The organism is Actinoplanes teichomyceticus ATCC 31121, from assembly GCF_003711105.1.
Taxonomy (GTDB): domain Bacteria; phylum Actinomycetota; class Actinomycetes; order Mycobacteriales; family Micromonosporaceae; genus Actinoplanes; species Actinoplanes teichomyceticus.
Map to the genome: position 1 here is coordinate 4,453,280 of NZ_CP023865.1, position 57,183 is coordinate 4,510,462.

Genomic DNA, 57,183 nt, shown 5'->3' on the forward strand with positions numbered 1-57,183 from the left:
AAATCCGGACCAGGGCGCTGACGCCCTGGTAGAGCCCGTCGACCACGCCGTACGCCAGCAGCCCGAGCCCGAGCTCGGCGGTCAGGTAGAGCGGCAGGACGGCGGTCACCATCTCCGACGAGATGTCGGTGAGCAGGCTGACCACGCCGAGCAGGACGACCGTGGTGGCCACCCGCGGCGCCCGGCCGCCGGGACCGGCCGCCTCGCCCTTGCCCGGCCGGTCCCGGATGGTGAGGTACACGCGGTCTACCCGGTCCTTCAGAGCGCCGCGGCGAGCGCCCGCACGGTCGTCTCCTGCTGGTCCGCGGTGATCTGCGGGTACAACGGCAGCGACAGGATCTCGCCGGCCACCCGCTCGGCCACCGGGAAGCTGCCGGCCGGGTGCCGCGGGTCGGCGAACGCGGGCGTCCGGTGCAGCGGGTACGGGTAGTGGATGGCCGCGCCGACCCCGGCCTCGTGCAGGCGGGCCAGCACGGCGTCGCGGCGGCCCGGGCCGCCGGGGACGCGGACCACGTACAGGTGCCAGACGTGCTCGTTGCCGTCCAGGGTGGCCGGGCGGATCACGTCCAGGCCGGACAGCAGCTCGTCGTAGCGCGCGGCGGCGGCGCGCCGGGCCCGGTTCCACGCCGCGAGCCGGGCCAGTTTGGCGCGCAGGACCACGGCCTGCAGCGCGTCCAGGCGGCTGTTGACGCCGACCACCTCGTGCACGTACTTCGTCAGGCCGCCGTGGCTGCCCAGCGTCCGTACCCGGGTGGCCTGGTCCTCGTCGGGCGTCAGGACCGCGCCGGCGTCGCCGTAGGCGCCGAGGTTCTTGCCCGGGTAGAAGCTGGTCGCGGCGATGCCCTCGGCGCCCGCGCCGCGGCCGTGCCGCAGCGCGCCCTGGCACTGTGCCGCGTCCTCGACCACCGCGACGCCGCTGCCGGCCAGCTCGGCCCGCAGCCGCGCGGCGTCGGCCAGCTGGCCGTAGAGGTGGACCGGGACGACCGCCCGGGTCCTCGGGCCGACCGCGGCGAGCATCTTGTCCACGTCGACGAGGTAGGTGTGCGGGTCGATGTCGGCGAGCACGACCCGGGCGCCGATCCGGGCGACCGGCTCGGCGGTGCCGACGAACGTGTTGGCCGGCACCACCACCTCGTCGCCGGCCCGCACCCCGGCGGCGCGCAGCGCGAGCTCGACCGCGTCGGTGCCGTTGGCGACGCCGACGCAGTGCGCGGCGCCGGAGAACTCGGCGAACTCGCGCTCGAACGCCGTCACCTCGGCGCCGCCGATGAAGCCGGTGGTGGCCAGCACCCGTTTGAAGCCGGCGTCCACCTCCTCGGCGACCTCGGCGTGCGCGGCTTGCAGATCCACGAGCGGAATCATGTGACAACTCCCAGTGTCCTGGCCGGGATGCGGCTCCGGAGTGGACGGACCCTACTCGACCGCGGGTCACCCCGCCCAGCGCTGTGACGGCTTTCCGGCAGGCTCGATTCCGTCACGGTACGTCGTGATCGACTCGACTACTGTAGTCACCGCCGCACGCGGGCCGGTGCCATCCGTTGGGTGGGGCGAGCCGTCCGTTCGGCTCTAATTCGGCGATCCGCGGCGCTTCCACGATGGCTGAAGGTGTCTGCATAGGACATCGGGCCGTCGGTATCGTCGGCGCGACGGGTCATCCGCCCCCGCGGGGCGGCCAGGGGGAGGCAGATGATGTCGACGGCGCTCGCGCCGGCGCGGGCCGGGACCGACGAGCGGCTCACCGGAGCGCCCGGCGAACCGCTCGCCCACCGGCGGTACCGGCGCATGCGGTTCATCCGGCGGTTCGAGGAGACGCTGCTGCGGCTGTTCGAGGAGGGCGCGCTGAACGGCACCACGCACGCCTGCATCGGGCAGGAGGCCGACGCGGTCGCGGTCACCGAGCACCTGACCGACGGCGACCACATCTTCAGCAACCACCGGTGCCACGGCCACTACCTCGCGCACTCCGGCGACGCGCTGGGCCTGCTCGCCGAGATCATGGGCAAGGAGGCGGGGGTCTGCCGCGGCATGGGCGGCAGCCAGCACATCTGCGCGCCCGGCTTCAAGTCCAACGGCGTGCAGGGCGGCATCGTGCCGAACGCGGCCGGCATCGCCCTGGCCAATCAGCTGTCCGGCACCACGGCGGTGAGCGTGGTGTTCATCGGCGACGGCACCCTGGGCGAGGGCGTGGTCTACGAGACCATGAACATGGCCGCCCTGTGGAAGCTGCCGCTGCTGGTGGTGTGCGAGGACAACCGGTGGGCGCAGAGCACGCCGGTGGCGGCCAACCTGGCCGGGGACATGGCGGCCCGGTTCACCGCGTTCGGGGTGCCGGTGCGCGAGGTGGACAGCACCGACGTCGAGCAGCTCAGTGCCATCGCCGGGGAGCAGATCGACCTGGTCCGCGCCGGGAACGGCCCGCGCGTGCTGCTCATCCACACGTACCGGCTGTGCCACCACTCCAAGAGCGACGACGAGCGCCCGGCCGAGGAGATCGCCGCGCACTGGCTCACCGAGCCGCTCGTGGTGCACGGCCGGCGCCTGGACGACGCCGACCGGCTGCGCATCGACGCCGAGGTGGAGGCCGCGCTGGACGAGGTCGTGGCGACGGCGAGGGCCCTGCCGTGATCTTCGCGAAGGAGCTCGGGGACACGCTGCGCGGCGCGCTCGCCGACGACCGGCGGGTGGTGCTGCTCGGCGAGGACATCGCCGATCCGTACGGCGGCGCCTTCAAGGTCACCCGGGGACTGTCCACGGCGTTCCCGCAACGGGTGCGCACCACGCCGATCAGTGAGGGCGCCATCGCCGGGATCTCCGCCGGGCTGGCCCTGGCCGGGTACCGCCCGATCGCCGAGGTGATGTTCGGCGACTTCCTCACCCTGATGTTCGACCAGGTGGTCAACCACATCGCGAAATACCAGGCGATGTACGCCGGGCAGGCGACCTGCCCGGTGGTGGTGCGGGCGGCCACCGGCGGGCACCGCGGGTACGGCCCCACCCACAGCCAGAGCCTGGAGAAGCACTTCCTCGGCGTCCCGCACCTGCGGGTGGTGGCCGCCTCGCTCTACCACGACCCGCGCGCGGTGTTCGCCGACTTCCTCGGCCGGGACGAGCCGGTGCTCTACGTGGAGCACAAGCTGCTCTACCCGCAGCACCTGAGCCTGCCGGCGCACGGGCGGGTCGGGGACCTGCTGGCCACCAGCGAGGCGTCGCCGGGCATGCTGCCGACCGTGCGGCTGTCCGCGGTGCCGGCGGCCGACTGCTCGGTCAGCGTGCTGGCGTACGGCTACCAGGCGCTGCTCGCCGCCCAGGTGATCGAGCGGCTCGCCGTCGAGGAGGAGATCTTCGCCGAGCTGATCGTGCCGGCCCAGATCGCCCCGATGGACTGGGCCCCGGTGGAGCGCTCGGTGGCCGTCACCGGCCGCCTGGTCACCGTCGAGGAGGGCGCCGACGGCTGGTCCTGGGGCTCGGAGGCGGCGTCGGTCATCTCCCGCCGCATGTTCGGGCGGCTGGACCGGCCGGTCGACGTCGTGGCCAGCGCGCCCACGGTCATCCCCTCGTCGAAGGCGAAGGAGGCCGGGGTCCTGGTCGGCAGTGCCCGCATCGAGGCGGCCGTCCGCGCCGCCGCCAGCTGAGGAGAGAGCGTTGAATCCGGTCCTGGTGCCCACCAACGACGTCAACAGCGAGCACGGCGTCCTGGTGATGTGGTTCGCCGACGACGGCGCCGAGGTGGCGAAGGATGAGCTGCTCGCCGAGGTGGAGACGAGCAAGGCGGTGCTGGAGGTGCTCGCCCCGGTCGCCGGGGTGCTGCTGCACCGGGCCGGCAAGGGCGCCGAGGTCCCGCTGACCGAGCCGATCGCGATGCTCTTCGACGACGTCGCGGCCCGCGACGCCTACGTCGCGCAGCAGGCCGCCGCGGCGGCGGACCGGCCCGCCGGTGGCCCGCGCGCCACGGTCAAGGCGGTGCGGCGCGCCGCGCAGCTCGGGGTGGACCTGTCCACCCTGGGCCTGGACCGGCTGATCACGGTGAAGGACGTGGAGGCCGCGGTCGCGCAGCCGGCCGCCGCGGCCGCGGTCGGTCCGGCCGAGCTGCCCGCGCCGCTGGCCGGCGCGCCCGGCCGGCAGCGCATCCTGCTGGTCGGCGCGGCGCTCGGCGCCACCCAGGTGCTCGACATCCTGGCCGGCAGCACCACCCAGCAGGCGGTCGCGATCGTCGACGACGACGTGTCCCGGTGGGGCGGCGAGGTGCACGGGGTGCCGGTGGTCGGCGGCACCGGCCGGCTGACCGAGCTGTTCCGGGCGGGCGCGTTCGACGCGGCGGTCATCGCGATCGGGCGGTCTCCGGCGGTACGCGCCCGGTTCCGTCAGGTGTGCGCGGACGCGGGCATCCCGCTGGCCAACGCCATCGACCCGACCGCGAAGATCGCCACCGACGTACGGCTCGGCCAGGGCAACATCATCTGCGCGTTCTGCCACGTCGCGACCGGCGTGCGGATGGGCGACAACAACTTCTTCTCGGCGTACACCTCGTTCGACCACCACAGCGTGATCGGCAACGACAACGCGACCGGACCGTCCTGCTACACCTCCGGCAAGGTGACCATCGGCGACCGGGTCCGCTTCGGCACCGGCATCGTGATCGAGCCGGACGTGCAGATCGGCGACGACGCCGCGATCGCCTCCGGCGCGGTGATCGTCAGCTCGGTGCCGGCCGAACACGCGGTCAAGACGAAGATCGTGACGACGACGGTGGTGCCGCTGCGCCGCTAGCGCCGTTCACGGTCGTGGACGCCACGCCGTCCGGTCCCGGCCGGAGTCGTCGCGGCGGCAGCCACCGCCGCGTCAGGGCCGGTTCACACAACCGCTGACATGCGACGGTGGCCGCTTGCTGTCCACGGGCGAGCCACTCCGGCGCAGCAACGGCGGCCGCAGTGTCAGAGCGAGGGACGGAAGCCGGGAACGACCGGGCGCTCGATGCGCCCGGATGTCCCGCCGTGTTCACGCGGACGGGCAGGCCGGTGTTTCGAAGGTCACCCCGTCCAGGAAGTTTCCCATTCCTGGATCGTTGCCCGCGGTCGCCACCGACTGGAACGCGAAGCGCGTGACGGTCTGGCCGGCGGGTACGACGTACACCCCGGTGTGACGGCCCCAGGCGGTGTCGCCGTCGGAGATGTCGGGTGTGGAGGCCCCGGCCGGGGTTTGGGCCACGGTGGCGCCCGGCGCGCCGACCAGCACCTGCATCACGTCGGTGCCCGCCCGGCCCCGGTGCTGCAGCGACCAGGTCATCCGCGTTCCCGGGACGGTCGGCAGATCCTGATACAGCGTGGCGGCCTGGTAGGCGTTGAGCTCGGCGAACTGCCGGCCGTCGGCTGCGGGCACCCCGTTCGTGCCGGAGCTCCAGAACTCCAGGTCGCCGCTGGCGTCAGTGGTGTGCCAGCCGATGCCCGGGTTGGTGGAGGCGGCGGGGAGGAACTGGACACCGTTCACGGGCGAGGTTTCGAAGCTGCCGTTGGCCAGGCGGATGGGTGTGTCGGTGCAGGCGACGGTGACGGTTACCTCGGCGGTGCCGGTACCGCAGGCGGTGGTGACGGTGTAGGTGAAGGTGTCGGTGCCGACGAAGCCCGGGCCGGGCGTGTAGCTCACGTTGGCGCCGGAGATCGTCGCGGTTCCGTTGGCGGGCCGGGTGACGCTGCTGATCGTCGGTGCGGTGGCGGTGTCGTTGGCCAGGACCGGCACGCTGATGGCTTTGCCCTGGGCGGTGGCGGTGTCGTCAGCGGCCCGGGTGGGCGCGATGGACTGTCCGGCGGCGATCTGGATCGGGGTGGCGGCGGTGTTGTTCCCGAGCTGGCCGGGGGCGGCGAGAACGCTGCTGATCCCGGTCGGCCGGATGGTCATGCTGTTTCCGGCGGTGCCCTGGCGGACCTGGAACGCGATGGTCTTGGCCGGTGGATCGGCCTTGCTGCCGGAGGTGATCGACAGGGTGGTGCCGCTGATGGTGCCGGTGCCGGACTGGCCGACGATGTCGGCGTGGGCCAGCAGCGACGACAGGTCCCAGGTGGTGGTGTAGGTGCTGACCAGCAGCGGCCAGCCGGCGGTGCGGTGGGTGAGGGTGAGGCTGAAACCGCTTCCCGGTGCGATCTGGCCGCCCCACAGCGACGGGGAGGTGGTGACCGCGATCGCTCCGCCGCCCAGCCGCGTCCCGAACGCGTTCTTCCAGTAGTACTCGACCGGATAGTTGGCCTGCCCCTGGCGGACGCAGGGCTGCGCGGCGACGGCCTGCCGCGCGGCGGGATACGGGTGCGCTGTCGCCGGTGGCGCGGGCGCGCCCAGCAGCACTGTCAGGGCGCAGGCCAGCGTGGCGAGGATGGATCGAGATCGGGGCAGTGTCGGCATGGCATTCCTATCTCGGGTGAGAGTGGCGTCGTGGCTCGAATCGCCCTGAGATTACTAGCTGTTGCCATGTCATCACCTGCAGTAGCGAGAAGCTTGCGGTGGAGCTCTGCCCTCCCGATTCGTCGGCGAGGCCGGCTGCGCCCCATAGTTCACCGGAGACACCAACCGACACTCGCTCATGGTTTTCCGGCCGCTCCCGGACCGGCCGGGTCGCCGGATCGCCCCGGGGCGTGGGCGTCCAGCGTGTCCGGATGGTCCGTCCGGGCGCGGGGCGGCCCGAAGCAGACAGCGACGTCGCGCGGGATCGTCACCGGGCTCGGGCCGCGAGGCCTGCGGACGGGGCTCCGGCATTCGTACCGGGAAAGGTCCGGCCAGGGTGGCGGCGGATGCCGGCCTACGGCGGCCGTCAGGGTTGCAGCGGCAGGACGGCGCAGGTGGACACCGCCGGCAGGCCCGCCAGGCGGTGGCTGAGCCAGTCCACCGCGGGACCCTGGTCGGTCAGCAGCGGCCCGACGTGGTTCAGCAGCGGACTGCCGGTCTCCGGCAGCACGACCGGGGCGTAGACCACGGCGCCGCCGAGCCGGCACCAGTCGGCGGCCATCGTGCGGGACTGGGCGTGCGGCACGAGGTTGTCGCGCAGGCCGGTGGCGACGCGGACCACACCGGCCGGCCTGCGGGCGCCGATACGCTGCTCGTCGAGGAAGGTCCGCAGGCGCGGTTCGGCCGCGATGACCTGTGCCAGGGACCGCCCGTCCGTGGTCCACGCCGAGCTGCGCCGCCCGGCATAGGCGAGCAGCGCGTCACCGACACACATCGTGGACAGATCGGCCAGCACGGCCCGGCCGGCGTCGCCGAGGTACTCGTCGACCAGTGGCCGCAGCTCCGGGTCGGACTGGACGAACCCGTTCACCGACCAGCCCAGCGCGCCGACCAGCTCGGTGCCGTCGATCGCCGCCGTCACCTCGGCGAGGTTCGCCGGCGGCGCGCCCGCGTACGTGGCCTTGAGCCGCACGTCTGGCGCGTAGGACGACTGCAGTTCCGCGGCCGCGGCGACCGCTCCCCCGCCCTGGCTGTACCCGTAGAGGCCGACGGCGGACCTCGCCGTGATCGAGGTGTCCGGCAGCGCCCGGACCGCCCGGGCCGCGTCCAGCACGGCGTGTGCCTCGTCCACCCGGTTGACGTAGGTGTGCAGCCGGTCGGTCGCGCCGAGCCCCGGATAGTCGGTCTGCACGACCGCGATGCCTTTGGCGAGCAGCCGGTACATGGCCAGGATCTCGTAGCCGATGGACACGGTGGTCCGGCCGGCGCCGGCGCCGACGACCAGGCCGCGCTGCAGGGCCAGGGAGGTGGAGCACTGGTCGCCCTGGCCCATCGTGCCGGGCGCGAGGACGACCAGCGGCCGCGGGCCGGGTCCGAGCCAGGGTGCGGCCGGCTCGACGTAGGCGCCGGTCACGGCGACCGGGCCGCCGCCCGAGTCGGTGGACCTGTACATGATCCGGGTCGCGGTGCCCGGCAGGGTGCCGGTGATGCCGGGCAGGGACAACGCCAGGCGCAGCGGCTCGCTGCGCACCAGCGCCCCGTCGGCGGCCGGCAGCGTGGCCGGCGGGGTGTAGAACGCGGGGATGGCGACGCCGCGGGACGTGACGGCAGCGGCGGCCCGCGCCGGCAGCGGGGCGGCGCCGCGGGACTCACCGCCGTCGGCCCGTGCCGGCAGCGGGGCGGCGCCGGCGCCGGCGAGGATCGCGGCCAGCAGTACGGTGGGGATGCGGGTGCGGAAGGGCATGTCCGGCCTCCAACGGCTCAGCTCGCGGGCCGCCCGCCGGTGGCGGCGGGGCGGTCGCGGTTACCGGACGGTAACCAGACGAACCGAGACATTCCAGAGGCCGCAACTCTCACTCCGGCCGGTGCGCGGGCTCAGATGCCCCGGCGGCGCCAGGACTGCCACCAGAGCCATTCCCGGCCCTTGGCGGCGACCGCGGAGAGGACCACCGGCTGAAGGTACGGCATGGTCCGCGCCCCGATGCGCCGACGCACCCGCAGGGCGCGGAACTCCGGCAGGCTGCGGTACTCCGGCCAGCACTCCGCGGCGAACGCGACCAGCTCGTCCTCCGGGACCACGGCGGTGCGGCCGCGGTCGTACGCGCGGAACGCCCGGCGCAGCGCGAACCGGGCCAGCCGCCGGTGCACCATGGCGTCCAGGCGGTCCGCCTCGGGCAGCAGGTGCCGGCACTTGGTCAGCACCGACTCGTACGCGATCTTGCGTTCCCGCAGGTCGTTGAGCGCCCCCTCGGCGGCGTGCATGTTCTGCCCGTGCAGCCGGTAGTACGCCTGGTCGGCCTTGACGTAGCCGACGTCGGCGTGCGACGCCAGCCGCATCCACATCTCGATGTCGGCGGCGTGCGGCAGGTCCGGGTCGTACCCGCCGACCTCGCGCTGCAGCTTGGTGCGCACCACCACCTCCGGCGAGGTGATGCACCCGGTGCCCTCCCGGAACCGCCGTTCCAGCCACCAGTGCCCGTCGTAGACGGTGCTGCCCCCGGTGTCACGGGCCGGCGGCGGCGGGCCCGGGTGCTGGAAGTGCACCGGGTGGCCGTAGGCGAAGCCGACGTTCGGGTTGGCGTCCAGCAGCGCCACCGCCCGGGTCAGCGCCCCCGGGGTCAGCAGGTCGTCGGCGGACAGCAGCACGGTGTAGTCACCGTCGGCCCAGTCCAGCAGGCCCTCGTTGTACGTGGCGATGTGCCGCTTGTTCTCGGTGTGCACCCGCACCTCGACGCGCGGGTCGCTCTCGGCGATGGCCCGCGCCTTGTCGGCCGAGTCGTCCGGCGACGCGTCATCGATGATCAGCACCCGGACGTCGACGCCCGGGTTGTCGAGCACGCTGTCCACACACGCCCGCAGATAGTCGCCGTACCGGTAGCACGGGATCACGACGCTGACCGAACTCACTTGCTCTCCTCGTCAGGGACACGGTGGGCCCGGCGCCGTGGCGGCGCCGGGCCCGTGGCGATCAGGGCGTGGTCGTCGTGAAGGTCACGTCGACCCAGTAGTTGCTGGCGTTCCAGCTGCTGGTCGGGAACGCCCGGGTGGCACCGGCCTTGAACAGCCCGTTGTGACCGGTGGCCGTGTCGGCGACCGCGGTCAGCGGGTACGCCGTGCGGGCCTGGCCGAAGTACGCCCCGCTGTAGGCGTAGAACCCGGTGTCGGTGTGGTACGACACGACGTACGGCGTGTTCGCGTCGATCGGCACCGGCGTGGCGAACGTGAGCGTCTGCCAGCCGCTGGCGGTCTCGTTCTGGAACGTGCCGGTGGCCAGCTCCTGGCCGGTCCCCGACCACAGCGTGCCGGTGTGCGTGCCGGTGTTGCGGTCACCCTTGTAGAACCTGACCCCGGTGACGTATCCGTCCACCGCCGAGGTGAACCGCATGCCCAGCTCCAGCGACGCCGCCTCGCTGGCGCTCTCGACGTCCGGCGTGGCCGCCGGGCCCCACACCGAGCAGGGGCAGCGGACCCCGGCGCCGGTGGTGAACTTCCACGTCTGCGGTGACGCCATCGCGTTGCCCCACAGGTCGGTGGCCTTCACCGACGCGGTGAACTCGGTGTTGGCCGCCAGCACGTTGTCCGGCAGCAGCGTCGCCTTGCGGGTGGCGTCGTCGTACGAGACCTTCGCGGCCACCGCGTCGGCGCCCGCCCTCAGCGTGAACTCCAGCTTCTCCGGGTCGATGTCGTGGTCGAACGTCGCCGTGACCACGGTGTTGCGGGCCACGCCCGCGTCCCCGGCGGCCGGCGACTTGACCGCGACGGCCGGCGGCGTGGTGCCCGCGGTCGCGGTCTCCACCACCACGTCCACCCAGTAGTTGGTGTCGCCCCAGCTGAGCGTGGGGAAACCGCCGCCGGCGCCGTACCGGTAGACGCCGTTGGACCCGGACACCCCGGACTGCAGCTGCCGCACCACGCCCTCGCCGGCGCCCTTGGCGGTGAAGTACGCGCTGCTGTACGAATAGTGCCCGGTCGGCGTGTAGTACGACACCACGTACGTGGTGTTCGCCGAGATCGAGACCGGCTTGGCGAAACTCATCGTCTGCCAGCCGGTCGCCGACTCGTTGCCGAACGTGCCCTGGGCCAGCAGCCTGCCGCCGGTGGTCCACAGCTTGCCGACGTGGGTGCCGGTGTTCGCCGCCGACTTGTAGAAGCGCACGCCGGTCACCTGCGCCGGCACCGCCACCTGGAACTTGGCGCCCAGCTCGTTCGGCGAGCCGTCGAACGAGTCGGCGTTGGCCGGCACGTCGCTCGCCTTGTACGTGGTGCACGGGCACTTCTGCGGCCCGACGGTCACGTTGATCGTGGTGACCGGCCCGAAGTTCAGGCTGTCGTCGATGCCGCGCACCCGGATCTGGGCGGCGCCCTCGACGACCGGCGTCCAGGTGTACGTCCAGTTCGCCAGCCCGGTGGCGGCCGACCAGGTGGCGCCGCCGTCGGTGGAGACCTCGACCCGGCCGAGCTGCCCGGCCGCGTCGGCGGCGGTGCCGGTCACCGTGATCGGCGACAGTTTCGGCACGGTCGCGCCCGCGGTGGGCGCGGTGACCGTCACGGCCGGCCCGGCGGTGTCGGCCGACTTGGTCGGCATGACCAGCCCGCTCTGCAGCGTCTTGGGCAGCGCGCCCATGTCGGCCAGCACGTTGGCGGTGGCCTGCTGCATGCGCGGGTCCTCGGAGCTGGCCGGGCCGGTGTGCTGCGCGCTCAGCCCCCACGACCACTGCACCGTGCCGGAGCCGAAGACCAGGGCGCCGGAGACCGGGTCGCGGTACATCACCACGCTGTGGGTGGCCACCCCGTTGCCGTAGTTGTTGCCCTCGTCGAGCAGCAGGGTGCCGTCGGTGATCTGCAGGGTGGTGGCGGAGAAACGCACCGCGCCCGGCGGCCGGGCGGCGTTGTCCACGTCGGAGTCCCACTCGTAGCCGAGCGTGCCGAGCGGGAACGTCGCCACCTCACCGGTGTTCAGGTTCCTGATCGAGGTGTCCCGCCACAGCCGCATCCTCTTGAACTCCGAGGACACCGTCATCGCGTCGCGGCGGTAGCCGTTGACCGAGAACAGCGTGCCGGTGATCTGGTTCTGCGCCTTGTTGCCGCCGGTGCCCGCGCCGGCCGGGTCCATCCAGGTGCCGGTCCACTGCCCGCTCGGGTCGGCGATGCCGTTCGGCGGGTTCTGGCTCATCTTGGTCATCTTGTAGCAGACCAGGGTGCGGTTGGCCCCGCCGTCGGTGGTGATCGACGGTTCCAGCCGGGTCCGCCAGAACGCCTCGTTGCCGCTGAAGAAGGCCAGGTTGACGCCGGCCGCGCGGGCCGCCTTGAGGTTGTCCCAGATGCCCTGGTCCCAGTACTCGTCGTGCCCGGAGGACAGGTAGATCCTGTGCTTGGGCAGCAGGGCCGGCTTGGTGGAGACGTCGATGTTGGAGGCGTAGCTGACGTCGTACCCGCTGCGCTCCAGCCACTGGATCATCGGGTACTCGCTGGACAGGATCCCGTTGTCGCCGGCGATCCGCATCGGACGGTTGTAGCTGACCTTGTACGCGCGGCCGTCCGGCGCCGGGCCGCCACCCTCGTACAGGTTCTGCCCGCCCCACTTGTTGTACGCCTGCCAGGTCTGGTCCGAGGTCTGCACGAGCACGTCGGAGCGACTGTTGTCGTTGGCCACCACGAACGGGTACGGCATGTACCCGGCCCCGTCGCCCTGGTCGAGCGCGGCCAGGTACACGCCGGACACCGCGTCGGACGGCACGGTCCAGGTGACGTTGGTGACCCAGTTGCCGCAGTCGACCAGGCCGGTCGCGTCCTTCTTGCAGTCGAGCTGCTCCTTGGCCGGGAACGTGGCGGTGGGCGAGGTCGGCATCCGGCGCGCCCCGTCGCCACCGTAGTAGCCCAGCCGGTAGAAGGTGACCGTGAACGAGGTCGGCGAGTGCACCTTGAGCTGCAGGGTCTCGCCGGGCTGGACGCTCATCTTCGTGGTGAAGCCGCCGATGTCACCCCACGCGCTGTCGCCGTACCACTCGTCGAGGGGCGTCCCGGGTTTCGAGTTCTCGCACACGATCGGATTGGAGTTGACGCCGCACGGGTCGTCGGCCGCGAGAACCGCTCCGGGGAGCGCAATCACGGCACCGATGACCAGTGTCGATATCACGCCGGACACTAGCCTGTGTATCATTCGGTGCTCTTTTCCTGACAACAAAGAGAATGTGATCAGTTCGGTTGGGGAACCTTTTTCCCGGTGGGCACCCCGTCGATCGTGCCCACCACGTTGTTCGACCACTCCCCGAAGGTGACCGGACAGTTCTTGTCGCAGCCGCCCGCGGCCCCCCAATGACTGGGGCCGAAGACGTTGTCGCTGACCTTCAGATCCGTGCCGGTCTGGGCGTACAACCCGTAGCCGCCGAGCGAGATGAAACTGTTGCGCACCGAATAGTCGCGCAGCACCGAGCCGTCGACGCTCTGGGTGAACAGCACGGCGGTGATCGCTTTCCAGTAGTTCTTCACCGGTTTGCCGGTGTGCGCGTCGATGCCCGGCTCCAGGCGGCTGTTCTCGATGGTGACCGGGCCGCTGCCGCCGTACGGGAAGACGCCGCCGGTGTGCGCCTCGCCCGGGTCGCGCAGGTTGGCGATGTAGTTGTCGTGCAGCCAGCTGTTGCGGATCGTCGTCCGCGCGCCGCACAGGCACATCCCGCCGGTGTTCGCGACGTCGACCCGGTTCAGCGAGATGGTGCAGGTGGCGCAGTCGTTGATCGCGTGGTCGTTGAGCGGCGTGCTCGTGCCGCCCAGCCCCACCGGCTCCGGGCGGATGGTGACGTTGGTGAGGTTGAGCCGCAGCGAGCCGGAGGCGTCGGCGTTCACCAGGATCGCGCGGTTCACCGAGCCGGGCGGCGGCGCGATGATCGAGTTGGTGATGTTGACCGTGCCGTGGCAACCGGTGCCGATGTAGATGGACGCCCGGAAGTATCTACGGTCCAGGTTGACGGTGCCGTTGCAGTCGTAGAGGTTCCATTCCTTGCTCTCCTGGTTGCTGGGCTGGACCACCCGGTAGCCCTTGGGCACCGGCAGGGCCGCGTCGGACTGCTTGTAGGGCCGCACGCCGGGCGCGCCGACGGTGAACCGCGCCGGGTAGCGGCCGCCGCCGGTGGCGGTGGCCGGCAGCGCCCCGGTCCGGCTGGGCGCGGCGGTCGGCTCCTTGGCCGGGCTCGACGCCGGGGCCGACGTGGCGCCGGAGGCGGGCGCCGAGGCCGGTGGGGACGAGTTGGGCCCGCTGGTGGCCCGCGGCGCGGTGGCGCCGGGCGTGGCGTTCGTGCCGGTGGCGGTCTCCGAGCCGCCGCCGCGCAGCGCGACGACGATCGCCACCGCGGCCGCGAGCAGCACCGCCAGCCCGGCGGGGAGTACGACTTTCCGCAGACCGGGCCTCATGAAAGCTCCCAGGGGGTCCAGTAGCTGTCCGGGTTGATGGTGTAGTTCACGGTCGGCTCGGGAATGTGCTCGACCCGGTGCCGGCGGCTGAACCGGTAGACCAGCTCCCAGTCCTCCTTCGGCGCCACCGAGGTGGTGCGGCGCAGCCGGCTGAACCGGGTGGCCGGCAGCCGGCGCAGCACGAGCGGGTTGTTGTCCAGGTAGCAGCGTTCCCAGGCGAGCCGGCGGTCGAACGGCACGGACAGCACGTCGCGCACCGTCCCGTCCGGCATCAGCCGGCGCATCGCGGTGTAGACCGCGTCCGGCCGGCCGGCGGAGCCGGCGGCGCTGTCCAGCCGGTCCAGGGCGGTCGCCAGGTGGTGCGGATCCCAGGTGTTGTCGTCGTCGAGGAACGCCACGAACCGCGAGTCGGTCAGCCCGATGCCGACGTTGCGCCCGACGCCCGGCACGTTGATGTTGTGCCGCAGGCTGACCACGTGCAGCCGGGGATCGTCCGGGAACCGGGGCAGCTGGCCGCCGGCGTCGTCGACGACCATCAGGACCAGGTCGCGTACGGTCTGGGCGAGAACCGACTCGACCGCGCGCAGCAGCCCGTCCGGGCGCCGGTAGGTCAGCACCACGACGGCGACCCGGGCGCGCGGGCGTACCCCGCCCGGCATGGTGCGCAGCAGCCGGCGCACCTCGGAACGCTCGAACCGGCCGAGACCGACCGCGGTGTGCCCCAGCACCACCTTGTTGCGCAGTTCCTCGAGCGGCAGCCAGCCGTAGCGGGCGCGGAGCCGCCGCTTCAGCGAACGCATCGTCGGTCTCCTAGGAGGGGTCGGCGGCCGTGGCGGCGAGCGCGGGCTCGGCGGGGGCCGGCTCGGCGGCGCCGGACCGCAGGCGTGTGATGATCGGGAGGACGAACGGCACGTACGCCGCCAGGGCCGCCACGCCGGCCACGGTCAGGCCGAGCAGGCCGCCGCCGAGCCAGTGGTGCGCCGACCAGGCCGCCACGCCCATGGCCAGGCCGCCGAGCGCCGGACGCACGCAGCTGAGCAGCACCTGCGCCGCCGGGATGCCGAGCCGGCCGAGCACGACCAGGAACACCGGGGCGACCAGCAGGCCGGCCACCACCACGTGCCCGGCGGCGACGCCCGGCACCCCCCACCGGTGCGCGAACAGCACCAGCACCGGCAGCAGCGAGAACAGCCACCAGGCCTGCATCAGCATGAGTGTCTTGCGGACCCGGGTGGCCAGGCAGTCGTAGGCCAGCTCGACCGCGGTGCGCAGCAGGCCCAGCGCCACCAGGAACTGCAGCGGCCGGGCGGCGGCGGCCCACTGGTCGCCGTAGACGAACGTGATGATCGGCTCGGCGAGCACGCCGAGGACCACACAGATCGGCACCGCGGCCGCGACGACCAGGGTGAAGGCCCGGACGAAACCGGTCGCGAACTCGGCCGGCGAGGAGTCGGCGAGCCGGGAGAAGCCGGCGAACGACACCCGCCGGGCGGTCTCCGAGACCATCCGGACCGGCCAGCTCGACATGTTGAACGCCATCGCGTAGATGCCGAGCGCGGCCGGGCCGAGCACCGAGCCGACCACGACCGAGTCCACGTTGACGATGCCCAGGGTCAGCAGGCTGGCGGAGGCCAGCGGCAGGCCGTACCGCAGCAGCTGCCGGGCCTGCTCGCGGTTCCAGCCGAAGCGCAACATGCCGGGCGCGCACAGCCCGAAGCCGGCCAGCGCGACCAGGTTGCCGGCCAGCGAGCCCCAGGCGAAGCTCATCGCGCCGACGCCGGCCGCGGCGAACCCGATGGTGACCGCGGTGTTGACGGCGAAGTTGAGGATGTCCACCACGGTGCGGCCGAACTGCCTGAACTCGCGGTTGAGCTGGCCCAGCGGGACGCACGCGATGCCGTCGATGATCACGCTCAGGCACAGCACCCGCAGCATCGTGGTGGCGTCCGGCGAGCCGAGCAGCCGGGCCACGGTGGGCGCGCAGAAGTAGAGGACGACGTAGAACGCGCTGCTGCTGAGCGTCGAGAGGGTCAGCACGGTCGGCGCGAACCGGCGGATGTCGCCCTCCCAGCGCACCAGCGCCAGGCTGACGCCCATCTCGTTGAGCGACAGCAGCATCGCCAGCACGAGCAGGCCGACCGCGTACAGGCCCCACTCGTACGGCCCGAAGAACAGGCGGGCCAGCACCACCCCGGAGGCGAACGTGCCGACCCGGCGCACGACGGTGTTGACCATGCTCCAGCGTGCCGCGCCGGCCACCCGTCGGTTCAAATCCGTCACTGTGGAAGGTCTCCGATTCTCGCCCGTTCCCGGCGAGCCACGCTCAGGTACGCACCCGACAGGCCCATCATCAGGAAAGTGGATCCGGCGACGATCGGGAAGCTCAGTGTGTCGAATGTGGCCGTTACGACAAGCATCACGAACCCGACGGCCACAAACGCCTGACCGGTCTCCCGGCGTGCCGGGTCGGTGGATCGACGCCGGCCCGCGCCGCCACAGTGGATGGTGGTGACGTACAGGCCGACGATCGCGATGAGGCCGACGACGCCGATCTCCAGCATCGCGAGCAGGTACTGATTGTCGGTGAAGCGGTACATCTCCGGCAGGAACGTCCCGGGGCCGCGGCCGAACCAGAGGTGCCCGTCGAGGAACTCGCCGACGTCGGCGCTGGTGGCCGTCCGCGACTGGGTGCTGTTGTCGCCACCGTCGAGCATCGCGCTGAACAGCCCGATCAGCGTGCCGACCAGGCCGGGGACCAGGACCCGGGTGGCGCCCAGGGCCGGGATCAGCATCAGGAAGGTGTGGCCGACCCGCCGCGCCGGCCAGGTGGGCAGCAGCACCAGCATGACGACGGCCAGGCCGACCACCGAGGTCCGGGAGACCGTCATCACCGAGGACAGCGCGATCAGCGCCACCGGCAGCCAGCGCTTCCACGCCTTGACGCCGTCGCCGTGGAACGCCTGCTGGATCGCGAACGGCAGGGCGATCACCTGGGTGGTGGCCAGTTCCAGGCTGTGCGACGCGGTCGCGGTGGGCCGGACGAAGTCGCCGCGGGTGACCAGCTCGGCCGTCGTGTTGGAGGACAGCCCCGGGATCACGATCCAGGCGGTCAGGCTCTGCTTGAGCAGGAACTCCAGCATCGCCACCACGGCCACCACGGCGCAGCAGCGGACGAACAGCCGCAGCAGCCGGTCGATCTGCCGGTACTCGGTCAGCGACGTGGCCAGCAGCAGCAGCGGCAGCCAGATGAGCAGTTGCAGCAGGGCGCGGTCGGCGGCGCTGTACTCGCTGACGTCCGCGGTGCGGCGGCCGACCGCGACGTACGCCAGCAGTACCGCCACGGCGTAGAGCAGCAGCGCGACCCGTGGCGGCCGGGTGTGCGGCGCCGGCGCGATCCGGCGCATCAGCCAGCTCACCGCGTACCACATCAGCGAGGCGAGCAGGAAGAGATTGGCCACCGTGCCGGTCGCGCCGATGCTGGCCACCACCAGCCGGGCCGGGACGAGCAGCAGCAGGACGATGTAGACGGCCAGCAGCGTGTCCGGCCCGAGCGTGCGCAGCCGCTGCTGGGAGCGGTAGAGGCGGCCCGGGCGGCGGCTGTCGGCGGGCGGCGGGCGGCCCGGCACGGTCTGGCGGCGGGGCTCAGCTTCCGTTGATCCGGCCGGCATCCTGGCCCCTGCGTTCCATACCGTTCGACTGGTACGTCGAGGCGGGCCCGGAGCGCGACGCCCCGCCCGTCGACGGGGCATCGCCCTGGCTCGCCGGACGCTGCGGCGCCCGGATCACCTGGGTCTTCGCCTCGCTGGGCGACACCGGCTGCCGCGGCGCGGCGGCGGCCGGCGCCTTCGGCGGCAGGTGCAGGACCATGGTGCCCTCGATGTCCGGGGTGGCGGTGGCCGCACCGGTCGCGGTCGCCGGCTCGGCGTCCCCGGCGCCGGCGAGCGCCTTGCGTCGCCGGGACCGGGCGATGCTCTCCACCACGAACGCCAGCACCAGCCCCAGCGCGGCGGTGCCGCCGCCGGCCACGATGACGTACTTGAGCTTCTCCTTGGTCAACGGCTGCGGTTTCTGCGGCGGGATGACCTGGGTGAGCTTGATCCGGTCCTTCTCGGCGACGTCGTTCTGCTTCTGGATGTCGGCGAGGGTCTTGCCGGCGTACTCCGCGAGCTGGTTCGCCGAGGCGAGCAGGTGGTCGCGGTCCGCGCCGGTCAGGGTGAGGGTGAGGAACGGGCCCTGGGCGTTCTCGGCGAGCGCGACCTCGTACTTCTCGGTCAGGCCGGCGGTCTTGAGCTCCAGCTGGGTGTCGGTCGACTGCAGGCGGCGGCCCAGGAAGTCGGCGGTGGCCACCAGCGAGCCGTTGAAGTTCAGGAACGGGTTGTCCTGTCCCTGCGTCGCGGCGGTGGTGGCCGCAGGCGCGCTGAGCAGGCTGACCATCGTGTAGGTGGTGTAGGTGGTGGGCACCGCGGCGTACACGCCGGCGCCCAGGCCGGCCGCGAGCAACAGCATGGGCACGACGATGTACCAGCGGGAGCGCAGAACGCGCAGGATCTCGCCGAGGTCCACGGACGCCTCTCTAAATTTCCGCCAGGACGTCTTTCGTCGCCACGGATCTTTGCCGGGAACACCGCTGTGGCGGCCCCCCGGCGCACGATCGCCAAGTTATACGACGATCGCGACCGTGGCTATTGGACATCCGATCGGAATCGAAGTTGACGAGATCCGACCGGAGACGCTAATGAGTGGCGGAGCGAGCCGATACCGAGGGAGCAGCCGACCGATGTTTCTGTCCGATCTGGCGGGAGTCCTCGAGCGCCGCTGGTATCTGATCATCACGGGGGCATTGCTGACCGCGGGCGCCGCCAATCCCGCGGTGCACACCGAGGACCGCTACCTGGCCTCCGAGATCCTGATGATCCAGCCGCCGGTCTCGCCGTACGAGCCGAATCCGGTCACCGGCCTCTTCCCGTCGATCGCGGTGACCGCCGCCGCGGTGGCCAATCGGCTGAACACCCCGGACTCGCAGGAGATGTTCCGGGCCAAGGGGGTGACCGGGACCTACCGGTTCGAGCCCCGCAACACCGGGACCAGGCAGGAGCCGCGGTACGTCATCGGCTCGATGGCGATCACCAACATCAGCACCGACGAGGACGCCGGCCTGCGCTCGCTCCAGCTGCTCAGCGACACGTTCGAGCAGGAGCTCAAGCGGATGCAGGACGAGTGGAACGTGCGGAAGGGCCTGCGGATCACGGTCGCCACCCTGGTCCCGGCGACGTCGACGCTGCTGACCCACTCCCCGCTGCGGTCACTGATCGGGGTGGGGCTGCTCGGCGCCCTGGCCACGTCCGCTGTCACATTGTGGACAGACGAATTGCTGCGCCGCCGGCGCCGGCGCGCGACAGCGTCATTGTCCACGCACGACTCCCCGAATTGGACCGATTCACCGGTCCGTTCAGCCCCTTAGCTGTGACCGAGGCGGCATGTCCACATGAGGCCGTTTCTGCAATGTTGTTCGCGTCAGGATGGGGCGAACGGGGTGATCGTGGTGAAGGACCGGCGACCGAGTGTCGCGATTCTGGTGGCGAACCTGCCGGCCGAGAAGGATCGCCGCGTCATTCGCGAATGCCTGAGCCTGGAGGCGGCCGGCTTCGACGTCACGGTGATCGCGCCGCGCGGCGACCGCAGCCTCACCGTGCTGCCGGGCAGCCGGCGCACCCGGCTGCGGCCGTACCCGGTGCTGCTGTACGGCAGCGGGCTGATCTCGTTCGCCGGCGAGTTCCTCTGGTCGTTCTTCTGGATCACCGTGCGGCTGCTCGGCGAGATGCTGCGCGGCCGGGCGCACGCCGTGCAGGTGTGCAACCCGCCGGACGTCTACTTCCCGCTCGCGCTGCTGGTGCGGGCGCTGGGCCGGCCGTGGGTCTTCGACCACCACGACCTCTCCCCCGAGGTGTACGTCTCCCGCGGCGGCACCCCGAACCCGTGGATCTCCCGGCTGCTGGTCGCCTTCGAGTGGCTGACCCTGCGCACGGCCACCGCGGTGTTCGCCACCAACGAGTCGTTCAAGGACAACGCGGTGCGCCGGGGGGTCCGCCCGGAGAAGGTCACCGTGGTCCGCAACGGACCCGCCCACGCCGAGATCGCCGACCGGCCCGGCGCCGCCGCTGATCGGCCCGACGGCCGGCACCGGGTGGTCTACCTCGGCGTCTTCGGCCCGCAGGACAACGTGGCGGGCGCGGTCCTGGCCGCCGAGGAGCTGACCCGGCTGCGCGGGCGCGACGACTGGCGGATGGTGCTGGCCGGCGACGGCGAGACCGCCGCCGCGCTGCGTGAGCTCACCGCCGAGCGCGGCCTCACCGACGTCGTCGAGTTCACCGGCTGGCTCGACGGGCCGCAGGTGGACGCGCTGCTGCGCGACGCCACCGTCGCCCTGCAGCCGGATCTGCCGACCCGGATGAACCAGCTCTCCACGATGGCCAAGACCGTCGAGTACCTGGGCCGGGGCGTCCCGGTGGTCGCCGCCGACCTGATCGAGACCCGGGCCACCGTCGGCGACGCCGGCCTCTACGTGCCCACCGGCGACCCGGCCGAGTTCGCCCGGGCGATCGACACGCTGCTGGACGACCCGGCGATGCGCGCGCGTATGCACCGGCTCGGCAAGGAACGCTTCCGCGACTTCCTGTCCTGGGAGCACCAGGCGCAGCGGTACGTCGCGGTGTGGCGCCGGCTGCTCGCCAAGCGGCTGCCGCCGGCCGGCCCCGCCCCGGTCCCGGCGCCGCGCACGCCGGCCGACGACACCGCGGCCACCCGGGCGGACGCGCCGTGACCAGCGTCGTCATCGCCGCCCACAACGAGGCCGCGGTGCTCGGCCGCTGCCTGGACACGCTGCTCGCGGACGCCGCGCCCGGCGAGTTCGACGTCACCGTCGCCGCCAACGGCTGCACCGACGACACCGCGCGGGTGGCCGCCCGGCGCGGCGTACGGGTGATCGAGCTGCCGGCGGCGGGCAAGGCCGGCGCGCTCAACGCCGGCGACGCGGTCGCGGTCGGCTTCCCCCGGGTCTACCTGGACGCGGACATCGTGCTGAGCACCGACGGGCTGCGCGCGCTCAGCGCCGCCGTCGGCGGCCCGGTGCTGGCCGCCACCGCCCGCCGCGAGCTCGACCTGTCCGGGCGGCCGCTGCCGGTCCGGGCGTACTTCAGCGTGCACCGGCACCTGCCCGCGCTGCGCACCGGCCTGTTCGGCCGGGGCGTGATCGTGCTCTCGGCGGCCGGGCGGGCCCGTTTCGAGCGCTTCCCGGACCTGGTCGCCGACGACCTGTTCGTCGACTCGCTCTTCACCGCCGCCGAGAAACGGCAGGTGGAACGGGTGCCGGCCCGGGTCGCCACGCCGCGCCGGACATCCGACCTGATTCGCCGCCTGATCCGGGTCCGCGCCGGGAACGCCGCGATGCGCGCGGCCGCCGCACGCGGCGAGGTGACCGCCGACGTACGACCGGCCGGCCGCTCGTCCTGGCTCACCGACGTGGTGCTGCGCCGCCCCTGGCTGGCGCCCGCCGCGGCCTGCTACGCCGGCATCACCGTCTACGCCGCGGTCCAGGCCAGGCGGCGGCCCACCGCCGGGTGGGGCCGCGACGACTCCACCCGCACGCCGTCCGGGCCGGGGGCCGGCCGTGCCTGAACACATCAACGTCCTGTTCCACGGCATCGGCGCCCCGCGGCGCGAGCTGGAGCCGGGCGAGGACGCGTACTGGATCACCGAGGACGCCTTCGCGGCGATCCTGGACGAGGTCGCCACCTGGCCCGGCGTGCGGCTCAGCTTCGACGACAGCAACTGCTCGGACGTCGAGATCGCGCTGCCCGCCCTGCTCGAACGGGGCCTGACCGCGGAGTTCTTCGTGCTGGCCGGCCGCCTGGACGCGCCCGGCAGCCTGGGCGAGCGGGACCTGCGCACCCTGGTCGGCAACGGGATGGCGGTCGGCAACCACGGCATGTGGCACCACCCGTGGCGTGGCATGTCCGGCGCCACGGCGCACGAGGAGCTGGCCGAGGCCCGCGACCGGATCGCCGCGGTCGTCGCCCGGCCGGTGACCCGGGCGGCGTGCCCGCTGGGCCGCTACGACCGGAGCACCCTGGTGGCGCTGCGCCGGCTCGGCTACACCACCGTCTTCACCAGCGACCGCCGGCCGGCCGTCGCCGGTCGCTGGTTGCAGCCGCGGTTCAGCGTCTACCGCGACGACACCCCGGAAACCGTCCGCGCCGCGGTCGAGCGGTCCCGGCGGGTCCCGGTCCGCCTGCGCAACGCCGCCGCCGGGGCCGTCAAGCGCTGGCGGTGACCGCCGGCCCGGGTCCGAGATCCGGATCCGGGACATCACGCTGAACCGGCTCGTGAAGCGTGCCGTGGTCGACGGGTGGCGGCCGGGCCCGGGCGGCCACCCGTCGCCGGACGCCCGGGCTCGCCGGCGAGGCGAGTCGGTGTGCTGCTGGGTCTGCCCCGGCATCACCACGCCCGTTCCGGCTACCAGCGCGCCACGCTGGCCGGGCCGGGGGTCTCGCGCAGCCGCGCCGGGCTCAGCAGCTCCCGGGTCGCCGCCCGGCTCGGCCGCTTGCCCAGCGCCGCCCGGCTGGCCTCGCGCAGCAGCAGGGCCGCCCAGTACGCGCCGGCCCGCACCCGCCCGTGGCGCTTGCGGAACAGCCGCACCTTGTTGAGGGTGAGCAGCGCCCACAGGCCGGGCGACACCCGGGAGTCGCCCTCCAGGTGCGTGGCGTGCGCGGCGGGGACGTACCGGGTACCCAGGCCGGCGTCCCTGGCCCGCAGGGCGAAGTCGGTCTCCTCGGAGTAGAGGAAGAACGACTCGTCCCAGGGCCCGCACCGCTGCCAGCACTCGGCGCTGATCAGCATGGTCGATCCCTCGGCCCAGTCCGCGAAGCGCTCCCGCGCGTAGAGCCGCTCGTCCGCGACCACCTCGCCGAGCGCGCCGAGCCGCCCGGCCCGCCGCGCGCCCAGCACCGCGTCGCCGAGGGTGCGCAGCACGCTCGGCTCCCGGCGCAGCGTGTAGATCAGCTCGCCGGCGCCGTCCACGATGTGCGGCACCGCGATCCCGGTGCCCGGCTCCCGCAGCGCCTCCAGCAGCCGCGCCACGCACCCGGGCGCCAGCCGCACATCCGGGTTGAGCACCAGGATCGCGTCGTGCGCCGGGGACGCGGCGACCGCCGCGTTGATCCCGGCCGCGTACCCGGCGTTGCGGCCCATCTCGACCACGGTCGCGTCCGGCGCGAGCCGGCGCACCGCCGCGACGCTGCCGTCCTTGGACGCGTTGTCGGCGACCGTGAGATGCCATGCCAGGCCGTCCAGGCCGGCGCGCAGCCCGTCGACGAGGTCGGCGAGCAGCCGCTCGCTGTTGAACGTGACAACCGCTACGAGCACCGTCATCGGGCGGCCAGCCTCGCTTTCAGTCCGCGGAGCACCCTGCCGGTGCGGCCGCTCTTGAGTTTCTCCCCCAGCGCGCCCTGCTTGATCGAGCGGGTCAGCGCGGACTGGGTGCGGCGCGCCGAGGTGACCGCCCAGGACCGGCCGACCCGGCCGGCGGCGACCGGCGTCTCGTCGTTCATCAACCGCGTCTTGTAGAGCGCCTCGGACTTGCCCAGGTCGATCTGCCGGATGCCGTCGGCGGCGCCGGCCTCGGCCATCCGCAGGCACAGCAGGATGCCCGCGGAGTAGCGGGACAGGTCCACGTCGTACGACGGGAACCAGTAGGCCAGCACGGACCGGCTGCGCAGGCCCAGGTGCGCGGCGACCGGCCGGTCCCCGGCGTAGACGGTGGAGACGATCGCGCGGCAGTCCGGCGACGGCGCGGCGAGCAGCTCGTCGAGCACGCCCTCGATCCAGCCGGTGGTGAACCGGTCGTACTGCTGGGTGCGCCGGTACTGCGCGCCCTTCCAGGCGCGCAGGGCGCTCAGCGCGGCCGGGTCGTCGTCGTCGAACACGAACCGCTCGGCGCCGACCTCGCGGACCATCTTGCGCTGCTTGCGCATCGTCTGTTTGACGACGTCACCGGCGCGGTTGCGGTTCTCGACGTACGCCGGATAGCCCTCGGTGAGGCGGATCAGCGGCGAGCCGGCGCGCTCGGTGTGGAACCGTGCGAACGGCCGCTGCCCGGCCATCAGGTGGTCGAACTCCCACACCGGCAGGCGGCACGCCTTGAGCAGGGCGAGCGGGTCCCAGTCGAGACCGTCCCGGTGGATCAGCCCCTGGCAGTCGGTGATCCCGGCGCCGATCGGCACCCCGATCACGCGGTTGCGCACCTCGTAGGGGAAGAACCCGGCGAGGCCGCCGGTGTCCTGCAGCACGGCGACCCGGGCCGCCGGCCGGTGCCGGGCGACGGCGAGGGTGAACTCGGGCGCCAGGAACGGGTTCTGCAGTTGCGGCTGGCCCTGCTGGAACTGCCGCCAGGCGGCCAGCTCACCGGGGCCCAGCTCGTCCGGGCGGACCACGGAGATCTTCACGTTTGTTCTGCTCCTTGCACGACGGGCCGGCCGAGGGCCCGGTACTCCCAGCCGGCGGCCCGCCAGCTGGCCGGGTCGAGCGCGTGCCGGCCGTCGACGATCCGCGGCTGCCCGGCCACCGCCGCCATCGCGGACGGCTCGATGTCCCGGAACTCGTTCCACTCGGTCAGCAGCACGACGACGTCCGCGTCCCGGGCGGCGTCCAGGGCGCTGGTGGCGTACGCCAGCTCGGGGTGCGCCCGCCGGGCGTTGTCCATCGCGGCCGGATCGTAGACCACCACCACGGCGCCCATCCGGTGCAGGGTCGCCGCCACGTCCAGCGCGGGCGCGTCCCGGATGTCGTCGGAGTCCGGTTTGAACGCGGCGCCGAGCGCGGCCACCCGCCTGCCCGCCACCTGGCCGCCGCACAGTTCGACGACCAGGTCGACGGTGCGGGCCCGGCGGCGGCGGTTGATGCCGTCGATCTCGCGCAGGAAGCCGACCGCCTGACCGACGCCGAGCTCCTCGGCCCGGTGCGCGAAGGCGCGGATGTCCTTGGGCAGGCAGCCGCCGCCGAAGCCGAGGCCGGGCCGCAGGAACCGGCCGCCGATCCGTTCGTCGTAGGCGAGCGCCTCGGCCAGGTCGTGCACGTCGGCGCCGGTGGCCTCGCAGACCTCGGCCATCGCGTTGATGTAGGAGATCTTGGTGGCCAGGAACGAGTTCGCGGCGACCTTGACCAGCTCGGCCGTCGGCAGGTCGGTGACCTTGACCGGCACACCCTGGGCCAGCACCGGCTCGAACGCCGCGCGCAGCCGCTGCTCGGCCCAGGCCGAGGTGACACCGAAGACCAGCCGGTCGGGTCGCATGGTGTCGTCGACGGCGAAGCCCTCGCGCAGGAACTCGGGGTTCCAGGCCAGCTCGACCCGCTCGCCGGCCGGGGCCAGCTCGCGCAGCAGAGCGGCCAGCCGGGCCGCGGTGCCGACCGGCACGGTGGACTTGCCGACCACCAGGGCGCGGCGGCGCAGGTGCGGGGCCAGGGCGGTGACGGCCGCGTCGACGTAGGTCAGGTCGGCGGCGTCGGAGCCGGCGCGCTGCGGGGTGCCCACGCAGACGAAGTGGACGTCGCCGAACTCGCCGGCCTCGCGGAAGTCGGTGGTGAACCGCAGCCGGCCGGACTCCAGGGCCTTGGTGAGCAGTTCGGGCAGGCCGGGCTCGAAGAACGGCAGCTCGCCCGCGGCCAGCTTGCCGATCTTGGCGGCGTCCACGTCGACGCCGAGCACCTCGAAGCCCAGGACCGCCATGCAGATCGCGTGGGTGGCGCCGAGATAGCCGGTGCCGATGACGGTGAGGCGCATCAGTAAGCCCCTGAGCTGCGCACCACGGCGCTGAGGGTACGGAACAGGATGGCCAGGTCCATGGCGAGCGACCAGTTCTCCACGTACGACAGGTCGAGCCGGATCGACTCCTCCCACGACAGGTCGGAGCGGCCGGAGACCTGCCACAGCCCGGTCAGGCCCGGCTTGACCACAAGCCGGCGCAGCATGTCGGAGGGGTAGCCGGCCACCTCGCGGGCCAGCGGCGGGCGCGGCCCGACCAGCGACATGTCGCCCTTGAGCACGTTGAGCAGTTGCGGCAGCTCATCGACGGAGAACCGGCGCAGCCAGTGGCCGATCGGGGTGATCCGCGGATCCGCACGGATCTTGAAGAGCTCGCCGTCGTGCTCGTTGAGCGCCCGCAGGTCGGCCAGGCGCTGCTCGGCGTCGACCACCATGGTGCGGAACTTGTACAGCATGAACGTGCGGCCGTCCTTGCCGACCCGCTCCTGCTTGAAGATCGCCGGGCCGCGGCCGCCCGGGCCGAACATCACCAGCGCGGCCACCACGAGCAGCACCGGCGCCAGGAGCAGGAGCAGCAGCAGGGCGCCGACCCGGTCGAAGGTGGCCTTGAGGAAGCGGGCGCTGCCCTTGAGCCGGGGGTGCTCGACGTGCAGCATCGGCAGGCCGTCGACCGGGCGGATGGTGGTCCGGTCGCCGGCCACGTCGACCAGGGTGCTGGCCACGATCAGGTCGATCTCGTCGCGCTCCAGCTGCCAGGCGAGCCGGCGCAGCGCGGGGCCGTCGATCTCCGGGCAGGCCAGCACGATCACGGTGTCCGCGTCGGCGCGGGCGACCGCCGAGTCGACCGCGTCGAAGGTGCCGTAGACCGGCGGCATCCCGGCGGCGAACGTCTTCGGGCTCGGGGTGGCCGGCAGCACCGCGCCGATCACGCCGAGGCCGTGGTAGCGCTCGCGGCGCAGCCGGCGGGTCATGTCGGAGACCGCCTTCTCGTGGCCGACCAGCAGCACCCGGTGCAGCCGCTCGCCGCGGCCCCAGCAGCGGTGCAGACGCTGGCGGTAGAGGTAACGCGCGCCGAGATCGACGGCGATGGCCAGGGGCAGGGCGATGCTCACGTACCCGCGCGCCAGCCGCAGGTCGAACGCGAAGGAGACGATCGCCAGGGCGGCGGTCAGGGCGACCCCGGAGCGGAACACCCGGGCGTACTCGTCGGTGCCGACGAACAGGTGGCGCGGCTCGTAGGCGCGGTTGGCCGACAGGCAGGCGATCCAGGCGAGCGGCAGCACGGCCGTCAGCAGGATGTAGCCCTTCATGTTCGGCTCGTTGCCGCCCGGACCGAACCGCAGCACCAGCGCCCAGCAGGCGGCGCCGAGACCGACGGCGTAGTCGATCAGGTACAACGTCCGGGCGTACCGGTTCTGCCAACCGGCACGCGTCTCACCGGCCCGCTTTCCCTGTCTGAGCTGCGAAGCTCTCTCGCCCAGGTCCACCGTGGCCAGTGATTCGATTGTCTGCACGCCTCTGCCCCCATTGGCTGCGATCAATCCATTATGATATTTAACCGGCAAACCGGACACGCCGGCCGCACCCACGCCGCAGCGCCTCCGGCGCTCAGCAGTGACCGGCGGGACACACGTCGGCGACCCACCGGACACATGAGACAGACTGCTGAACCGTAGCCGGTCGGCGCTACACCTTTACGTCCGGCGCAAATGGCGATTCGGATGAGGGTGGAAGACCAAGCCGTGCAAGCCGTTCAGATCGGACCTGTCCGCATTTCTGAACTCACATACTACGAATGCCCGGACAGGTCAATCAGACACTCCGAACTATTGACTGTAATCAACACGACCTAATGTTTCGGCGTAGTCACGGCAGGCGTCGTACCGGGGCAGCAGGCCGGCCTGCCGGGCCTGCGACAGCGTCGGCGCCGCGGCGTCCTTGGGCGACAGCGACGGCGCCCCGGCCGGCCAGGTGATGCCCAGCTCCGGATCCAGCGGATGGACGCCGTGCTCGTGCCCGGGCCGATAGGTGGCCGAGCACAGGTACGCCACGGTGGCCCCCTCGGTCAGCGCGCAGAACCCGTGCCCGAGCCCTTCGGCGAGGTAGACCGCCCGCCGGTCCTGGTCGTCGAGCGTGACCGCCTCCCACTGCCCGAAGGTCGACGAGCCGACCCGGATGTCCACCACCACGTCCAGGACCGCGCCGGCCACACACGTCACGTATTTCGCCTGGCCCGGCGGCACGTCGGCGAAATGCACGCCACGCACCACCCCCCGGGTCGAGGTGGACAGGTTCGCCTGGGCCAGGTCGAGCCGGTGGCCGACGGCCGCGGCGAGGTGGTCGAACCGGTACCACTCCAGGAACGAGCCGCGCTCGTCGGTGTGCCGCACCGGGGTGACCTCCCACGCCCCCTCGATGCTCAACGGCCGAACCTTCACCGGACACCTCCGAACGGGCCGCTCTCCAACAGGCGCTCCAGATACCCGCCGTACCCGCTCCGGAGCAGCGGCCGGGCCAGCTCGCGCAGCTGGCCGTCGGAGATGAAGCCGGCCCGCCAGGCGGCCTCCTCGACACAGCCGATCTTCAGGCCCTGCCGCTCCTCGATCACCCGGACGTACTCCGAGGCCTGCACCATGGACTCGAACGTGCCGGTGTCCAGCCAGACCGTGCCGCGGTCGAGCACCGTGACGTCGAGCCGGCCACGGCGCAGGTACTCCTCGTTCACCGCGGTGATCTCCAGCTCGCCCCGGTCGCTGGGGTGCAGCCCCTCGGCGATCCGCACCACGCCGGGTTCGTAGAGGTACAGGCCCGGCACGACGTACCGGGACTTGGGCTTCTCCGGCTTCTCCTCGATGGAGATCACCCTGCCGGACTCGTCGAACTCGACGACGCCGTAGCGCTGTGGGTCGGCCACCGGGTACGCGAAGATCCGCCCGCCGGACGGCCGGGCGGAGCGGGCGAGCTGCCCGTCGAGCCCGATGCCGTGGAAGATGTTGTCGCCGAGGATGAGCGCGACCGGCTCGTCGCCGATGAAATCCGCACCGATGCGGAAAGCCTGGGCGATCCCGTCCGGTTTCGGCTGCTGCGCGTAGGACAGGGCGAGCCCGAAACGGTCGCCGTCGCCGAGCAACCGCCGGAAATGCGGCTGGTCCTCCGGAGTGGTGATGATCAGAATCTCCCGGATTCCGGCGGAGACCAGGGTCGTCAACGGGTAGTACACCATCGGTTTGTCAAAAATCGGCATAAGCTGTTTCGACATGGCCATGGTGATGGGCCACAAGCGGGAGCCGGTGCCACCGGCCAGCAGTATTCCGCGCACTGACGAAGACTAATCACAGTGGACCCGGTAGTACACTCGCCCGCTGTGCAGATCTTCGTGACCGGCGGCGCCGGTTTCATCGGTTCGGCCTATGTCCGGGCGGTACTAAAGGATGAATTCGCGGGCGCGGCCGGCGCCTCGGTGACCGTCCTGGACCTGTTGTCCTATTCCGGCAACCTCGCCAATCTGCCGGTGACGGATTCCCGACTGCGCTTCGTGCGCGGGGACATCACCGACGCGGCGCTGCTGCGCGAGCTGCTGCCCGGCCACGACGCGATCGTCCACTTCGCCGCCGAGTCGCACGTGGACCGCTCGATCAGCGGGGCGCTGCCGTTCGTCACCACCAACGTGCTCGGCACCCAGGTGCTGCTGGACGCGGCGCGGGAGGCCGGCGTCGGCCGCTTCCTGCACGTCTCCACCGACGAGGTGTACGGCTCGATCGACGCCGGCTCCTGGACCGAGACGTGGCCGCTCGCGCCGAACTCGCCGTACGCCGCCTCGAAGGCCGCCTCCGACCTGCTGGTGCTCGCCGCCCACCGCACCCACGGGATGGACGTGGTGGTCACCCGGTGCTCCAACAACTACGGCGCCCACCAGTTCCCGGAGAAGGTCATCCCGCTGTTCGTGACCAACCTGCTGGACGGCAAGCCGGTACCGCTCTACGGCGACGGCGGCAACGTCCGCGACTGGCTGCACGTCTCCGACCACTGCCGGGGCATCCAGCTCGCGCTGGAGAAGGGCCGGGCCGGCGAGGTGTACAACATCGGCGGCGGCACCGAGCTGACCAACCGCGAGCTGACCGGCCGGCTCCTGCAGGCCTGCGGCGCCGGGTGGGACATGGTCCGCCCGGTCGCCGACCGCAAGGGCCACGACCGCCGGTACTCCCTGGACATCAGCAAGATCAGCAACGAGCTCGGGTACGCCCCGCAGGTCACCCTGGAGCAGGGCCTGGCCGCCACGGTCGCCTGGTACCGGGACAACCGGGCCTGGTGGGAGCCGCTGAAGACCCGGGCCGGGCTCTGATGCGCTGGCTGATCACCGGCGCCGGCGGGATGCTCGGCCGGGACCTGCGGGCGGTGCTGGCCGAGAGCGGGGAGACCGACGTGGTCGCGGCCACCCGCGCCGACCTGGACATCACCGGCGCCGATCGGGTGCGCGAGGCGGTCCGCGGCGCGGACGTGGTGATCAACGCGGCGGGCTGGACCGACGTGGACGGCGCGGAGACCGCCGAGGAGGCGGCGACCGCGATCAACGGGCACGGCGTCCGGCACCTGGCCGCCGCGGCCGGCCGGCGGCTGATCCACCTCTCCACCGACTACGTGTTCGACGGGACGGCCACCACGCCGTACCCGGAGGACGCCCCGCAGGCGCCGGTCAACGCCTACGGCCGCGGCAAGGCCGCCGGCGAGCGGGCGGTGCTGGCGGCCGGCGGGTTCGTGGTCCGGACCGCCTGGTTGTACGGCGCGCACGGCCCGAACTTCGTCCGCACCATGCTGCGCCTGGCCGCCGAGCGCGACACCGTCGCGGTGGTGGACGACCAGCAGGGGCCACCCACCTGGTCGTACGCCCTCGCCCACCAGCTGGTCGCGCTGGCCCGCGCGGCGGTCACCGGGCGGGCCGCCCCGGGCGCCTACCACGGCACCGCAGCCGGCTCCACCACGTGGTACGGCCTGGCCCGTGCGGTCTTCGCCGAGGCCGGCCTGGACCCGGCCCGGGTCCGGCCGACCACCAGCGACCGCTTCCCGCGCCCGGCCCGGCGGCCGGCCTACAGCGTGCTCGGGCACGCCCGCTGGGCCGGGACCGGCGTCGCCGCCCTGCCGGACTGGCGCCCGATGCTGGCCGAGGCGATGCCGCGGCTGCGCGCCTGAGCCCGGGACCGGTCAGCGCGGTTCGGCCAGCCACTGGCCGAAGGTCTGCGTGCCGCGCACGCCGGGGCGGTCGGGCAGGTTGCCGCCGGTGGCCATCGCCCGTCCCGCCCGCCCCGGCATCGGCACGCCGAGCACCAGCTTGCGCGGGCCGTGCCGGCGGGCGGCCCGGCGCACCATGTCGGCCAGCGGCACCGGCTCCGGCCCGGCCATCTCCGGGGCCATGCCCAGCGGCGGGCCCGCGGCCAGCCGGACCAGCTCGGCGGCCACCTCGCGGGCCGCGACCGGCTGGCTGAGCATCCTGGGCACCACCGCGACCGGTCCGGGGAAGCGGGTCAGCGACTGCACGGCGAACTCGTGGAACTGGGTCGCGCGCAGCACGGTGGCCGGCACGCCACCGGCCAGCGCCACCTCCTCCTGCCGCAGCTTCGCCCGGTAGTAGCCCCACGGCACACGATCCACGCCGACGATCGAGAGCAGCACGTGATGGGTCACCCCGGCCCGCCGCTCCGCCTCCTGCAGCGTGCGGGTGACCGTCTCGAAGAACCGGGTGGCCACGCCCCGGTTCATCGTCGCGATGTTGGTCACGTCGATCACCACGTCGGCGCCGCGCAGCGCCTCGTCCAGCCCGGCCCCGGTGGTCACGTCCACCCCGGCCGACCGGGCGATCACCACGGCCTCGTGGCCCGCCGCCCGGGCCTGCCCGACCACCAGCCTGCCGATCATGCCGGTGCCACCGGCCACCGCCATCCGCATCCCGTCCACCTCTCTCGTACCTCGGTCCCATTCATGGACGAGACAGCCGGCGCGGATGTGACCTTCGCCGGCGCCCTGGGCCGGCGCCGGTCCGGCACGCGATCATGGCCGGATGGAGATCACCACCTGGTACCTGGAGCAGACCGATCCCGCCCAGCTGGTCCCCGGCGGCGCTCCGGCCGTGCCGGTGCAGGTCGTCCGGGCCGAGCTGCCCTCGCCGGAGCTGAGCCGCTTCCTCTACACCGCCGTCGGCGGCGACTGGTCCTGGACCGACCGCCTGCCCTGGACCTGGCAGCAGTGGCTGGACCATCTCGACCGGCCGGGCGTGGAGACCTGGGTGGCGTACGTGCGGGGCACCCCGGCCGGCTACGTCGAGCTGGACGGCACCCGCCCCGGCGAGGTGGAGATCGTCTACTTCGGGGTGCTGTCGCCGTTCATCGGCCGGCGCATCGGTGGCTTCCTGCTCGGCGTGGCGCTGGAGAAGGCGTGGTCGCTGGCCGGCCGGTGGCCCGCTCTGCCGCCGGTCACCCGGGTCTGGCTGCACACCTGCAGCCTGGACGGACCGGCCGCGCTCGCCAACTACCAGGCCCGCGGCCTGCGGGTCCAGCGCACCGAGACGACCATCGCCGAGGCCCCGGCCGAGGCGCCGGGCCCGTGGCCGGGCGCTGCCCGGCCACGCTGACCGATCCGTCCCGGCGGCGGGCTCCCGGCCGCCCGGTACGGCTCAGCCGGGCTTGACCGCGATGCGCCCGGGACCGACCGGCAGCAGCAGCAGCCGCGCGCCGGTCTGCGCGACGAACTCGTCGACGGCGTCCCGCGCCCCCTGGAAGGTCCCGTAGTCGTCGATGATCAGCACACCGCCGGGGGCCAGGCGCTCGTACAGCGACACCAGCTCGTGCCGGGTGGACTCGTACCAGTCGGTGTCCAGGCGCAGGATCGCGATCCGCTCCGGCGCCCGGGCCGGCAGGGTCGTCTCGACCGGCCCCTGGACGTAGTGGATCCGCTCCGGCGGGTACGGGATCGCCGCCAGCCCCTGACGGACGTCGGCCAGGCTGGCCACCGCCCAGATCCGCGCCGTCCGGGGCTGCGTGCTCAGCAGGTCCGCGACCGGCCGCCCGCCGTAGGTCAGGTCCTTGTCGGTGGGCGGCGTCATGCCGTCGAAGGTGTCGAAGAGGTAGAGGTCCCGGGTGGTCTCCCCGATCGCGAGCAGGGTGCGCGCCACCACGTGCATGCTGCCGCCCCGCCACACCCCGCACTCCACGATCGCCCCGGGGATGTCGTGCTCCACCACGTACCGGGTGGCCAGGTACAGCGCGTAGCGCTTCTCCTTGCGGGTCATCGTGTACGGCAGGGCGGCGCGCAGGATCGGCACGGCCAGCTCGTCCCAGTCGGCGGGGTAGGTCTCCTCCGCCGGCGGTCTGCCGGGACGCTCGGCCACCGGGGGCGGGGCGCTCTTCGCCGGTTGCCGCCCGCCGTTCGGCCGGCGCGGCACGGCCCGGGCGATCCGGTAGCCGGTGGTCGAGGTGAGCACGTGGTTGATGCCGGACTTCAGCGACCGGCGCCAGCGTTTCCCGGTCCCGGTCATGACGTCGTCACCGCCCTCCCCGGTCGTGCCCCGGCGCCGGCCGGCGCCGGGAACACCCGCCGGACCACCCGCTCGGCGGCGCCACCGTCGTCCAGGTAGCAGAATCGCTGCCGGAATCGCAGCCGGGTCTTGGCCGCCCGGTCGTCCGCGTACGCCCCGGTGCGGAACACCTCCAGCAGGTCGGGATAGGTGGTCGTGACCACCCCGGGCGGCTCCTCGAACAGGTCGAAGTAGACGCCGCGGACCACCCGGTAGGCCGGCCAGTCCGGGGCGAAGACGACGATCGGCCGGTCCAGGACCGCGTAGTCGAACATCAACGACGAGTAGTCGGTGATCAGCACGTCGGAGGCCAGGTAGAGGTCCTCCACCACCGGGTAACCGGACACGTCGCGCACCGGGCCCGGGCCGGCCGCGCGACCGCGTCCCGCCTTGACGTAGAAGTAGTGCGCGCGCACCAGGATCAGGTGTCCGGGCCCGAGCCGGCGGGCCAGGTCCTCGACGTCGAGCAGCATCCGGTGGGTCGGCTGCCATTCCCGGTGTGTGGGGGCGTAGAGCACCACCGTGGTGCCCGCCGGGATGCCGAGCCGGTCGCGCACCGCGGCGACCTCCCGCGCGGTGGCCCGGGCCAGCCGGTCGTTGCGCGGATAGCCCACCTCCAGGGTCTCGTGCCGGCAGGGGTAGGCGCTGTCCCAGTGCTCGCTGGTGAAGGCGTTGGCGCTGACGCTGAAGTCCCAGCGGTCCGCCCGGCGCATCTGCGCCACGAAGTCCGGGTCCTTCACCCCGGCCGGATACTGCGCCTGGTCCAGGCCCATCGTCTTGAGCGGGGTGCCGTGGTGGGTCATCACGTGCACGGCGTCGCGGCGCTTGGTCGCCCAGTCCGGCCAGTTGACGTTGTTGACCAGGTACTTGGCCCGGGCCAGCGCCCGGTGGTAGGCACGGGTCCCGCTGATCACGAAGTCGACGCCGGGCGGCAGGTCCGGCACCCGGTCGCGGTGCACCGCCCAGACCCCGCGCAGTCCGGGCACCAGCTCGCGGGCCTTCTCGTAGATGGCGGCGGGATTGCAGGCGTAGCCGCGGTGCCAGTAGGCGGAGTAGAGGACCAGGGTCTCGTCGGCCGGCAGGCGCAGCTGCAGCCGGTAGTACAGCCGCAACGCGAACGCGCCGACGGCTCCGGCGGCCCGGCGGGTCCGGCGGCCGGTGCGCCGAGCCGTACGCTTGGTCCACATCCGGCAGCGGTTGGCCACCCGCAACAGTTCGAAGGTGCGGTAACAGCCGCGGGCCACGCACCGGTGTTTGACGCCCTCGACGCCGGGCGGGACCGGGTAGCCGCCCGGCGGCAGCAGCGCCGCGTAGTGCTCGTGCGCGCGGCTGAAGAACTCCCGCCGCGAGCGGCCCTCGATCCGCTGGTTGTTGGCCAGCACCCGCAGGAAGTGCCAGATCATCTGCCGGAAGAGCACGGGCCGCACCGCCGCCGGGTCGCGGCCGCAGCGCTCGACCAGCTCATGCGTACGGGCCCAGGCCGCGAAGATCGCGAAGTGCCCGTGGCCGGCGGTCCGGGTGGCGGCGCCCAGCCGGCGCTGCCGGTAGTGCACGCACGGGCGGTCCAGCAGGCTGATCCGCTCGGCGGCGGAGAGCACCGAATACGTGTACGGCAGGTCCTCGTACCAGCCGGCCTCGAAACGGAAGCCCAGGCGGTGCAGCAGCCGCCGCCGGACCACCTTGTTCCAGCCCACGTGCAGCATCCCGATCAGCGGTGGCCAGTCGTGCAGGGCGAAGACGTCCGGGGCGTCGCGGAAGACCCGGCGCGTCGCGCTCCTTCGGACCTGGCCCGTCCAGGACACCCGGACCCAGTCGACCACGAGCACGTCGGGGCCGGTCTCGCGGAGCCGGTCGGCGACCGCGGCGAGCGCGCCGGGCGCCAGCCAGTCGTCGCCGTCGACGAACCAGACGTATTCGCCGGTGGCCCGGTCGAGCCCGGCGTTGCGGGCCGGGCCGGGGCCGATGTTGGTGTCCAGGGTGACCGTGCGCACGCGTGCGTCGCGGGCGGCGTACTCGGCGAGGATCCTCGAGCTGCCGTCGGTGGACGCGTCGTCGACCACGATCACCTGCACGTCGGCGAACGGCTGGTCGAGGATCGAGTCGAGACATTGACGCAGATATCCCTGTACGTCGTGAACCGGGATCACGACGCTGATCAAGGCCATCACATCATCTCCGGCTGGAGGGACCGGACAGGGCCGGCCGATCGACGCCGCCACGACAAACGTGCGGGAACTCCCCGAAAGCGAAGGTATTCCCACTTTATCCGGCGGATCGGTCCGGCGCGGCGGTTCCACCGTCTCGGCGGGCGCCGGCCGCGTCGAACCGGTCGCCTGTCACGATGGGGGCGCACCCGGACATGAGGTGACCGTGAGCTCCGACGATCAGTTCCGGCAGGTGTACGCCGCCACCTTCGAGCCGCTGCTGGGCTACGCCCTGCGCCGGGTCGAACAGCCCGCCGACGCGGCCGACGTGGTGGCCGAGACGTTCCTGATCGCCTGGCGGCGCCGGGCCGAGATGCCCCCGCCGGAGCAGATCCGGCTCTGGCTGTACGGCGTGGCCCGCCGCGTCCTGGCCAACCACCACCGCGGCGGGGACCGGCGCCGGCGCCTCGGCGAGAAGCTGCGCCGGAGGCTGACCTCGTGGTCACCCGACCCGGCCGTCGAGGTCCCGGAACGCCTCGCCGTCCGCGACGCCCTCGCCCGGCTCGGCGACCTCGACCGGGAGGTGCTCACCCTGACCGTGTGGGAGGGGCTGCGCCCGGGCGAGATCGCCCAGGTGCTCGGGGTGCGGCCGGCCACCGTGCGGGCCCGGCTGGCCCGGGCCCGTGCCCGGCTGCGCGAGCTCGTCGGTGACGATCCGCGACCACCCGGACATGTGTGGGATGTCCTGATCGCACCGACCCCGGAGGAGGGCCGATGACCGACGACCTGGAGCGGATGATCCGCGACGCCGATCCGTACCGGGCCGGCCTGTCCGAGCACCTGCGCGGGGCCGAGCACGAGCTCCTGGAGGAGATCATGTCCACCCCGACCCCCGCCCCCGCGCGCCGCACGCGCCGTCTGGTGGCGCCGCTGACCGCCGCCGCGACGGTCACCGGCGTGCTCGCCGTGTCGATCGCGCTCGCCGACCGCTCGCCACGCCGCGACGCCGCTGCCCCGGCGGCGCCGGTCCCGGCGTCCGTGCCCGCCGGCGCGCCGTCGGCCGGCGACGCGGCGATGTCGCTCAAGGCGGCCGAGGAGAACCCGCGGCTGCTGATCGGCGAGCCGGGCTGGACGGCGGTCAGCGTGTCCGGTTTCGCCACCGAGAGCGGTGACATCTTCTTCGCCAAGGGCGAGCGCACCCTGAACATGACGTGGTACCCGGAGCGGTACTACGGCGAGTACTACGCCGACCGCCTGCACGTCAGCAGACCGGAGCTGGCCCGGGCCGGGGACTGGCCGGGCACCGTCTTCACCTACCGCGCCGACGACTTCGCGATGCTGCTGCGTCCCCGCGACGGCGTCTTCGCCGAGCTGCGCACCAGCGGCCCGTGGACCCGCGAGCAGTTCGACGCGCTCCTGAAGAAGATCAAGCGGGTCGACGCCCGCACCTGGCTGGCCGCCCTGCCCCCCGAGGTCGTCACGCCGGAGCGGGCCGCCGGGGCGGCCACCGAGATCCTGGCCGACGTGCCGCTGCCACCCGGCTTCGACAGTGGCTCGCTGACCGGCCTCGGCGCCAACGACCGGTACCAGTTCGGCGCCCAGGTGATCGCCCGGGTCGGCTGCGGCTGGATCGCCGAGTGGGAGCGCGCGGACCGCGCCGGGGACGCCGCCGCGCGCGACCGCGCCGCGGACGCCATGCGCGGCAGCCGGCAGTGGCAGATCCTGCGGTGGATGACCGGCGAGGGCGACTGGGCCGAGGGTTTCTGGCAGATCGCCGACGACGTCGCCGCCGGCCGCCGCGTCCCCGGCTACCGCGAGGCGCTCGGCTGCGACTGATCCCGGGCGGCACGGCGCCGGCCCGCACCGATCGGAAACCGAACCGCTCCGGAAACACCCTGCGGGAACCGGTCGCGCCGCCGACCGTGCGGGTGTGGAAATCACCGGGTACCTCTCCGCCTGTTTCGTCCGCCACCCGAACGGCGCGCTGAGCGCCGAGGCCGGTCCCGGCCGCGCGCCGGGCGCGCGGCCGGCCCCCGACGTGCGCCAACCGACCGGCGCGCGCGAGCGGGCCGCCGTCCGGGAACTCGTGTACGGGGGCACCGATGCGTCCTGACCTGACGAAAGCCGTACGCGACGGCTCGTCTTCGCCCGCCGGCCACCGAACGGAGATCCGGGGAAAGCGGACGCGGTACTTCGCCGTCACGGCGCTGGTGCTGGCCACGGCCACCGGGTGCGGCGCCACCGATGAGACCGCGGTCAGCCAGCCGGACCGCGGCACGATCGGGATCGCGATGCCGACCACCGAGTCGGTCCGCTGGGTCGGCGACGGCGAGAGCATCGTCCGCCAGTTCCAGCTGCTCGGTTACAAGACCGACCTGCGGTACGCCGAGGACGACATCGACAAGCAGGTCGACCAGATCAGCGACATGATCGAGAACGGTGACAAGGCCCTGGTCATCGGCGCGATCGACGGCACCGCGCTCAAGAGCGTGCTGGCCAGGGCGGCGGACGCGGAGATCCCGGTGATCTCCTACGACCGGCTGATCCGGGACACCCCGAACATCACGTACTACGCCACCTTCGACAACTTCAAGGTCGGCGTGCTGCAGGCCGGCGCGATCGTCAAGGCGCTCAAGCTGACCGGCACCAAGGACTCGTACAACATCGAGCTGTTCGCCGGGTCGGCCGACGACAACAACGCCACGTTCTTCTTCAACGGCGCGATGAGCGTGCTGCAGCCGTACCTGCGCTCGGGCCGGTTGCGGGTGGCCAGCGGCGAGACCGCGTTCGCGAAGGTCGCCACCCAGCGCTGGGACGGCGCGGTGGCGAAGAAGCGGATGCAGCGCCTGCTCGCCGGCCCGCTGCAGGGTGAGCGGGTGGACGCGGTGCTCGCCCCGAACGACGGGCTCAGCCGCAGCATCCTCGAAGCGTTCGAGGAGGACGGGTACGGCCGGGCCGGCCGGAAACTGCCGGTGATCACCGGCCAGGACGCGGAACTGGAGTCGGCCAAGCTGATCGCCGCCGGCAAGCAGACCCAGACCGTCTACAAGGACACCCGGGAGCTCGCGAAGGTGGCGGTCCAGATGACCAACTCGCTGCTGCTCGGCGGCGTGCCCGAGGTCAACGACGAGAAACAGTACGACAACGGCGTCAAGGTGGTGCCGACGTTCCTGCTGCAGCCGGTGAACGTGGACCGCTCCAACTATCAGCGAGTGCTGGTCCAGGGCGGGTACTACACCGCCGGCCAGCTGGCGGGGTGAGGACCATGATCCAGCGCTTTCTCGACCTGTCGGTCCGTATCAAGCTGACCGTGCTGGTCGCCGCGAGCCTCGTGGCCCTGGCGGTCTGCCTCGGGGTGACCGTGGTCAACGACCGTACCGCTGAGAACACCGCCCGGGACCTGGCGAACCTGAACTCCGCCAGCTCCCTGGTGCTGCAGCTGGACCGGGAGGCCAGCGAGCTGCGCGCCAACGGCATCCAGTCGGTCGTGCGCACCGACCCGGCGAAGCAGGCCGACCTGCTGCGGGAGCGGATCGACACGACCGAGGACCTGCTCACCCGCCTGGACGCGATCGCGCTGCCCAGCGGGCTGGACGCCGCGGTCAACCGGATCAAGGACGTCACCGCCGACTACACCGTCACGCTTCAGCGCTTCGTCGACTCGGCGGCCGCCGACCAGGCCGGCGCCCGGCTGGCCTGGGAGCAGGTCGGCGTCGACAACTACCTGATCAGCGCGGTGCTGGCGAACGAGCGGGCGCTGTTCCTGGACACCGTCGCCCAGGCCAACAAGGCGTCCGCGGACCGTCAGGCCTCCGCCGAGCGCATCCTGTGGCTGGCCGCGGCCATCGCGTCCATCGCGGTGATCGTGCTCGCCCGCATGATCGTCCAGTCGATCACCCGGCCGCTGCAGCGGGTCCGCGGGGCGCTGCAGGCGATGGCCGCCGGCGACCTGACCGTCGCGGCCGACGTGCGCGGCCACGACGAGGTCGGCCAGATGGCCCGCGCCCTCGACGAGGCGCAGGCCAACACCCGCCGGGTGGTGTCCTCGGTGGCCGGCTCGGCGCAGGCGGTCGCCGCGGCGGCCGAGGAGCTGGCGGCCACCGCCGGCACCATGTCGCAGTCCGCCGTGCAGGCCGCCACCCAGGCGCAGACCGTGTCCCAGGCGGCTGCCGGTGTCAACGACAACGTGTCCAGCGTCGCGCAGGGCACCGACCAGATGGGTGACTCGATCCGCGACATCGCGCACAACGCCACCGAGGCGGCCCGGGTGGCCGAGCAGGCGGTGGCGGTCGCCGACGCGACCACCGCCCAGGTCGGCAAGCTCGGCGAGTCGTCCAAGGAGATCGCTGACGTGATCAAGGTGATCACCAGCATCGCCGAGCAGACCAACCTGCTGGCCCTGAACGCCACCATCGAGGCGGCCCGGGCCGGCGAGTCCGGCAAGGGCTTCGCGGTGGTCGCCGGCGAGGTCAAGGAGCTGGCCCAGGAGACCGCCCGGGCCACCGAGGACATCTCCCGCCGCGTGCAGGCCATCCAGGCCGACACCGCGGGCGCCGTCACCGCGATCGGCGAGATCACCACGGTGATCGCGCACATCAACGACTACCAGGCCACGATCGCCGCCGCGGTCGCCGAGCAGACCGCCACGACCGAGCGGATGAGCCGCAACGTCGCCATGGCGGCCTCCGGGGCCGGGGACATCGCCGCCAACATCACCGGGCTGGCCACCGCGACCCAGGTCAGCACGGAGGGCATCGCCCAGTCCCAGCAGGCGGTCACCGAGCTCAGCACGATGGCCCACAACCTGCAGAACCTGGTCAGCCACTTCCGCTACTGAACACCCGAAAGGCGGGGGACGCGAGCGCTCGTCGCTCGTGTCCCCGCTTTCGTGAGCGCGGTCAGGAGCGGGCCAGCGCCAGAAGACGCTGACCCCACCAGACCGCGACGGCGATGCCCACGCCCGCGCCGAAGACGCCGATCGTGCGGGGGTCGGCGATGAAGCCGCCGAACACGCCCAGCACCAGCGCCGCGATGCCGCGCAGCACCGTGATGCGAAACAGCAGCAGGGCCACGCCGGCGCCGACCAGGGCGCCGCCGAGACGGCACGCGGCCTCGCCCCAGGCCTGCGTGCCCGCCGGGAAGCCGGCCCGCACGGTGACCGCGAACAGCACGCTGCCCACGCTCAGGATCAGCGTCGCGACCGGCGGGAACTCCAGGTTCACCGCGGGGCTCAGCCGCCTGCGGATCAGCACCGCCACGGCGGCGGCCAGCAGCGCGGCGGGCAGCACCGGCAGCAGCGACCACTGCAGCGGCTCGCCGAACGGCACCACCAGGTACAACCCGGCGGCCACGGCGTACAGCGCGGCCACGGTCACCCCGAAGGCGTCGCCGGTCAGCAGCCCCGCCGACACCTGCGCGGCGGCGTCCCAGCCGCCGCGCTGCCCGGCGTCGCGGGCCAGCGCCGCCCCGATCCACGGCGCGGCGGCCAGGCACAGCACCAGCGCGAGCACCCCGGCGATGGCCAGTTCGCCCCAGCTGGAAGCGGTCGCGCCGCGCGTGGTGAAGACGAAGTGGCCGGCCAGCACGATCGAGGCCAGGCCGGGCACGATCAGCCCCAGCGTCCGCAGCGCGGTGAGCCGGGGCACCTCCGGCGCCGGTTCGGTGTCGGGCGCCGCCGGGCCCTCGGCCTCGGCGACGCCGAGCACCACGGCCGCGCCGGGCATCTGCGCGACCCGCGCGGGCCGGCCCAGGTGCCGTTCCAGAGCGCGGGGCACGGCCGGCATCGCGGCCGCGGCGCCGACCACCCGGACCGCGTCCAGGTCGGCGGCGACCAGGCCGGCCGCCTGCAGGGCGTCCGAGGCCAGCGCGGTCACCCGGCGCAGGACCGGCTCGGCGGCGCGTTCCACCAGGGTGGCGCTGAGCACCACGGCGACGCCCGGCGCGGGCAGCGGCACGGTCACGGCCGGCTGCACCGAGACCGCCTCCTTCCCGGTACGCAGTACCGCCGCCGTCTCCGGCGACGCCGACCGCAGCACCTCGCCGGCCCCGGACGTGGGCGGGTCCGCGAACCGCGCGCCGGCGGCCGGGCTGTCCAGGAGCATGGCGACGAGGCGCTCGTCGACGGCGTGCCCGCCCGCGTCGGCGCCGGTCGCCGTGGCGAGCACCTCGGCGCCGTCCGGGCCGCAGCGCAGCACGCTCACCTCGGTGGTCGCGCCGACGTCGCAGACCAGCACGAGCCGGTCGGCAACGGTCGTACCGGAGAAGGGCGATCCGGCCGGTAGCGGGGCCGAGGTGGCGCGCAGGGCCGCGACCGGCGCCTCGACCAGGCGCGGCCGGCCGAGGCCGGCGTGCCGCGCGGCCCGGCGCAGCCAGGCGCGCCGGGCCGGATCCCAGCCGGCCGGCACGCTCATCCGGATGTCGGCCGGCAGCATCCCGGCGATCCGGATCGCCTCGTCCGCGATGCGGCGCAGGGTCGCGGCGACCAGGTCGGCGACCTCCACGGTACGGCCGTTGACCCGGATCGTGCCGGTTCCCGCGCCGAGCGGCGCCGCGACGAACCCGGCCGGATCGTCGGCGGCCAGCCGCCACGCCCGGGCGCCGGCGGTGATCGCGCCGTCGGCGCCGACATGCACGGCGCTGGACGGCTCCGGCGTCCCGTCGAGGCTGAGCGCGTGCCACCGGCGGTCCGGCCAGGCCAGCACCGCGCGGGCGCACGCGGTCCCGTAGTCGATCGCGAGACGCGGCGCGACGTTCTGCATGACGCCCAGTGAAACAGATGATCACCGATGCGTCAGCCCGCCGCGCGCGACCGCCGCCGCGGTGCGCGGTCTAGTACTTGAGGTACCGGCGGGTCAGTTCGGCGACCTTCTCGACCAGGGCGATGCCGCTCTCCATCGACGCGTTGTTGTGCGAGAGCACGGCCACCGACACGTCGATCTCGTCGTCGTCGGAGGTGATCCGGCCGATCGTGTTGACCGCCCAGAGCCCGCCGTCGGCCGAGCGCGTGTCCCAGCCGTTCTTGACCGTGCAGGTCTCGCCGGGCGCGGCGACCGCCGGCACGCCCCAGTCCTGCGTCTCGTCGACGGTGTTCATCAGTGTGAACGCGGTCTTGCGGGAGCCGGCGTCCAACGGCCCCTTGGGGTCGACGAGCTCGGACAGCAGCGTGATCTGGTCGGCGGCCGTGGTCCGGGTCAGGCCCCAGGAGCTGTTCACCACGGTGTCGGTGAGTCCGAGCCGCTTGTTGCACCTGCCGACCGCGGTGCGCCCGCCGAGCCGCTGGAATAGCGCCGTGGTGGCGTTGTTGTCGCTGAGCCGGATCATCGGCTTGGCCAGCGCCATCTCGGCGGAGCTCGGCTCGCGGCCGGCGTCCTGGTCCTTGAGCAGCATGCAGGCCAGGATCTGGGTCTTGACGATGCTGGCGGTGTCGTAGTGCTCGTCGCCGCGGAAGGCGTACGTCTGACCGGTCCTGGCGTCGCGCACCGCGACCGAGAATTCCGGCGAGGTCGCCGCGAGCCGCTTCAGCGCGGCGTCGAGCTGCTTCGCCCGCTTGGCGCGCTGGGCCTCGGCCAGTTCCTCGGGGCTGGGGCCGGTCGGCGACGGCGACGCGGCCGGCCCGCCGATGCTCAGGGAGCCCGGAAGCACACTCCCGCCACCGGCGCCGCCGTTCCCGTCGAGGCCCAGGTAGATCAGGCCACCACCGCCGAGAACCACGGCCGCCGCCACAGCCATAATCGCCACCCGGTAACGCCGCACCCGTGCATACTGCCGTGCCACCGGCACGTTCACAACTCGCCCTACCGTGGGCACCTGCCCCGCCACCTGCAGTGATTGCCGTGCGGGGCGCTACCGGCGGGGTTCGGCTCCGATTAGGATCCCGGCGTGACCATCGACAGGCTCGACACCGGGGTGCCGCACCCGGCCCGGCGGTACAACTACTGGCTGGGCGGCAAGGACAACTTCGCGGCCGACCGGGAGTCGGGTGACCTGCTCGCCCGGTCGTACCCCGCGGCGCGGATCGCGGCCCGGGCCAACCGCGCCTTCCTGCGGCGTGCGGTGGGTTTCCTGGCCGGCGAGGCGGGCATCCGGCAGTTCCTGGACATCGGCACCGGCCTGCCCACCGCGGACAACACCCACGAGGTGGCGCAGCGGATCGCGCCGGAGAGCCGGATCGTCTACGTCGACAACGACCCGATGGTGATGGCGCACGCCCGCGCGCTGCTGACCAGCACCCCGCAGGGCCGGACCCGGTATCTCGAGGAGGACCTGCGCGAGCCGGAGAGCATCCTGCGCTCCCTGGAGATCCTCGACCTGTCGCAGCCGGTGGCGCTGATCCTGGTCGCGGTGGTGCACTTCCTGCCCGAGCAGGCGCGCGCCCGGGAGATCGTCCGGACGCTGGTCGACGCGCTGCCGTCCGGCAGTTACCTGACCATGTCGATGGCGACCACCGACTTTCTGACCCCGGAGCTCACGGCGAACTGGGACGAGTCGCTGCGGACCGGGCGCTCCGACGTGTACCCGCGCACCCGCGCCGAGTTCGACGAGTTCTTCGCCGGTCTGGAGCTGGTCGACCCGGGCGTGGTGGCGGTCAGCGAGTGGCGGCCCGACCCGGCCGCCGAGGAGCGTCCCACGCCGGTGGAGGCCTCGCTGTTCGGGGCGGTGGCCCGCAAGGCGTGACCCGGGCCGCGTCGCGGCGGTCGTCGACGGCCTCGTGCGTGGCCGGCTTGCGGAGCGGCCGCGCCGCTTCGGCGTACCCGCCGCGGACTGTGGAACGCGCTCGGCGGCAACCCGCCGGAGCCGCGCGGCCAGGGACGCCCACCTCGCGGTGAGCGCCCCTGCCGGTGGCGGCCGCGGCTACCTGCAGGCGATGTCGCTCCGGGTCACTTTGCCGCTGCTGTCGGTTCCAGCCCTCGCCGAGGCACTTCGGTTCGCTGCCCTCGGCGACGCCCTGATACCTGCCGCAGACCACCACGCCGGAGCTGGTGCTGACGGTGACCCGGGTGATGGTGGCGGTGTCGCCTTCGTTGCTGTTGATGCCGGCGACCATGTCGATGTCGTTCAGGACTGGTCGTGGCATCGGTGCCTCGCCTTCATCGCGGGGAACGGTCGCACTTCGGAAGAGGGGCGCGACGCGCGGGCGGGGCGCACGGACACGCGCCGGCAAGGGTGGCGGCGTTGCCCCGCCGCCCTCGTCGCGATACGTTCTTCGCATCGATGCGGAACGATATGCTCGGCCGACGGCGAGGGGGTTGGCATGGCCACGGCACTGAATCGCCGCAGCGTACTGGCCGCCGGGGCGGGCGCCGTGGCCGGCCTGACGCTGCCCGGTCCGCCCGCGCGGGCCACCGGATCCGGCGGCGCCGGCGTACGGTTCGAGCTGAACGCGCGGACGCTCGACGGCGGCGAGCAGGTCACCTCGATCACCCTGCGGACCGCCGGGCTCGGGCCGATCGCGCCGGAAAGCCTCACCACCGGCACGTTCACCGTGCACGCCCGGGCGACGAGCCCGATCCCGCTCGCTCCGGGCGACCAGCCCTCCGCCGAGTACGACCTGGACCGCCCGGTCACCGCCGCCCGCCTGGACCGGCACGGCGACATCGTGCTCGACCTGAGCCACGCCGAGGGCCAGACCGGCGGGAACACCCTCGGGTATCTCGCCAGCCGCGGGCGCAACGTCCGGCTCGACCTCGCCTACACGGTCACGCAGCGCCACCCGCTGGTGCGGCGCCACGGCGGCCCGGTCACCATCTCCCGGTTCGTCCCGGGCCGGCTCGTCGATCCCGAGGTGGACGCCTTCACCCACCACGTCTCCCGATCCGGCATGAAGTACCGGTTGTACTCCCCCGGCCGCCGGACCGGCCGCCATCGGTACCCACTGATCGTCTGGCTGCACGGCGGCGGCGAGGGCGCCTCGCTGCCGGACGGCTACTACGACAACGAGACCACCCTGCGCGCCAACCGCGGGGCGCTGGGCTTCGCCACCCCGCGGGCCCAGCGGATCTTCGGCGGGGCGTACGTCGTCGCGCCGCAGAGCAGCTCGTACTGGATGGCCGACGGCGACCGCTTCGCCCCGCTGATCCGCGAGATCGTCGGTGACCTGGTCCGGCGGGAACGCGTCGACCCGGCCCGGATTCACGTCGCCGGGTGCAGCAACGGCGGCTACCTGAGCCTGAAGATGACGGCGGTCTACCCCGCCCTGTTCGCCGCCTCGGTGCCGATCTGCGGCGTCGTCGCCGGACTCCGGGCGGGTGAGCCGCCGCTGATCCCGGACGCCGAGCTGGCCCGGATCAGCACTCCCACCTGGCTGGTCGCCTCCCGCGACGACGACACCGTGCCGCCCGGGCCGAACACGGTCCACGCGCACGACGTCATCCCGCGGTCCCGGCTGACCCTCTACGACCACGTCGTGTGGGACGGCCACCGGTTCCCCGGCCACTGGTCGTGGATCTACGCGGCCCGCAACGACCCGAACATCGACGGCACGCACCTCTGGCAGTGGATGGCCCGGCAGCACCGCTGACCCGGCGACGGGCGCCCCGCGCCGGGCGGCCGGAGCCATCCCGAACCGCCGCCCGCCGAGGCGGCCGGGATCCCGGTCCGGGCCGTGTCCGGCGATCGGCTGCACCGGAGCGACCACCCGGCTCCGACCCCCCGGCCTAATATGGAGCTGTCCCGGCTGCTGCCCGGCACGGCGCGGACCATGCGGCGGATGGCGAGGGTGACCGGACGCAGCGACGACAGGATGATCCTGCGCGGCGTGAACGTGTTCCCCACCCAGATCGAGGAGCTGGTGCTGCGGGTGCCCGGGCTCGCCCCGCACTACCAGTGCGTGCTGGAGCGAACCGGGCGGCTGGACGAGATGACCGTGCGTGTCGAGGCCCGCGCCGGCGCGGACCCGGCGCTGCTGGCGGCCACCCTGGCGGCGCTGGTCAAGCAGAACGTCGGGGTGGCGGTCCGGGTGGAGGTGGCGCCGCCGGACGCCCTGGAGCGCTCGATCGGCAAGGCTCGCCGCGTCATCGACCGCCGGCCCGGGCGCTGATCAGGAGGCCACCGCCCCGGGCGCTGATCAGGAAGCCGCAGCCCCGGGCGCTGATCAGGAGGCCACCGCCGAGGACGCCTGGGCGTCGATGAAGCGGTGCAGCTTGCCCCATTCCACCTCGAGGAGCGCGCCGTACGCCCGGGCGTCGTCGATCAGGTCGCGGGCCCGGTCGTAGTCGCCGGCCAGGAAGGCGGCGCCGGCCGCGGCGTTGGCCTGCCGGCCCGCGGCCAGCAGCTGCTCGGCGGTACGACCGGGCGCCTGCGGCAGGCCGTGCTCCGCGACGTGCCGCCGCAGCCAGGCGCGCTCCTGTTCGCCGGCCCCGGCGATCTCGAAGACGTAGGACAGGCAGTCGCCCGCCACGTCGCGGTAGGCCGGCGCCCACCGCTCCAGGGTCAGCAGCAGCTCGCGACGCCGGACCCTGGTCCGTCGCTGCTGCAGGTCGTCGCTCTCGGCCACCGCGGTCACTGGGCCTCCCCCGGCCAGAAGATCAGCAAAGCGCCGCGATCATTCCCCCGGCTCGATGCGGCAAACCCGGTGATCGACACGAGCCGGTAACGATCGGTGGCGCGGCGCTCCGGGCCCGCGATCCCGTGGCGCCGGGCTGACGACCCGCGCGGCGGCCCCCCGCACGATCCGGGCCGTGCTCCCGATCCGGGTCACGTTCACCATCCGGGTCACGTTCACGATCCGGGCCGTGCTCCCGATCCAGGTCACGTTCACCATCCGGGTCACGTTCACCATCCGGGTCACGTTCACCATCCGGGCCGTGCTCCCGGCCCGGGGCCGGTGATCGATACAGTCACCGCGTGAGCAGACGGCGGCCCGGCCAGTTGGAGGCGGAGATCATGACGGTGCTGGGCGAGGCCGGCCGGCCACTGACTCCCGGCGAGGTCCGTGATCGGCTGGACCCGTCCGGTGAGCTGTCGTACAGCACCGTGGTCACCACCCTCACCCGGCTGCACGAGAAGGGCTCGGCGTCCCGGCACCGGGCGGGCCGGGCTTTCCGGTACGGAGCCCCGGACGGCCCGGCCGGCCTGATCGCCGACCGGATGACCCGCCTGCTCGCCGTCGAGGCCGATCGCGCCTCGGTGCTGCGCCGCTTCGTCGGCAACCTGGACGCCGACGACGAGCGCCTGCTGCGGGACCTGCTCAGCGAGTGATCGCGGGCGGCTGGGAGACCACCGAGACGGAGGAGAACCAGGCGTTGATCCGCACCCGCACCTCCGGGGTGCCGGGCAGCCGTGGCACCGGGGCGAGTTTCATCTCGTGCGAGCTGAACGCGTTCGTCCCGGTCAGATCGACCTCGACACCCTCCGGGACGATCACGGTCAGCTCGCCGAACCAGCAGCTGCCGCTGATCTCGATGACGTGCTCGCCGGTCAGCACGGCGCGCAGGTCCAGCTCGGTGGAGCCGAAGACGGTGTGCGCCCGGACGGTGCGGTCGCGCAGGCGCCAGCGACCGCGCCGGCGGGTCTGGCTGAACACCGTGATCACCTTGTCGACCGTGGTGGCCGAGCCGACGATCGGCTGGGCGGCCAGGCCGTGGGTGGCGGCGGCCAGCTCGACGTCGTTCTCGGCGGCCCACACCGCCCCCACCCGGGCGCTGAACTCCTCCAGGGTCAGCCGGCCCTCGCCGCAGGCTCGCTGCAGCAGCTCGGCCACGCGTTCACGGTCGCCGTCGGAGATCGGCGCCGGCACAGGAAGTCCCACGGCACAGACCCTAGCCATCCGCCGCAACCGCCCCGGCGAGCGGGCGGGGCGGTTGCGGGACCGGCACGGTCGGCGGCCCCGAACCGGGGAACCGGACGTGCGGGCACGCATCGGAGCAACCCTCGCCGCCCTCGCCGCTGTGGTCAGCATCGCAGGTGGCCTGGCCGGTCCCCGTTACGCGGCGTCCCGGACGAGCTGACAAACTTGCAGGATCATGACGCTGACCGATCGCCTTCCCGGCACCGCCGAACCCGACGCCGTCTTCGATGCCTTCCAGACCTGGGTGGCGGAACAGGGGCTGACCCTCTATCCGCATCAGGAGGAGGCCCTCATCGAGATCGCGACCGGCTCCAACGTCATCCTGAACACCCCGACCGGCTCGGGCAAGAGCCTGGTCGCCGCGGGCGCGCACTTCGCCGCGCTGGCCGACGGCCGCACCACCTTCTACACCGCGCCGATCAAGGCGCTGGTCAGCGAGAAGTTCTTCGCGCTCTGCGAGATCTTCGGCGCGCACCACGTCGGCATGCTGACCGGTGACGCCAGCGTCAACGCGGACGCGCCGATCATCTGCTGCACCGCCGAGGTGCTGGCCAACCTGGCGCTGCGCGAGGGCGCCGACGCGGACGTCGGCCAGGTGGTGATGGACGAGTTCCACTTCTACTCCGAGCCGGACCGCGGCTGGGCGTGGCAGATCCCGCTGATCGAGCTGCCGCAGGCGCAGTTCCTGCTGATGTCGGCCACGCTGGGCGACACCACCCGGTTCGTCGACGACCTGACCCGGCGTACCGGGCGGGCCACCTCGGTGGTCAGCAACGCCGAGCGGCCCGTCCCGCTGATCTTCGAGTACGCGATGACACCGCTGCACGAGACGATCGAGGAGCTGCTCGCCACCAAGCAGGCGCCGGTCTACATCGTGCACTTCACCCAGGCCGCCGCTCTGGAACGCGCCCAGTCGCTGATGAGCATCAACATGAGCACCCGGGCGGAGAAGGACGCCATCGCCGCGGCGATCGGCGGGTTCCGGTTCACCGCCGGTTTCGGGCGTACGCTGTCGCGCCTGGTCCGGCACGGCATCGGCGTGCACCACGCGGGGATGCTGCCGAAGTACCGCCGCCTGGTGGAGACGCTGGCCCAGGCCGGGCTGCTCAAGGTGATCTGCGGGACCGACACGCTCGGCGTGGGCATCAACGTACCGATCCGCACCGTGCTGTTCACCGGCCTGTCGAAGTACGACGGGGTGAAGACCCGGCTGCTCAAGGCCCGTGAGTTCCACCAGATCGCCGGGCGGGCCGGCCGGGCCGGGTACGACACCATCGGCACCGTGATCGTGCAGGCCCCGGAACACGTGATCGACAACGAGCGGGCCCTGGCCAAGGCCGGTGACGATCCGAAGAAGCGGCGCAAGGTCGTACGCAAGAAGCCCCCGGAGGGGCAGATCGGCTGGGGCCGGCCGACCTTCGACCGGCTCGTCGACGCCGAGCCGGAGCCGCTGACCTCGTCGTTCCAGGTCTCGCACGCCATGCTGCTGAACGTGATCGCCCGCGGCGGCGACCCGTTCCAGGCGATGCGGCACCTGCTCACCGACAACCACGAGGACCCGGCCGCGCAGCGCCGGCACATCCGCCGGGCCATCGCGATCGCCCGCGCGCTGATCGCCGGCGGCGTCATCGAGCGCACCGAGCAGGGCGTCTACAAGCTGGTCGACGACCTGCAGCTGGACTTCGCGCTGAACCAGGCGCTGTCGCCGTTCGCGCTGGCCTGCCTGGAGCTGCTGGACTCCGGGTCGCCGGAGTACCCGCTCGACGTCGTCTCGGTGATCGAGTCGACGCTGGAGGACCCGCGCCAGGTGGTCTCGGCGCAGCGGCAGAAGGCGCGCGGCGAGGCGGTCAACGCGATGAAGGCCGAGGGCATCGAGTACGAGCAGCGGATGGAGCTGCTGGAGGAGGTGACCTGGCCGCAGCCGCTGCGCGAGCTGCTGGAGGCGGCGTACGAGACGTACCGGCGCGGGCACCCGTGGGTCGGCGACTACGAGATCAAGCCGAAGTCCGTGGTCCGCGACATGTACGAGCGGGCGATGACCTTCACCGAGTACGTCTCGTTCTACGGCCTGTCCCGCTCCGAGGGCCTGGTCCTGCGCTACCTCGCCGACGCCTACCGCGCGCTGCGCCAGACGGTGCCCGAGGACGCGCGCACCGAGGAGCTGGGCGACCTGATCGAGTGGCTCGGCGAGCTGGTCCGGCAGGTGGACTCCAGCCTGCTCGACGAGTGGGAGCGGCTGCGCAACCCGGGCGCGGTGGTCGAGGAGGTCCGCATCGACGACAAGCCGCCCGCGGTCACCCGCAACGTCCGGGCGTTCAAGGTGCTGGTCCGCAACGCCATGTTCCGCCGCGTCGAGCTGGCCGCGCTGGGCCGCTACGACGAGCTCGGCGAGCTGGACGGCGAGACGTCCGGCTGGACCGCCGAGCGTTGGCGCAAGGCGATCGACGACTACTTCGACGAGTACGACGAGCTGGGCACCGGCCCGTCGGCGCGCGGTCCGGCGCTGCTGCAGATCGAGACCGGCCCGGCGGTGTGGACGATCCGGCAGGTCTTCGAGGACCCGGCCGGTGACCACGACTGGGGCATCGACGCCACCGTCGACCTGGCCGAGTCCGACGAGATCGGCGGCGCCGCCATCACCATCCTGGCGGTCGGCCCGCACTAGCGACCACCGGTACCGGCATGTACCACCGGGGGCGCGTGCCGGGCCTACCGTCGCGGCATGACGCCTCGACCCACCGCCGACCCCGGCATCGGGGGCCGGATCCGGGACCGCCGCCTGCGCCGCGGGTGGAGCATCCGGTTCGCCGCCAGCCGCGCCGGGGTCTCGCACGCCACCTGGAGCCGCATCGAGCGCGGCCTGCAAGCGGCCGACAACCGGTTCATGCTGGCCGACCTGGCATGCGCCCTGGAGTGTTCCCCGGCCGAGCTGGCCGGCGCCGAGGTGCCGGCCGGCGACCGGGACGCGGTCGCCGCGCACGCCGCCGTGCACGGCATCCGCCGGGCCCTGGTCGATCTGGACCTGCCGGCCCCGGCGCCGCCGCGGTGATCGGCTCGTTGCAGCTGCTCTGCGCGTACGCCAGCCGGGGCCGCCGGCGCCTGGACGCCAGCCGCGCCTGGGCCGCCGAGGCGGGCGCGCTGGCCCGGCGTACCGGGGAGACCACCGCGCTGGGGCTGTTCTTCGGGCCGACGAACGTGGACATCTGGCGGATCGGCATCGAGGCCGACGGCGGCCCTGCCGCTCGGGTTCCGTCAGGTCTTCTACTACGCCGACACCGCGCGGGCGCTGGCCCGTCTGCGCGGCCGGGATCGCGAGGCGGTGCGGTTCCTGCTCACCGCCGAGCGCGTCGCCCCGCAGCACGTGCACACGTCGCCGCTGGTCCGCGAGAGCGCGCGGGGGTTGCTGGAGCGCTCCCGGCGCGCGGCTGGCGGCAGCGAGCTGCGCGGGCTGTGCGAACGCCTGCGGATCGGCTGAGGGGCGCGGCATGATGGTGGACCGCACCCGAGCGTCCCGTCGGCCAGGAACCGGACATGACCCAGCCCGAGACCGCAACACCCGCTCGCCCCGGTGACTTCCTGAGCATCCCGGTCGCGATGCACCGCAGGGAGGATCCCGCTCCGGCCCCCTGGCCCGGCCGGGACGAGCTGGAGACGCCCGGTTCCGTGGCCGCGCCGGTCGGCGGCGTCCCGCGGGTGGCGACGTGCTGGCGCACGCTGCTGCACGCGGCCGTCACCACCGGCGGACCCCTGCCGGTCCCCGCGGTGTTCCACAGTTCCTTCGCCGTCTCGGAGCTGATGGCCCGCCTGCACACGGTGACCAGCACGCTGGGGCGGTCGCTGGACCCGGACGGGGCGCCGGTGCTGCGCCCCAGCTGCTGGGTGGCCACCGCGGCCGATCCGACGGAGGTCCGGGCAGCCGGTTACCGGCTGGGCATGACCCTGGCCAACTGGCTCTGGCACTACCAGCTCGGCGGTGCCCAGACCCGGCACGTGGACCTGCTGTTCGGCACCGATCATCCGGTCCGCGGCAGGCCGAACCAGAAGAGCGCCGACCTGTTCAGCCGGCGGTGGGGCGCGTCGCACCACCCGTGGCTGATCGAGGCCAAGGCCAGCGTGCTCGGTTTCGCGATCAAGCCGGGCACCCGCCGCCGCGCCTGGGCTCAGCTGACGGCGGCGGCGGAGCGCGGCTATCCGACGCCGCACGGCCTGGCGCTGATCTCGACGGCCGCGTCCCCCCTGCTGCATCTGGTGCTGGAGTACGCGACGCCGCCCGGGCACGTGCCGCTGGCGGAGCCGTCCGCGTGGCCGCTCAGCGGCTGGCAACCGGCGCCGAGCGCGCGCGACCTCGTGGTGGACATGCTGCTGCGCCGCCTGCTGCTGGAATCGGCGCTGGCCGGGCCCGGCGCGGCTGCCCGGCCGGTCCCCGGCGCGCCGGGGACGCGCCTGCTGGAGATGCCCCTGCTGCAGCTCGCGGTCGGGCTGAGCGACATCCCGGTCGGCGCGGACATCAGCCTGCGTGCCGTCCACGCGGAGGTCGCCGAAGGGCTGGCGCTGGCCACCGATCTGCCGCCGTTCTCGGCGGAGGGCCGGTCGTGGTTCGTCGAGCGGGTGCACGATCTGGTGGACCGCCGGCTCCGGGACACCGGACCCGGGATCCTCGTGCTCGACGCGTTCACCACACCCGTGGTCCAGACGTCCGAGATCGACGAGGGTCCGTACCGGTTCCGGATCGAGGACCCGGCGGGGGTGGTGCTGCTGGCCGGGCCGGCCTGGTCGACGCTGCCCGACGAGGAGCGGCCCGGCTGAGCGCGGTGGTCAGGGGCGTTCGGAGCGGGTCCGGCTCGCCCGGACGTGCAGCCCGGCGGCCAGCAGGGTGTTGCGGGACTCGGCCAGACCGGCGGTGAAGTCGCTGCTGTCCTGGGTGTAGTAGCGCCGGAAGAACCAGGACGGCACGCGCGGCGCCCGACGCCGGGAGAGGAACAGCTGGTCCTGCACCTGCCGGGCCATCTGGCACAGCTCCCGGTGCACCTCCGGGTCGAGGTTGCCCTTGGCCAGTTGCAGGCACCGGGCGCGGGAGTGGGCGCGGACCCGGATCCGCTCGGCGGCCACGTTGCGCTGTTCCCGGAAGGTGTCCCAGCCGAGCAGGAACATGCCCAGCGAGGGCACGCACCACTGGACGAACAGGTCGGTGATCGTCGAGTTGCGGATCATGCCGGTGAACAGGCCGAGCGCCGCCCAGCCGAGCATCGCCAGCATGACGGCCTGGGCGTACCGGTGGCGGACCCGGCCACCCCAGGCCAGATTCTGCTGCTGGCGGACCAGCACGTCGAACGGCCGGGGCAGGTTCGGCATGTCGTAGAAGTCCGGCGGCGGGTCCCCGCGGTACCGGCTGCTGATGTGCCGGACGTCCTCCGGCGACACCTCCTCGCCGGCCAGGACGCAGTTCCACGGCAGGTGGAAGAAACGTACCTCGAAGGCCTCCTGCAGCAGCGCGGCCCGGCGCAGCTCGCGGTCCGCCCAGGAGGCCAGCCCGAGCGAGTAGGCGAGCGCCCACAGCACGCCGACGACGGCGATGGTGACGCTCAGCGGCTTGGTGGCGAGCGCACCCCCGGAGACCGTGAGCAGGCCGGCCACGGCGAGCACGGCCGAGATGATCACCCGGAGGGCGACGAGGCGGCGGACCCGCACGTGCGAGACGGCGGTCGCGCGGAGGAAGTGACTGAGGGTGGGATCGATGGGTCGCTGGCGCACCGACGGTTTACGGTCGGACATGGCTGTCACCGCCACGAATGGGGGATACCCACCATTGTCCCCAAACGCCCGGACAATCGTCTATACCTGCACGTCACGGCTTAGGTATCACTGTTACAGAATGCGATGATGCGTACAGCACACAGGGTAGTGCTTCAGCTACCCTTGGTCATCGGAGTCGTCGATGGCGGTGATCGGTCCGAGGGTCAGCCGGACTCCGGCCCGGGCCGCCCGGCCGATCAGCTCCGCCCCCAGCGCCTCGTCCCGCCCGGCCGGGCAGTGCCACCATCCGACGATCTCCCGCTCGCCGGGGAACAGCCCGGCACACGTGGTCCAGCCGCCGGCGAACGGGAACGACCGCAACGCCCCGGCCACCCGGTCGACCGCCCACGAGCCGACCGCCGTCCCGGCCCCGAGCACGACCTGCACCCGGCGCCTGTCCGGCAGATCCGCGTACGAGTCGGCGACCTCCAGGGTGTCGTGCTCGCTCAGCACGGCGGCGGCGATCCGGTGCATGCCGTCGAGAATCTCCCGCCGCGCCGGCTCCACCACGATCGGCTCGGCGAAACCACCGTGCCGCACCAGCTCGACACGCAGCAGCTCGACGCGCTGGGCGCTGCCGGGGTCGGCGAGCAGGCCGCGGATCGCGCGCTTCCACCCCGGCCCGCCGAACGCGGGCCGGTAGGTGGCGAGGACCTCGGCGGGCGACATCCGGCGTACGGTCACCGGGAAAGGCTGTCATGCCCGGATTGACCTGCCTATTCACCGAAAGGCGAACAGCGGTGCCACCGATAGGGGGACCGGACGCGGCGCGACGGCGGCTGATCGATTCGACTCCGGCACACCGCGCCGGGTCGTACGGTGACCCTGTGGGTGACGAGGCGGCGGAGTACTACGACCGGATGCTGGTGGACGCGGAGTGGAGCGAGGCGTTCTGCCTCACCTTCGTCCGGGGCCTCGACGACGCCGCGCTGATCACCGCGTTCGGCGGCGACCCGGCGGCGCTGATGTCGCAGGCGCAGCTCGCCCAGACACTCGACGGTTTCCGGTACGGCGCGGAGCCCGCCACCCTGGTCGTCGCCGCGCTCGGCGACTGGCGGGTGGGCATCGAGGTCAACGGATGCCAGGGCAACCGCCCGGAGGTGCTGCGCCGGGCGGCCGCGGCCGGCGACGGGGTGGCGGCCAGCGTGTTCCGCGACGTCACCGGGCGCAGCGAGTTCACCTACGTCAGCGGCGACCGGGTCCGGGTGGTGCTCGACCACCTGCGCCCGCAGCGGCGTTCCGGCGAGGACCCCGGCCTCTTCGACGAGCACGTGGCGGACCTGCCGTTCGGCTATGCCGACGACATCATCCCGGAGGCCGCCGGGCTGGCCCTGGTCGAGCGGATCACCGGCGTCCGGCTGCCGGCCGACCTGATGGAGCGGGATCTGCCCGGCGTGCTGCTGACGCTCGTGCCGGACGATCTCGTGCCGGAGGGCGGGCGCGGCCTGGCCGCGCTGGAGCACCCGTTCGTGCGGCGGATGCTGGCCGCCCCGACCATGGAGAACCTGCCGGCGATGGCGGCGTTCCGGGCCCGGCTGATCGCCGAGGACGCCGGGCTGGCCGGCGAGCCGGTGATCCGCGAACTGCTGGCCGCCCTGGACGCCGCCCGGGAGCCCGGCCCACACCTGCGCCCGCGCCTGCGTGAGCTGCACGAGCGGCTCGCCGGGGACCTGCAGGCGATGAACGCGGTGCAGGACATCGCGGCCGCGGCGTTTCCCGGCGACGATCCGGCGGAGCGGTTCGCGACCGCGTACGCCGTGCAGGACAGCGACCGCAGCCTGCAGGCGGTCGTGCTGCGGCGATGCGCGTTGCGCGCGATCGGCGAGGTCCGCCGGCCGGCGCCCGCGCCGGTCCCGCCGCCGGCCGCGACGGCCGTCCCGGCGCCGGAAGCCCACCTGCGCTACCCGGTGCTGGCCCGCCAGTTCGCCGGCTGGACGCCGGAGAAGCAGCGGGCCGTGAGCCGCTGGTTGGCCCGCCGGGCGTTCGAGGTGGCCGGGCTGGACACGCTGGAGTGGGCCCGTCCGGCGCTGGAGGCGCTCGATCGCGGCGACCCGCTGCCGTTCCCGGACCGGCGCGCGGTGTTCCGGCTGATCTCCGCGGCCGCCCTGGTGACCGCGGCCACCGGCCTGCCGCTGGACCAGATCGGCGACCGGCTGTCCGAACGGCAGCGCGCCGAACTGCGCGAGCGCATCGATCGGGCGCCGATGGCGGTGATCACCATCTTCAACACCACCGACCCGGATCCGGCCCGGGCCCTGGCCGACACGTTCACCACCGCCCTGGCCACCTTCGACAGTCTCGCCGAGGACCTGGTGAATGAGCTGCGCGCCCGCTTCGGCTGAGCCGACCGTCCACCCGCGCACCGCCATCGAAGATCACCACATCGGCCGGGTCCGCTGAGGACCGTCCGGCGGGTACTACGATGCGTGCGGATGTTCGGCTGACCTACAGGAGGCGTCGGTGGCTGACCGGCGGCACGCACTGGACCGGATCGACACCACGGTGGCGCACCCCGCCCGGCGCTACAACTATCTGCTCGGCGGGAAGGACAACTTCGCCGCCGACCGGGCGTCGGCCGAGGCGATCGAGCGGGCCATGCCGACCATCCGGCTGGCCGCGAGGGAGAACCGCGAGTTCCTGCAACGCGCGGTGACGTTTCTGGCGCGGCAGGGCATCCGGCAGTTCCTGGACATCGGCACCGGCATCCCGTCGGCCGACAACACCCACGAGGTGGCCCAGCGGATCGACCCGGCCGCCCGGATCGTGTACGTCGACAACGACCCGATCGTGCTGGCCCACGCCCGGGCGCTGCTGACCAGCACCCCGCAGGGGACGACCGCCTACATCGACGCGGACCTGCGCGAGCCGCGCGGCATCCTGGACGACGCCGAGGTGCGCGCGACCCTCGACTTCACCCGGCCGATCGCGGTGATGCTGGTGGCGGTGCTGCACTTCGTCCGCGACGACGAGGACCCGCAGGGCGTGGTCGACACGATCGTCGACGCGTTGCCGCCGGGCAGCTACGTGGTCGCCTCGCACTCGACCTGGGAGTACCTCTCGGCCGAGGCGATCGAGAAGCTGGAGGCGGCCAACGGCGACGGGCGGTTCCGGGCGCGTACCGGCGAGCAGCTCGGGCATCTGTTCCGCCGGCTGGAGCTGCTGGAGCCGGGCGTGCAGTCGGTGGCCCGGTGGTGGCCGGAGGAGGCCTCCCAGCCCCGGCCGGCGATCGAGGACGTGGCGTTCAACG

At 73.0% G+C, this 57,183-nt stretch carries 50 protein-coding genes and 1 pseudogene (2 of these 51 only partly in view); 25 read left to right on the top strand and 26 right to left on the bottom strand.

Annotated features, from left to right (window positions below):
- Both ACTEI_RS19710 and ACTEI_RS19715 read right to left on the bottom strand, forming a co-directional pair.
- Positions 1-241 carry the 5' portion of an MFS transporter gene (locus ACTEI_RS19710; RefSeq protein ID WP_122978993.1) on the bottom strand. The gene continues 986 nt to the left of window position 1, outside the view, so the window shows 241 of its 1,227 coding nt (coding positions 1-241); its start codon is at positions 239-241; the stop codon falls past the left edge of the window.
- 17 nt (positions 242-258) lie between these two features.
- Positions 259-1,350 (bottom strand): DegT/DnrJ/EryC1/StrS family aminotransferase, encoded by a 1,092-nt coding sequence (locus ACTEI_RS19715; protein ID WP_239082406.1) that lies wholly within the window; start codon positions 1,348-1,350, stop codon positions 259-261.
- Between the two features lie 339 nt (positions 1,351-1,689).
- Between ACTEI_RS19715 and ACTEI_RS19720 the strand changes: the two genes are divergently transcribed.
- From ACTEI_RS19720 to ACTEI_RS19730, 3 genes are read left to right on the top strand one after another with little or no spacing between them, the layout of a single operon-like run.
- On the top strand, positions 1,690-2,625 hold the full coding sequence (locus tag ACTEI_RS19720; RefSeq protein ID WP_122982271.1) for a thiamine pyrophosphate-dependent dehydrogenase E1 component subunit alpha: 936 nt from the start codon (positions 1,690-1,692) through the stop codon (positions 2,623-2,625).
- Positions 2,622-3,632: an alpha-ketoacid dehydrogenase subunit beta gene (locus ACTEI_RS19725; RefSeq protein ID WP_122978995.1), complete on the top strand. Its 1,011-nt coding sequence runs from the start codon at positions 2,622-2,624 to the stop codon at positions 3,630-3,632. Before ACTEI_RS19720 ends, ACTEI_RS19725 begins: the two co-directional genes overlap by 4 nt.
- 10 nt (positions 3,633-3,642) lie before the next feature.
- A complete protein-coding gene (locus tag ACTEI_RS19730) occupies positions 3,643-4,767 on the top strand; it encodes a biotin/lipoyl-containing protein (protein ID WP_122978996.1) in 1,125 nt (374 codons plus the stop codon).
- Between the two features lie 228 nt (positions 4,768-4,995).
- On the opposite strand, the gene ACTEI_RS19735 is transcribed toward ACTEI_RS19730, so the two are convergent.
- The 9 genes from ACTEI_RS19735 to ACTEI_RS19775 all read right to left on the bottom strand — a co-directional run bounded on the left by ACTEI_RS19735 (position 4,996) and on the right by ACTEI_RS19775 (position 18,399).
- A complete protein-coding gene (locus tag ACTEI_RS19735) occupies positions 4,996-6,390 on the bottom strand; it encodes an Ig-like domain-containing protein (protein ID WP_145831014.1) in 1,395 nt (464 codons plus the stop codon).
- A 406-nt stretch (positions 6,391-6,796) separates the two neighbouring features.
- Positions 6,797-8,173: a lipase family protein gene (locus ACTEI_RS19740; RefSeq protein ID WP_122978998.1), complete on the bottom strand. Its 1,377-nt coding sequence runs from the start codon at positions 8,171-8,173 to the stop codon at positions 6,797-6,799.
- 131 nt (positions 8,174-8,304) lie between these two features.
- A complete protein-coding gene (locus tag ACTEI_RS19745; protein ID WP_239082405.1) occupies positions 8,305-9,336 on the bottom strand; it encodes a glycosyltransferase family 2 protein in 1,032 nt (343 codons plus the stop codon).
- Positions 9,337-9,397: 61 nt separating this feature from the next.
- Positions 9,398-12,538, bottom strand: coding sequence for a DUF4082 domain-containing protein (locus ACTEI_RS19750; RefSeq protein ID WP_239082404.1), 3,141 nt, complete (start codon positions 12,536-12,538; stop codon positions 9,398-9,400).
- A gap of 86 nt (positions 12,539-12,624) precedes the next feature.
- The gene (locus ACTEI_RS19755; RefSeq protein ID WP_145831013.1) at positions 12,625-13,836 is read right to left on the bottom strand and encodes a hypothetical protein; all 1,212 of its coding nucleotides are present in this window, start codon (positions 13,834-13,836) and stop codon (positions 12,625-12,627) included.
- On the bottom strand, positions 13,833-14,636 hold the full coding sequence (locus tag ACTEI_RS19760) for a glycosyltransferase family 2 protein (RefSeq protein ID WP_122979001.1): 804 nt from the start codon (positions 14,634-14,636) through the stop codon (positions 13,833-13,835). The genes ACTEI_RS19755 and ACTEI_RS19760 overlap by 4 nt, the downstream gene beginning before the upstream one ends.
- A 10-nt stretch (positions 14,637-14,646) precedes the next feature.
- Positions 14,647-16,116: an oligosaccharide flippase family protein gene (locus ACTEI_RS19765; protein WP_122979002.1), complete on the bottom strand. Its 1,470-nt coding sequence runs from the start codon at positions 16,114-16,116 to the stop codon at positions 14,647-14,649.
- Positions 16,113-17,504 (bottom strand): O-antigen ligase family protein, encoded by a 1,392-nt coding sequence (locus tag ACTEI_RS19770; protein ID WP_145831012.1) that lies wholly within the window; start codon positions 17,502-17,504, stop codon positions 16,113-16,115. The genes ACTEI_RS19765 and ACTEI_RS19770 overlap by 4 nt, the downstream gene beginning before the upstream one ends.
- Complete coding sequence (locus ACTEI_RS19775) at positions 17,479-18,399, bottom strand: Wzz/FepE/Etk N-terminal domain-containing protein (protein ID WP_122979004.1); 921 nt, start codon at positions 18,397-18,399, stop codon at positions 17,479-17,481. Before ACTEI_RS19775 ends, ACTEI_RS19770 begins: the two co-directional genes overlap by 26 nt.
- Positions 18,400-18,613: 214 nt before the next feature.
- Here ACTEI_RS19775 and ACTEI_RS19780 point away from each other — a divergent pair, with 214 nt between their 5' ends.
- From ACTEI_RS19780 to ACTEI_RS19795, 4 genes are all read left to right on the top strand, one after another.
- Positions 18,614-19,297 carry a hypothetical protein gene (locus ACTEI_RS19780; protein WP_122979005.1) on the top strand — a complete coding sequence of 228 codons (684 nt, stop codon included), beginning with the start codon at positions 18,614-18,616 and terminating at the stop codon, positions 19,295-19,297.
- Positions 19,298-19,378: 81 nt separating this feature from the next.
- Positions 19,379-20,656 (top strand): glycosyltransferase family 4 protein, encoded by a 1,278-nt coding sequence (locus tag ACTEI_RS19785; protein WP_239082403.1) that lies wholly within the window; start codon positions 19,379-19,381, stop codon positions 20,654-20,656.
- Positions 20,653-21,510, top strand: coding sequence for a glycosyltransferase family 2 protein (locus ACTEI_RS19790; protein ID WP_122979007.1), 858 nt, complete (start codon positions 20,653-20,655; stop codon positions 21,508-21,510). The genes ACTEI_RS19785 and ACTEI_RS19790 overlap by 4 nt, the downstream gene beginning before the upstream one ends.
- Positions 21,503-22,165 carry a polysaccharide deacetylase family protein gene (locus tag ACTEI_RS19795; RefSeq protein ID WP_122979008.1) on the top strand — a complete coding sequence of 221 codons (663 nt, stop codon included), beginning with the start codon at positions 21,503-21,505 and terminating at the stop codon, positions 22,163-22,165. Before ACTEI_RS19790 ends, ACTEI_RS19795 begins: the two co-directional genes overlap by 8 nt.
- Positions 22,166-22,347: 182 nt before the next feature.
- Here the strand turns inward: ACTEI_RS19795 and ACTEI_RS19800 are convergent, their stop codons facing one another.
- The 6 genes from ACTEI_RS19800 to rfbA all read right to left on the bottom strand — a co-directional run bounded on the left by ACTEI_RS19800 (position 22,348) and on the right by rfbA (position 28,970).
- Complete coding sequence (locus tag ACTEI_RS19800) at positions 22,348-23,262, bottom strand: glycosyltransferase (protein ID WP_122979009.1); 915 nt, start codon at positions 23,260-23,262, stop codon at positions 22,348-22,350.
- A complete protein-coding gene (locus ACTEI_RS19805; protein WP_122979010.1) occupies positions 23,259-24,335 on the bottom strand; it encodes a GNAT family N-acetyltransferase in 1,077 nt (358 codons plus the stop codon). The genes ACTEI_RS19800 and ACTEI_RS19805 overlap by 4 nt, the downstream gene beginning before the upstream one ends.
- Positions 24,332-25,669, bottom strand: coding sequence for a UDP-glucose dehydrogenase family protein (locus ACTEI_RS19810; RefSeq protein ID WP_122979011.1), 1,338 nt, complete (start codon positions 25,667-25,669; stop codon positions 24,332-24,334). Before ACTEI_RS19810 ends, ACTEI_RS19805 begins: the two co-directional genes overlap by 4 nt.
- Complete coding sequence (locus tag ACTEI_RS19815) at positions 25,669-27,165, bottom strand: sugar transferase (protein ID WP_122979012.1); 1,497 nt, start codon at positions 27,163-27,165, stop codon at positions 25,669-25,671. The genes ACTEI_RS19810 and ACTEI_RS19815 overlap by 1 nt, the downstream gene beginning before the upstream one ends.
- Positions 27,166-27,477: 312 nt before the next feature.
- Positions 27,478-28,089: a dTDP-4-dehydrorhamnose 3,5-epimerase family protein gene (locus ACTEI_RS19820; protein ID WP_122979013.1), complete on the bottom strand. Its 612-nt coding sequence runs from the start codon at positions 28,087-28,089 to the stop codon at positions 27,478-27,480.
- On the bottom strand, positions 28,086-28,970 hold the full coding sequence (rfbA, locus tag ACTEI_RS19825; protein WP_122979014.1) for a glucose-1-phosphate thymidylyltransferase RfbA: 885 nt from the start codon (positions 28,968-28,970) through the stop codon (positions 28,086-28,088). The genes ACTEI_RS19820 and rfbA overlap by 4 nt, the downstream gene beginning before the upstream one ends.
- 45 nt (positions 28,971-29,015) lie before the next feature.
- Between rfbA and rfbB the strand changes: the two genes are divergently transcribed.
- Positions 29,016-29,993, top strand: a complete 978-nt coding sequence (gene rfbB / locus ACTEI_RS19830) for a dTDP-glucose 4,6-dehydratase (RefSeq protein WP_122979015.1) — start codon at positions 29,016-29,018, stop codon at positions 29,991-29,993.
- The gene (gene rfbD / locus ACTEI_RS19835) at positions 29,993-30,838 is read left to right on the top strand and encodes a dTDP-4-dehydrorhamnose reductase (protein ID WP_187645954.1); all 846 of its coding nucleotides are present in this window, start codon (positions 29,993-29,995) and stop codon (positions 30,836-30,838) included. The genes rfbB and rfbD overlap by 1 nt, the downstream gene beginning before the upstream one ends.
- A gap of 12 nt (positions 30,839-30,850) precedes the next feature.
- On the opposite strand, the gene ACTEI_RS19840 is transcribed toward rfbD, so the two are convergent.
- A complete protein-coding gene (locus tag ACTEI_RS19840) occupies positions 30,851-31,591 on the bottom strand; it encodes an SDR family oxidoreductase (RefSeq protein ID WP_122982274.1) in 741 nt (246 codons plus the stop codon).
- Between the two features lie 112 nt (positions 31,592-31,703).
- Between ACTEI_RS19840 and ACTEI_RS19845 the strand changes: the two genes are divergently transcribed.
- Positions 31,704-32,273, top strand: coding sequence for a GNAT family N-acetyltransferase (locus ACTEI_RS19845; protein WP_122979016.1), 570 nt, complete (start codon positions 31,704-31,706; stop codon positions 32,271-32,273).
- A 42-nt stretch (positions 32,274-32,315) separates the two neighbouring features.
- Here ACTEI_RS19845 and ACTEI_RS19850 read toward each other — a convergent pair whose 3' ends face one another.
- Complete coding sequence (locus ACTEI_RS19850; RefSeq protein WP_122979017.1) at positions 32,316-33,176, bottom strand: TylF/MycF/NovP-related O-methyltransferase; 861 nt, start codon at positions 33,174-33,176, stop codon at positions 32,316-32,318.
- On the bottom strand, positions 33,173-35,380 hold the full coding sequence (locus ACTEI_RS19855) for a bifunctional glycosyltransferase/CDP-glycerol:glycerophosphate glycerophosphotransferase (RefSeq protein WP_122979018.1): 2,208 nt from the start codon (positions 35,378-35,380) through the stop codon (positions 33,173-33,175). Before ACTEI_RS19855 ends, ACTEI_RS19850 begins: the two co-directional genes overlap by 4 nt.
- Positions 35,381-35,585: 205 nt before the next feature.
- Between ACTEI_RS19855 and ACTEI_RS19860 the strand changes: the two genes are divergently transcribed.
- From ACTEI_RS19860 to ACTEI_RS19880, 5 genes are all read left to right on the top strand, one after another.
- Entirely contained in the window at positions 35,586-36,137 is a 552-nt protein-coding gene (locus tag ACTEI_RS19860) for an RNA polymerase sigma factor (RefSeq protein ID WP_239082402.1), read from the top strand.
- Positions 36,134-37,195, top strand: coding sequence for a hypothetical protein (locus tag ACTEI_RS19865; RefSeq protein ID WP_122979020.1), 1,062 nt, complete (start codon positions 36,134-36,136; stop codon positions 37,193-37,195). Before ACTEI_RS19860 ends, ACTEI_RS19865 begins: the two co-directional genes overlap by 4 nt.
- A 94-nt stretch (positions 37,196-37,289) precedes the next feature.
- The gene (locus tag ACTEI_RS19870; protein WP_122979021.1) at positions 37,290-37,472 is read left to right on the top strand and encodes a hypothetical protein; all 183 of its coding nucleotides are present in this window, start codon (positions 37,290-37,292) and stop codon (positions 37,470-37,472) included.
- Positions 37,462-38,619 carry a multiple monosaccharide ABC transporter substrate-binding protein gene (gene chvE, locus ACTEI_RS19875; RefSeq protein ID WP_122979022.1) on the top strand — a complete coding sequence of 386 codons (1,158 nt, stop codon included), beginning with the start codon at positions 37,462-37,464 and terminating at the stop codon, positions 38,617-38,619. Before ACTEI_RS19870 ends, chvE begins: the two co-directional genes overlap by 11 nt.
- A 5-nt stretch (positions 38,620-38,624) precedes the next feature.
- Positions 38,625-40,196 (top strand): methyl-accepting chemotaxis protein, encoded by a 1,572-nt coding sequence (locus ACTEI_RS19880; protein WP_122979023.1) that lies wholly within the window; start codon positions 38,625-38,627, stop codon positions 40,194-40,196.
- Between the two features lie 61 nt (positions 40,197-40,257).
- Here ACTEI_RS19880 and ACTEI_RS19885 read toward each other — a convergent pair whose 3' ends face one another.
- Together ACTEI_RS19885 and ACTEI_RS19890 are read right to left on the bottom strand one after the other, a co-directional pair.
- Positions 40,258-42,117: an Hsp70 family protein gene (locus ACTEI_RS19885; protein WP_122979024.1), complete on the bottom strand. Its 1,860-nt coding sequence runs from the start codon at positions 42,115-42,117 to the stop codon at positions 40,258-40,260.
- A 70-nt stretch (positions 42,118-42,187) separates the two neighbouring features.
- Positions 42,188-43,087 (bottom strand): serine hydrolase, encoded by a 900-nt coding sequence (locus ACTEI_RS19890; RefSeq protein ID WP_122979025.1) that lies wholly within the window; start codon positions 43,085-43,087, stop codon positions 42,188-42,190.
- 150 nt (positions 43,088-43,237) lie between these two features.
- On the opposite strand from ACTEI_RS19890, the gene ACTEI_RS19895 reads away from it, so the two are divergent.
- The 3 genes from ACTEI_RS19895 (at position 43,238) to ACTEI_RS19910 (ending at position 46,394) form a co-directional block, all read left to right on the top strand.
- A complete protein-coding gene (locus ACTEI_RS19895) occupies positions 43,238-44,032 on the top strand; it encodes an SAM-dependent methyltransferase (protein WP_122979026.1) in 795 nt (264 codons plus the stop codon).
- A gap of 577 nt (positions 44,033-44,609) precedes the next feature.
- Positions 44,610-45,875, top strand: coding sequence for a PHB depolymerase family esterase (locus ACTEI_RS19905; RefSeq protein ID WP_122979027.1), 1,266 nt, complete (start codon positions 44,610-44,612; stop codon positions 45,873-45,875).
- A 189-nt stretch (positions 45,876-46,064) separates the two neighbouring features.
- On the top strand, positions 46,065-46,394 hold the full coding sequence (locus ACTEI_RS19910; RefSeq protein ID WP_239082401.1) for a phenylacetate--CoA ligase family protein: 330 nt from the start codon (positions 46,065-46,067) through the stop codon (positions 46,392-46,394).
- Positions 46,395-46,448: 54 nt separating this feature from the next.
- Here ACTEI_RS19910 and ACTEI_RS19915 read toward each other — a convergent pair whose 3' ends face one another.
- On the bottom strand, positions 46,449-46,859 hold the full coding sequence (locus tag ACTEI_RS19915; protein ID WP_122979029.1) for a hypothetical protein: 411 nt from the start codon (positions 46,857-46,859) through the stop codon (positions 46,449-46,451).
- Between the two features lie 175 nt (positions 46,860-47,034).
- On the opposite strand from ACTEI_RS19915, the gene ACTEI_RS37170 reads away from it, so the two are divergent.
- Together ACTEI_RS37170 and ACTEI_RS19920 are read left to right on the top strand one after the other, a co-directional pair.
- The gene (locus ACTEI_RS37170) at positions 47,035-47,184 is read left to right on the top strand and encodes a hypothetical protein (protein ID WP_164466028.1); all 150 of its coding nucleotides are present in this window, start codon (positions 47,035-47,037) and stop codon (positions 47,182-47,184) included.
- 16 nt (positions 47,185-47,200) lie between these two features.
- Entirely contained in the window at positions 47,201-47,554 is a 354-nt protein-coding gene (locus ACTEI_RS19920; RefSeq protein ID WP_239082400.1) for a BlaI/MecI/CopY family transcriptional regulator, read from the top strand.
- Here ACTEI_RS19920 and ACTEI_RS19925 read toward each other — a convergent pair.
- Positions 47,544-48,104, bottom strand: a complete 561-nt coding sequence (locus ACTEI_RS19925) for a DUF1707 SHOCT-like domain-containing protein (RefSeq protein ID WP_239082399.1) — start codon at positions 48,102-48,104, stop codon at positions 47,544-47,546. The genes ACTEI_RS19920 and ACTEI_RS19925 overlap by 11 nt on opposite strands.
- 214 nt (positions 48,105-48,318) lie before the next feature.
- Between ACTEI_RS19925 and ACTEI_RS19930 the strand changes: the two genes are divergently transcribed.
- The 3 genes and pseudogenes from ACTEI_RS19930 to ACTEI_RS19940 all read left to right on the top strand — a co-directional run bounded on the left by ACTEI_RS19930 (position 48,319) and on the right by ACTEI_RS19940 (position 52,949).
- On the top strand, positions 48,319-50,808 hold the full coding sequence (locus ACTEI_RS19930; protein ID WP_122979031.1) for a DEAD/DEAH box helicase: 2,490 nt from the start codon (positions 48,319-48,321) through the stop codon (positions 50,806-50,808).
- Between the two features lie 57 nt (positions 50,809-50,865).
- Positions 50,866-51,618: pseudogene (locus ACTEI_RS19935) on the top strand (helix-turn-helix domain-containing protein).
- Positions 51,619-51,674: 56 nt separating this feature from the next.
- Positions 51,675-52,949 carry a hypothetical protein gene (locus ACTEI_RS19940; protein WP_122979032.1) on the top strand — a complete coding sequence of 425 codons (1,275 nt, stop codon included), beginning with the start codon at positions 51,675-51,677 and terminating at the stop codon, positions 52,947-52,949.
- Between the two features lie 9 nt (positions 52,950-52,958).
- Here ACTEI_RS19940 and ACTEI_RS19945 read toward each other — a convergent pair whose 3' ends face one another.
- Positions 52,959-53,915, bottom strand: a complete 957-nt coding sequence (locus ACTEI_RS19945) for an S-4TM family putative pore-forming effector (RefSeq protein WP_122979033.1) — start codon at positions 53,913-53,915, stop codon at positions 52,959-52,961.
- Between the two features lie 138 nt (positions 53,916-54,053).
- On the bottom strand, positions 54,054-54,620 hold the full coding sequence (locus tag ACTEI_RS19950; RefSeq protein WP_145831011.1) for a hypothetical protein: 567 nt from the start codon (positions 54,618-54,620) through the stop codon (positions 54,054-54,056).
- A 143-nt stretch (positions 54,621-54,763) separates the two neighbouring features.
- Between ACTEI_RS19950 and ACTEI_RS19955 the strand changes: the two genes are divergently transcribed.
- Together ACTEI_RS19955 and ACTEI_RS19960 are read left to right on the top strand one after the other, a co-directional pair.
- Positions 54,764-56,278, top strand: coding sequence for a DUF6461 domain-containing protein (locus ACTEI_RS19955; RefSeq protein WP_122979035.1), 1,515 nt, complete (start codon positions 54,764-54,766; stop codon positions 56,276-56,278).
- Between the two features lie 118 nt (positions 56,279-56,396).
- Positions 56,397-57,183: the 5' portion of an SAM-dependent methyltransferase gene (locus tag ACTEI_RS19960; RefSeq protein WP_122979036.1), read on the top strand. It continues 23 nt past the right edge of the window; the window shows 787 of its 810 coding nt (coding positions 1-787); its start codon is at positions 56,397-56,399; its stop codon lies off the right edge, out of view.

What these genes read in the sequence shown, in the direction of transcription:
- ACTEI_RS19720 (WP_122982271.1), top strand. Translation starts at nt 1,690, where the DNA reads ATGTCGACGGCGCTCGCGCCGGCGCGGGCCGGGACCGACGAGCGGCTC.
- ACTEI_RS19735 (WP_145831014.1), bottom strand. Translation starts at nt 6,390, where the DNA reads ATGCCGACACTGCCCCGATCTCGATCCATCCTCGCCACGCTGGCCTGC.
- ACTEI_RS19740 (WP_122978998.1), bottom strand. Translation starts at nt 8,173, where the DNA reads ATGCCCTTCCGCACCCGCATCCCCACCGTACTGCTGGCCGCGATCCTC.
- ACTEI_RS19755 (WP_145831013.1), bottom strand. Translation starts at nt 13,836, where the DNA reads ATGAGGCCCGGTCTGCGGAAAGTCGTACTCCCCGCCGGGCTGGCGGTG.
- ACTEI_RS19760 (WP_122979001.1), bottom strand. Translation starts at nt 14,636, where the DNA reads ATGCGTTCGCTGAAGCGGCGGCTCCGCGCCCGCTACGGCTGGCTGCCG.
- ACTEI_RS19770 (WP_145831012.1), bottom strand. Translation starts at nt 17,504, where the DNA reads ATGCCGGCCGGATCAACGGAAGCTGAGCCCCGCCGCCAGACCGTGCCG.
- ACTEI_RS19780 (WP_122979005.1), top strand. Translation starts at nt 18,614, where the DNA reads ATGTTTCTGTCCGATCTGGCGGGAGTCCTCGAGCGCCGCTGGTATCTG.
- ACTEI_RS19800 (WP_122979009.1), bottom strand. Translation starts at nt 23,262, where the DNA reads ATGACGGTGCTCGTAGCGGTTGTCACGTTCAACAGCGAGCGGCTGCTC.
- ACTEI_RS19810 (WP_122979011.1), bottom strand. Translation starts at nt 25,669, where the DNA reads ATGCGCCTCACCGTCATCGGCACCGGCTATCTCGGCGCCACCCACGCG.
- rfbD (WP_187645954.1), top strand. Translation starts at nt 29,993, where the DNA reads ATGCGCTGGCTGATCACCGGCGCCGGCGGGATGCTCGGCCGGGACCTG.
- ACTEI_RS19840 (WP_122982274.1), bottom strand. Translation starts at nt 31,591, where the DNA reads ATGCGGATGGCGGTGGCCGGTGGCACCGGCATGATCGGCAGGCTGGTG.
- ACTEI_RS19845 (WP_122979016.1), top strand. Translation starts at nt 31,704, where the DNA reads ATGGAGATCACCACCTGGTACCTGGAGCAGACCGATCCCGCCCAGCTG.
- ACTEI_RS19850 (WP_122979017.1), bottom strand. Translation starts at nt 33,176, where the DNA reads ATGACCGGGACCGGGAAACGCTGGCGCCGGTCGCTGAAGTCCGGCATC.
- ACTEI_RS19855 (WP_122979018.1), bottom strand. Translation starts at nt 35,380, where the DNA reads ATGGCCTTGATCAGCGTCGTGATCCCGGTTCACGACGTACAGGGATAT.
- ACTEI_RS19865 (WP_122979020.1), top strand. Translation starts at nt 36,134, where the DNA reads ATGACCGACGACCTGGAGCGGATGATCCGCGACGCCGATCCGTACCGG.
- chvE (WP_122979022.1), top strand. Translation starts at nt 37,462, where the DNA reads ATGCGTCCTGACCTGACGAAAGCCGTACGCGACGGCTCGTCTTCGCCC.
- ACTEI_RS19880 (WP_122979023.1), top strand. Translation starts at nt 38,625, where the DNA reads ATGATCCAGCGCTTTCTCGACCTGTCGGTCCGTATCAAGCTGACCGTG.
- ACTEI_RS19885 (WP_122979024.1), bottom strand. Translation starts at nt 42,117, where the DNA reads ATGCAGAACGTCGCGCCGCGTCTCGCGATCGACTACGGGACCGCGTGC.
- ACTEI_RS19890 (WP_122979025.1), bottom strand. Translation starts at nt 43,087, where the DNA reads ATGGCTGTGGCGGCGGCCGTGGTTCTCGGCGGTGGTGGCCTGATCTAC.
- ACTEI_RS19905 (WP_122979027.1), top strand. Translation starts at nt 44,610, where the DNA reads ATGGCCACGGCACTGAATCGCCGCAGCGTACTGGCCGCCGGGGCGGGC.
- ACTEI_RS19910 (WP_239082401.1), top strand. Translation starts at nt 46,065, where the DNA reads ATGGCGAGGGTGACCGGACGCAGCGACGACAGGATGATCCTGCGCGGC.
- ACTEI_RS19930 (WP_122979031.1), top strand. Translation starts at nt 48,319, where the DNA reads ATGACGCTGACCGATCGCCTTCCCGGCACCGCCGAACCCGACGCCGTC.
- ACTEI_RS19940 (WP_122979032.1), top strand. Translation starts at nt 51,675, where the DNA reads ATGACCCAGCCCGAGACCGCAACACCCGCTCGCCCCGGTGACTTCCTG.
- ACTEI_RS19945 (WP_122979033.1), bottom strand. Translation starts at nt 53,915, where the DNA reads ATGTCCGACCGTAAACCGTCGGTGCGCCAGCGACCCATCGATCCCACC.